Raw genomic sequence first — 57,671 nt, forward strand, 5'->3', positions numbered from 1 at the left:
ACGATCACGCAGTGCATCCGCTAGTCCCGAGTTCACGTGGAGTTGCATCAGCTCGAAGTCGTTCGCTGTCAGGAAGAGCCTCGGCTCGACCTCGTCAACCAGTCGCAGGACCTCATCCCCGTAGGCCGGGTCGGTGTATCTCGGCAGCAATCGGGTCTCGTCACCATAGGACGCGGCAGCGCTCGAGGCATCATTCTCAGCGACGATGATTCGCCCGCTGAGTCCGAGTGTGTCGAATGCGTCGCGAAACCAATCAATGAGATAGAGACGTCGACCTGCTGAGCCGATCACAATCGTCACAGGTGCATCTGTCAATTCGCCCTCCTGAAATCGCCGAGCCGATCAATCGGAATTACCGGACATCTTTCTCGCACCGAAATGCATTGCTGTCACAATGACACGAATATTCACTCAGAATGACGCATTCAGTCGGAATTCAACGATCAGTGCAGATCACCCCGATGCCACTTCATAGTAGTTTCACTACACCTACTGCATGGGTGGAATTCGATATCTTTGCGGTTTCCCGAAAACAGTCTGCGCACTACGTCAGTCGACCAAGTGTCGACCGTATCGACCTGAACCCAGGGCGGGGTGAGGCTAAGAGTTCTCGGACTCCTGCCGTGCGGCTCCCACAGTCTCGATGTTCAGTCGCGCCACAGCCTCGGCGACCTGATGACGCCGGGTGACGCCGAGCTTTCGATACAGGCGGTAGGCATGTCCTTCCACCGTCCTCACCGCGGCTCCGAGCAGATCCGCTATCTCAGCGTTCGACATTCCCTTGACGAGGAAGCCGCAGATCTCTCGTTCCCGTTCCGTCAACTCCACGGACAGGTCGTAAGACCCTCGCGATAACGGTACGCTGCCGCGGTGGCGAAGACGGTCCTTGGCCATCTGCATGCATCTTGCAGCGACGTCAGGGGCGGAGGATCGTTGGGCATCGGCGATCTTCAGCAGCGCAGCGGCGTCCTTCGTCCACAGCGCCTCCCCCACCGCCCCGAGGATACGGAATGCTGGCCCCTCACCCAGTCCGGAGACACGGCGCATCTCCTCAACATCGACTTCCCCGAGGTGGCGGAACAGCAGAAAGCGGATCTGCGCGGACAGACCGTACGCCTGGTCCCGTTCCGCATCGTCGAGCAGCTGGTGCAGCTGCCTCTCGGACTCCGGATCAGATGTCCGCAGCCACCGGGAGATCAGGGTGTACACCAACGCCCGCCTGGACTCGAGGTGCAGACCAGAGCGCGCCAACCGGGCGAACCGAGCATCGAAATCCTCTGCCAAGTCCGTCTCGCCGCTGAGTGTGGCAACGTACTGTGCCACACCCAGAGCCACAGCCAGCAATGAGAACTGCTCCCAGTGCTCCAAGGCCTCGACACCGGCCCGAGCCGATCGCAAAGCCGCGCTCAGGTTGCCTTCGAGCAGAGAAAGCTCTGCTGCCATCATGTCGCTGGTCCCGCTCTGAAACGCAATATGGGCGATATCACTCGACTGCGGCATCTGCAGTGATCGCCGAGCGGCATTCAGATCGCCGCGCTCCATCAGCACCCGAGCGCCGAGCATTCTGAGCACCACAGTTCCCATCCCCAAGCTGGGGAGTTCGCGTTTCACCAGCATGAGCATTTCGTTTGCCTGCTCAATCCGCCCCCGCTCCAGTTCGAGTGATACGCAGACGAGTGACGCCCCCAATCGGTACGCATCCGGCAGAGAGACGTCGAGCGCCTGCCGGTGCAGCAGATCCCTGTTCTGCTGACCATGAGTGCTCACAACCGAATTCACCGTCTGCAGCAAGGCTCGGGCGGTCACGTCGTCAAGACTCTCAGCGGCGAATCCCCGCGTCGTCTTCTGATCCTGCCTCTTCCCGTTCAGATGGCCGGTCTCATCCGTGGAGCCGTCATGCTCCTGCGCTGCGATCCTGTCGAGAGCCGCCGTGAAGTCGGCGGCCTCAAGTGCCACCGACCTATGGGTGACCTGGCGGTTGGCCCAGAGCACTGCCGCGGTGATGACGAGTTCCGGACAGCACGCCTTATGCAGACAATGGGCAAGCAGGTCTAAGCCCAGCGCCACCTGCCCGACGTTGCAATAGAGACTCGCCAGCTCGTAGAGTTCGTGGGCGCTCAGCCGATCAGTCGGAACATCGGACATGATACGCAGAGCTCGATGCCAGTCACCTGTCTCTATCGCGGTTGTCGCAGCATCGATGACCTGGCGTTCGTCCACGTCAACCCCACATCCCAGTGCCCATTCCGTTCTGAGCATCTGCGACCTCCGACTGGGATGGTCCTGGTAGTCGCGGACGATGCCGTACCACCTCCGGCTGCGGCCGATCGGGGCGCTGTATCGGATCGTCTCCGACGAATGGTGCTCACGTGCAACGTAGACTCGGGCGGTGTCTCCGAGGATGCGCAGCTCATCGTCGTCGACCAGTCGGTCGGCTGCTGGTCCGAGTCCGATCGAGAGCATCAGATCGATGTCGATCTCACCGGCCATGACGACAAGTTCGAGAGCTTCCTTCTCCGCCGTCGAATGCTGGTCGAGGTCGATGCGGGCGAAATCGCGTGCCCGCACATCGAAATCGATGTCGAGTCCATCAAGCACCAGCACACCATTCCGCGACAGCAGGCGATTCCTCCTCCGGCAGTATTCGAGGAGCTCCAACAGCTTGCCGGGATTGCACCCCGAGTGAAAATCGACGATGTCGAGGACGCCCTGTGCGGCGATCCCGCCGAAACTGTATTCGACTGCGTTACGCAGCTCCTCTTGAGTGAGCGGCTCCAACACCATCTGCGTGAGCACCTGTTCGTCTACCAGGTCAGCGAACGGCCAGAACCCATCGACCACGGAGTGGCGAGTCATCGCCACCAGTCTGATCGTGCCGTTGGCCGCGAGTTGTGTGAGCATGCGGAGACTGTGCTCATCGAGATAGTGAGCGTCGTCGACGAATACAGCCGGTACCTGGGCGCTGCCCGTCACCGCCGATATGACTCGCCCCTGCAGACCACCTGGGTCGTCGAGGTCGACGATCATCCCGAAGACTCCGAACGGAATTTCGCTGAGCACACGATCGGCGCGCAGCCAGTGCTCCTGCCCACCTCGGCGCCGATGCACCTCCTTCGCCAAACATGTCTTCCCCATGCCGATATCGCCTTCGATGAGGATGCCGACCATGGACGAATCAGTCAACGATTCCTCAATGATTCGAAGCTCCTCCACGCGGCCGAAGAGCGGCGGGCGACTGAACGACCATTGACGGGTCATGCCAGACTCCGTGCGATCTGCTTGAGTTCTTGACGGTCGCTGACGTGCAGACGTCGATAGAGTCGGCCGAGGTGCCATTCCACAGTACGCACCGAAAGATGCAGGCGAGCTCCGAGCTCCGAGTTGCTGGCACCCTCCGCGACACCGTTCACCAGCTGCTTCTCCATCGCGGTGAGTATCTCCGACAGATTCGCACCGCCAGCATCGAAGGTGATCGCGCGCAGACTCGAGTCCAACAGTATCCGAGCATGTTTGACAGCAGCAGAATCATGGTTTCGCACGGCTCTGTCGCGTGCCGAGCGTGCCAGATCAGCGCCCATCACGACAGCACCGAAGCTCAGCGCTTCATCTGCGGCTTTGATCTCTGCATCGTCGCCTTCTCCGAGGCAGGCCTTGGCGACTGCAGACGCCAAACGGCCAAGATCGCCGTCCACGTTCTCAGCCTCATCGATCAGATTCAGCTGCGCCGCTGGACTGCCGTGCCGGCTCGCCTCCATCCAGGCGTAGACAGCCAGTGTGTGGGCCCTACGCTCCGCAGCCTCTGCACCAAGGCGGTACATCTCGTCTGCGATCTCTGCAGGATTGGCCAGCGCCTCGGCCTCGAGTTCGAGCAGACTGGTCAGGAAATCAAGGCACCAGTCGTAATCGGCTCTGGGAACTCCGCGCGTCGGTTCCGTGGCGTCAGCGACTTTGCTGTCTTCGGTCCGTTCGTCCCTGCGCTGGTGGGTTGTCCGATCGCCCGACACCGGTGTCGTCGGACGCCGAGTCGAAGCTTCACGCATCCGCAGGAGCCCCTCGGCCAGGCGGAGGGCAGCCTGCATGAGTTCGCGGTTGTCCTCACGCTCAGGCGCAGTGGCCAAGGCCTTGTCCAGAGTCTGCTGTGCTCGTGTGATGTGTCCGGTCCACAAGTCGACCAGTGCTGTCACGGAGACCGAGTCAGCCCGCATGGGAGCCAGCCGCCGCAAGGTCGTGCGAGCACGGTCCCAGTCTCCGGCAAGATAGCGGCCCATAAAGATCTGCGGCACCGAGTCCTCCACCTCAAAGCTTGTGGTATCCGGCAGACTGAACATCATTTCGGCCTGAGCCAGGTACTCGAGCCCCCGCTCGATTCGGCCACACATAATTTCAACCTCGCCCAGAAGCGAGCATGCACGCTGTCGGTGCCGGGGCAGACAGTCGCGATCGCGGAAGACGCGCTCGGACAGTTTTCGCCCCTCCTCCACACGCCCTCCGCGCACGTCGAACTGGGCCCGGGTGACATCCAAGCGCCCGGTGTCGACAGCGCCCTTCAGTCGGTCACGAACCCATTCGGTGCGCAGAGTGTGCGGCTCACGCGGATCGGTCAATCTCAGCTCGAGGCACGCCAGTCGAGAGAGATATCTGTCCGATCCCTGACTCACCTGAGGGGAGGAGACCAGCCGATCGACGATCAGCTCTGCCTCCACAGTGTCCCCTCGACCGCGTTCCGCACGCGCCAGTTCGAGGTGGATCTCGGGGTCCTCAGAATTCGAGTCACGCAGCACGTCGATCGCGGCAGCGAAGTCTCCCCGTTCATTCGCCCACATTGCGGCACCGAGAACCTTGACCGAGTCCACCGGGACCCCCCAGTCCTGTGTCCATCTCACCTGCCCGAACAGCGAAGCTCCAACGAGAGGAGTCGTCTCCAGAACAGGTGTGATGTCCCTGAGCAGCTGCAGACCCTGCGAGGGCTGAACGCTGTCACGCAGGTGCTGAGCGACCGCGGGTTCGACCACAGTCACCTCGGCGCGCCTGCCTTTGGTGATGCTGATGATTCCGCGTTCTTCCAGACTGTCGAGGAGGTCCGGCTCACACATGCTTCGCAGTGCTTCATAAGGCAGAGCCCCAGCCATGGCGATCATCTCGAGAATCCGCCTCTGAGCCGGCAGCACATGCCACAGTGCACGATGGTCGACCCCACGCCGGGGCGCGACTTTAGCGGTTTTGCCGACGATGAGTTTTCTCAGCATCCGAGGGTTGCCCCGCGACTTCTCCCGGTAAGCGGCGATGCTCCTGTCATCGAGCTCATACCCCAGCTCCCGAGCAACGGCGGCGATGGCCGACCCATCAAGGCCCTCAAGATCCGTGCGCGCGACCTTGCCAGCAGTCCAGAGGGCCGCCAGCAGATCAACAGGGGGCCTGATCGTTTCCGCCGCTGCCACAAGTTTGATCCGACCAGCGGCAGCCAATTGAGAGACGATCGAGAGGGAATGCTCATCTACCCGATCAGCATTGTCGATGATCACAACAGGAGTACGCTCTCGCTCGAATATCCGACTGATGATCGACAATGCGGCGCCCGGCGCGATCTCGTGGGTCACCTCGCCTTCAGACGAGAGCAGAACTTCGAAGATGCCCAGATTCCTCGAAGCGATCAGGCTTGAGCCGCGGAAACGGAATACGGGCACTTCCGGGTTCACATTCGCAGCAACCGCATTGATGACGGTGGTCTTTCCCATTCCGGAGGCACCGATGACCAGCGCACCATAGATATCGGGATTCGCCAGGTTCCTGGTGATCTCTGCGATCTCCGCCTGACTGTCGCCGCTGACAGCACTCATGGATGGACGTGGGGCAGAATCCGATTTCACTTCGACACGCTCGCTGGTTCGAGCATCGCTCCTTGAGCGGCCGACTGCGTCGAGGCGTGCCGGAGGCGCTGCTGGCACACCACAGCCGCAGATTGGTGGACAACGGCACTCAGGCGGCTGCTTCGGACCAGGGGAACCGACTGACGATGACGCACACTCCCGCCGGAACGGCGGAGAGTCTCACACAATTCGACAGTGAATGTGCGAGGTTCCTGGGACACGAGATTCATCCCGTTCACTTCTCTCAAAGAGCGCATATCGAGTGTGCATTTGGGGGAATCACTCGATTATGCGACGAACCTGTTGTTCTTGTTTAGCTCATCACTCCCGATAAACGGGACGGTACTCAATTGATACTAGACCTGCTTCATAAGCGACTGGAACTCCAGCACCGCAATGTTAAGGATTTGTAACATTACAGACGATCGACTGTCACAGAAAGGCAATGCTTCAGGCATGTCCGATAACTGGCGCGAAGTTTCCCTCGGAGCCGCACCACTTCGAATCTCGCCGCGAACGAAAGGGCCATCGATGATGGATCGTCACGACACCACGGCGCGATTGTCCACGACCATCGGTCACGCTCAACCCCTACCCCACTTGTGAGCCCGAACACCGAACCGTACTATTGGAGCTAAGTTACCGAACGATCAATCAGGAGTTTTCATGGACACCTTGCTGAATGCAGAGGAGCGCGAGTTCGCTCAGAAGATGCGTCAGTTCTATCGCACGGAGATCCCCGAGGAGCTGCGCTTCAAGGTCGCCACCGGCCAGGAGCTGACCAAGGAGGACATGGTCACTTCGCAGCGGATCCTCAATCAGCACGGTTACGCCGTACCCAACTGGCCCGTCGAGTGGGGCGGCCAGGACTGGACTCCGGTACAGCGCCACATCTGGCTTGAAGAGATGCAGCTGGCCTGCGTTCCACAGCCGCTGCCCTTCAACGTCTCCATGGTCGGCCCGGTCATCGCGACCTTCGGCAGCCAGGAGATCAAGGAGCGCTTCCTTCCCGCCACCGCCAATATCGACATCTGGTGGTCACAGGGCTTCTCCGAACCCGATGCCGGCTCTGACCTCGCATCGCTGAAGACCTCCGCGGTCCGTGACGGCGACAAGTACATCGTGAACGGGCAGAAGACCTGGACGACGCTGGGCCAGTACGGCGACTGGATGTTCAACCTGGTCCGCACCGATCCGAATGTGAAGAAGCAGGCCGGCATCTCGTTCCTTCTCATCGACATGAAGACGCCCGGAGTCACGGTTCGCCCGATCCAGCTCATCGACGGCGGCCATGAGGTCAACGAAGTCTTCTTCGACAATGTCGAAGTGCCCGTCGAGAACCTCGTCGGCGAAGAGAACAAGGGATGGACCTACGCGAAGTTCCTGCTCGGCAATGAGCGAACGGGCATCGCCCGGATCGGCGCCTCGAAGGTCAACCTGGCCCGCGCCAAGGCATACGCCGCGGTGACGAAGACGGCACGCGGCACCTTGCTCGACGATCCGCTGTTCTCCGCCCGCCTGACGCGGATCGAAGCCGAGCTCACGGCACTTGAGATGACCCAGCTGCGGATCCTCTCGACTCAGGCCGCCGGATCTGACAAACCGGATCCACGCTCCTCCGTGCTCAAGCTCAAGGGCTCGCAGCTGCAGGAAGACATCAGCGAGCTGCTCGTCGACGTCCTCGGTCCGCAGGGCCTGGACTTCGTCACCGACCGCGCACAGGGCGAGGGGCTCTCGGACCTTCCACTCGGAGCAGTCGACGCCCTTCCCGCGTACTTCAACACCCGCAAGGTCACCATCTACGGCGGCTCATCCGAGGTGCAGCGCGGAATCATCTCGAAAGCACTGCTTGGTCTCTGAGGTCTCCGCGACCCCAGAACACTGAAGAAGAGGACAACAATGGATCTAGAACTCAACGACATTCAGCAGGAACTCGCCAGCACCCTGAACAAATACCTGCGCAGCGAGTACGACACCCAAGCCCGCGAGGCCATTCTGCACAGCGAAGAGGGCATCTCCCGCGAGAAGTGGGAGCAGTTCGCAGAGATGGGCCTGCTCGGTCTGGCAATCCCGGAGAACTACGGTGGGGCAGAAATGACCTTCGCCGAGGTTGCTGTGGTCTTGGAGGCATTCGGCCGTTCACTCGTGCTCGAGCCGTTCCTGGCTACCGCAGTGCTGGGTGCCAATGCGATCGTCGCCGCCGGCAGCGAAGAGCAGAAGCAGGAGATCCTGCCCTCCGTGTGCGAAGGCCAGACCTTCCTCGCATTTGCAGCCCTCGAGCCCGGCCTGCGCTACGCAGTCGATACTCCGTCCACCACCGCCTCGGCGGGCGCTGACGGTGCCTTCACGATCAGTGGCGAGAAGATCGGCGTGCTCGGCGGTGACGTCGCCGACCAGTTCATCGTCACGGCCTCGGAGAACGGTGAACTCGGATTGTTCCTGGCCGCCGCGACAGCAACCGGAGTCTCCCGCGTCGCTCACCGTCAGGCCGACGGCCAGGGAAGCGCCAGCGTGAAGTTCGACAATGCACCGGCCCAGCGCCTCGGTGCCGCCGATGCGAATGCCGTCGTCGCCGAGGTGCTCGACACGGCGAACGCTGCGATCATGGCCGAAGCAGTCGGTGTCATGGAAGCCTCGCTGACCATGACCGCCGAGTATCTCAAGACCCGTGAGCAGTTCGGTGCCCCAATCGGTGCCAATCAGGCCCTGCAGCACCGTGCGGCCGACCTCTACGCGGACCTCGAGTATGCGCGCAGCATGGCCCTGTACTCACGACTTGCTGTCACCAACGAGGAGACCGGCTCCGAGAAGGACCGCCACCGTGATGTCATCGCGGCCAAGATCATCATCGATCAGTCGGCTCGCACCATCAGCCAGGAGTCGATTCAGATGCATGGCGGCATCGGCATGACGATGGAGTACCCGATCGGTCATTATGCAAAGCGTCTGACCGTCATCTCGCGCACCTTCGACGATGCCGATTCGCTGACTGCCGAGCTGGCAGAGATCGGTGGGCTCATCGAGCCGCAGGCTGCCGACCTGAACTGAGGCCACAGCCCGACGCCGAGCATTCGCTGACGTCGGGCGTCGAAGTCTCTGCAGAGGAGAAGGGGCGCTCCGTGTTCTTCCGATAATGGAAACAACGCGGGGCGCCCCTTCTTCGTCCTTTTCTGCACCTGTGCCGCAGCAGAAGCGATGAACCACCGGACAGTTGGTCAGTTCTGCTCGAAGCCAGCGCTGGAATCGACGAGAACTGACCAACCGTTGGGGCCGAAAGCGCCGGTGAGAGCACAGTACAGCGCCCGCCCGTCCTCGATCGGCCCACGGACAGCTGAGCCGCCCATCGGCCGCCCTCATCACGTTGGCTGGATTCAGTCCACCGGCTGGTCGTAGACGTGGCGACGGACCCAGGCGTGCATGGTGATCGCGGCAGCTGCGGCCGCATTCATCGATCGGGTTGAACCGTACTGTGCGATCGACAGCACCGCTGCGCTCGCCTGGTGCGCTTCCTCGCTCAGGCCCGGCCCTTCCTGCCCGAAGAGCAGCAGGCTGCGTCGCGGCAGGTCATAGGTCTCCAACGGCACCGAGTCCGGGAAGTTGTCGATTCCGATCAGCGGGACGGAATTGTCGGTGCACCACTGCAGGAGGTCGTCGATGCTCGGATGGTGGATGATGTGCTGGTACCGGTCGGTGACCATCGCCCCGCGCCGATTCCACCGCCGCCTGCCCACGATGTGCACCGCGGCGGCGTTGAAGGCGTTGGCCGTCCTGACCACCGACCCGATGTTGAGGTCGTGCTGCCAGTTCTCCACACCGACGTGGAATTCGTGCCGCGTCGTGTCGAGATCGGCGACGATCGCATCGAGCTTCCAGTATCGGTATCTGTCCACGACATTGCGACGATCGCCCTCAGCCAGCAGCTCAGGATCAAAGTGCTCAGACACAGGCCAGGGGCCGGTCCACGGACCGACCCCTACCTGTGGCGTGCTGTCTTCAGTCACTTCTTGTCATCGGTTTCATCCGTTGACTCATCAACCTTCGTCTTCTTCGCCGAGGTGTCGGCGGCGTCCGAGTCGATCCCATCGTCCGAGTCGGAGTCAGAGTCCGCATCATCCCCCGATTCCGCGGCAGGGTCCTGAGAACTCGCCTTCTTGCCGGCGGAGCCGACGGAGACCTTCTGCGCACGCTTACTCATCTTCACGGTCTTGCCGCCGCGTCCTCCGCCGGTGAGCACCGCGCGAACGTAGGCACTGCTGGCCAAGGAGTGGATGATGAGAGCGACCAGGGCAGCAATGGCTGCGGCGACGAGTCCCTCCCACCATGCGGGTGGGCTGCCGAAGAAGCGTCCGGCAATTCCCAGCGGCGAGGTGAACGGAGTCCACGACAGCACCTTGGCGACCGTTCCCGATGCTCCCACGATGACGGGTGCGATGAAGCCGGCGACGGTGATGACGCCGATGATCGAGACGAAGGCCTTGCGCGCCTTGCTGCCGGACACCGTCGATGCCCAGACGAGGAGCGCGTAGATCGCCCATGCGGTGAACAGCAGCGTCAGTGCGAACCAGCCCAGGCCGGGCAGCATGGCGAATGCCAGTGAGGTCTTGCCTGTGATGGAGAGTCCGAGCTCGGCCACAACGATCGCGACGACAAGGTGGACAGCTGTCAGAGACAGCATGCCCGTGATCCGGCCCGACGCCGAGGCGCGAGGTGGGATCGTAGCGGCGATGATCTCAGTGATCCGATTGCGCTTCTCCAGGCGCAGGTTCTGATAGAGCGCGGTGCCGAGTGTAGCCACCACGAGCAGTGCGAACACTGCCATGGCCCACAGCAGCCCAGTGGCGACCTCGTCGCCGACCGCCGGCGAGTTCAGCAGTGTGGCTTCAGTCTTCGGTGCCAGCTTCTCCAGCAGCTCCTCGGGCTGTTCGTCCAAGGCGATGATCGTCGGCTGTGCCTGTCCGCTGGGGTCCTGGATGAAGGCCGCGTCGACCTTGCCTTCCTTGACCAGCTTCTCCGCGGTTTGAGCGTCCTTGGCGTCGGTGATCTTCACACCCAGCTGCTGCTCGTACATCGCAGCCTGCTCACCCACACCGACCATAGCCATGCTCGGTGTACCCGACTTCGAGTCTGATCCAGCGACGACGCCCGAGATGATCGCAGCGAGGATTCCGAGCACGATGACTGCACCTGTGACCAGGAAGAACGGACTGCGCAATGCGGTCGTGCTCTCCCGGTTCGATACCAGCCAGGCGGCCTGACGCCTGTTCACGTCGACGAACTCGGAGACCAGACCGGTCTCGGGAAGCTCATCGGCCGAGGGCCGGTCCTCGGCGAGTTCGAACGGAACCTCATCGAGTCCGTCGTCGGCCGCCGCTGCGTCAGCATCGCTGGCGTCAGCTGTGTCGCTCGCATCGTCGGCGGCCGCAGCAGGCTTGGTGCCCTGTGCTGAGTCTGCATCGTTGTCGGTCACCGTCACGTCGTCGCCGACGGCCGTGCCCAGATCATCGATGTTCTCTCCCGCGGTGCCCTTCGACACCTGCGGCTCCGGGGAGTCCCCGTCCTGGCCTTCGTCCTTGCCTGCCATCACAAAGCCTCCTTGTACTGCTCGGCCAATGTCGGGCGAACACTCTCGAAACTCTTCACACCATTCAGTGCTGCCACGGTCTGTGCTGCGGAGCCTGCATCGACTGCCCGGAAGCTGACGATGTTGCCTGCGGAATCGAGAACCGCAACATCGCTGATGCCAGCGCGGCCCTCCAACGACTTGGCGGCCGCCTCTGCATCGTCAAGCTCCACACGGTACTTCACGTCCGAGCGCAGCTCCTGCACGCTGCCGGACACGCTTGTCCGGCCCTGACTGAGGACGATGACATCGTCGGCATAGGTCTGCGCGGCCTCCCAATTGTCGGTGGCCAGGACGACGGGCACCCCGGAGGCGGCGTGGGCACGCAGGAGAGACATCACAAGCTCGGTTGACTGTGAGTCGAGCCCGGAGAAGGCGTCATCGATGACGACGACATCGGGGTCGGCGGCCAACGTCGCTGCGATGTCGACGCGGGCGATCTCCGTGCCGCTGAGGTTCTTCAACGGTGCATACCCGCGATCGGCGAGCTCGAGGCGTGAGAGGAGAGTCAGCGCATTGCGCTCTGCGGCCCCGAGGGTGATGCCGTGCAGACGCGCCAGGTAGACGATCTGATCGATCACACGCATGTTCGGGTAGCCGCCACGCTCGGCGGGCAGATATCCGAAGTTCTGACGATCGCCGAAGTCGAGCTCGAAGTCCTCGAGCTTGACGGTGCCCTCATCGGGCGAGATCAGCCCCATGATGACGCGAACCAGCTCGGTCCGGCCGGCTGAACGGGTTCCGACGATTGCGGTGATCCGGCCTGCCTGCGCGGTGAAACTCACCTCGTCGAGATAAGTTCGCTTTCCCTTGCGCAGGGAAACCTCTTTCAGTGTGAGCACGCGTCATCCTTACTTTTCCTGAAGCAGTACTGTGGGAGTGTCTCATCTATCGTGTTGAATCGACCACGATGTTTCAAACCAGGATCCCGATTACGACAGAATTGCCAGTCGAGTCCCAGCTGGTGATCGACGGGTGGAGATCCGCCCGTGAAGCTCCGGGGAACGTCTCAATCCAACCCAAGATCGCTTGTCGTCAATGCCGTGAGATACGGAATGCCTGTTGCCTCAACGCGTTCCTTGGCGCCCGTGTCCCGGTCCATGACCACGGCCACGGCCACCACCTCGGCGCCGGCCTCTTTGAGGGCTTCGACCGCTGTGAGCACGGAACCGCCAGTCGTCGAGGTGTCCTCGACCGCGACGACCCGCTTGCCTTTGACGTCTGGCCCCTCAACTCGACGAGACATCCCATGCTTCTTCGCCTCCTTGCGAACGACGAAGGAGTCCACCGGAGCGCCGCGGACCACTGAGCGGTGCATGACGGCGGTTCCGACCGGATCGGCGCCCATCGTCAGCCCGCCCACGGCGTCGACCTTGTCGAGCAGCCCTTCGGCGGCCAGGAGATCGAGCACCACATCACCGATCAGCGGTGCGGAGCGATGGTCGAGAGTGACCCTGCGCAGATCCAGATAGTAGTCAGCTTCCCTGCCAGATGAGAGGGTCACCTTGCCACGAACAACGGCGAGTTCGTCGATGAGGTCGAGCAATTGTCGGCGGGTGTCTGCACTATCGGTCATGCCCCCAAGTCTAAACGGCCAGTGCAGTTGCGCAGACCAGGGCTGTCACACACGCCCAGGTCCTCTGTTCTTCGAGGCTCTCGCGGGCTCCCACGCCTCCCATAGGAGAGTCATCCCACGCCGAGGTGGTCGCGTATCTCCGGCTGTCCTCGCCGAGGCGGTGGTGAAGTTCTGAGCACCCTCGCCGAGGTGGTGATGGGGATCACGGCATTCGAATCGAATTCGTCCGTGAGGTTTCCGCCAAGCGAACGTCTGTCTCATTGTCATAAAAGATCGGGCCAAGCTGTACGTTCCGTGAGAATCGGATCTACCATGGGAGACAGCTCCACCCAACATGCCCGATCATCAGCAACTTCAGAAGGGATGTGAACCTCATGGGTTTCATCGCATATTTGATTCTCGGACTCATTGCCGGCGCCATTGCCAAGGCGATTCTGCCGGGCAAGCAGGGCGGCGGCATCATCGCCACACTCATCATCGGCGTCATCGGAGCCATGCTCGGAGGTTGGATCGGAGGCGCACTCTTCGGAGTCCAGATGGATGCGTTCTTCTCGCTGTCCTCCTGGCTGTGTGCGATCGGCGGCGCGCTGATCGTCCTCATCATCTGGGGCTTCATCACCAGCAAGATGGGCAAGAAGGACAAAGCAGCCTGATTATGATCTGACCTGGGCACGATTCGACCCTTGTCGAGTCACGTCCAGCGTGTGAAGAGGCCCGGAATCCAGCACTGGATTCCGGGCCTCTTCACATTCACCAGCATTCCCAGCTGTCACCGACCGTCGCTGACGGTCGGTGACACGACTACCCCCGGCTGACGACGCGCAGGTCGATGTCGAGCCGCCCGCTGACCTCCACGGCCCCGCGAGCGATGTCGGCTTCGACGACGGAGAAGATCTCATCGACGACCTCGGTGACCGAACGAGTGTGGTCAAGGTGGGCGTCGATCCTCACCTTCACACCGTCACCGCCCCGAGTCACGTCTACACCCACAGGCTCATCGCCGGTGCGCCGCAGCACCTTGGCAGTGGCGGTGGCGACCAGGTCACGCAGTCCCGGTGCCAGGGCTCTGACCCCGGCGATCGAGTTCACGGAGTCGGCCAGCCGGGCCGATTCCACAACCTCCTTACCGTTGCCGCTGACAGAGTCATTGCCGCTGTACACGAGATTGGAGTCCTTCGACACACCACGATCAGTCAACGTACACATCCTCAGCATTGATATCGATCCGGGCCGCGGGGATCCCCAACTCGGCCTGGACCTCGGCGGATACGGATCGTCGGATCGCCTCGGCGGTGGGACCGAAGGAGATGCCGGCGCGCATGGCCACCGTCAGCGACACCGTCGCCGCACTCCCCACCGGATCCCCGGCAGGCTCGACCTCGACGCTGCGGGCTCGGATCCCATCCACTAAGTCAACGGCATTGCGCACAATTGAGCGCACCGAAGCGGTCGAGATCGAGAACGGGTGCCCCTGCTCTGTCTGCAGATTGGTCGAGGGCCCCCGGTACAGATCGTCTCTGACCAGCTGAAGGATGCGCTCACGCACTCCGGCCGTATCTTCGGGCTCGGGTTGGAACGTGCTCATGTATTCGTCGATGACACCGCGAAGTTGGGCGTCTGACTCCGCCTGGGAATCGGCACTCATCGGGTCGAGTTCAGCCCCGGAGCCGACGTGCTCGTTCACATCCATCCTTCCATCCCCTCCATGATGGCAGTGCGGGCTCGGTGAATTCGGCCGCGCACACTGCCTTCACTGATGCCCAGAGTCGTCGCCACCTCGGCGTAGCTGAGGCCTTCCATCTGGTGGAGTACCCACGTTACCCGCTGTTCTGATGAGAGCGTCTGGAGAACGTCTGAGAAATGCTGCAGAGCTGTACGCGCCTCGACGGACTTCTCAACCGACGCCCGTCCATCCGCATGGATGCTCATATCGTCTGGATCCTGCGCGTCCGAAGGCCTGGCCATCCTCCTGCGCAGCAGGTCGGTGCACTTGTTCGACGCCAGACGGTAGATCCACGTGCCGAAAGCGGCCGGTTCGGTCAGAGCGTTCATCGATTTCCACGCCTGCACCAGCGTGTCCTGCACGACGTCTTCCGCGTCCTGCCGGTCACCGAGCGTGCGCAGGCAGAACCGCAGGAGCTTCGTCTCATACCGGTCGACCAACGCCTCGAAAGCGTCGATATCGCCCTCTCTCGCGCGCACGACGAGGGTGACGATATCGAAGCGATCATCGTGCCTTGTCATACCCACATCGTATGCGAACGCAATCGCCGTGAGCAGGTTCGCCACGTCGGGAGGAACCTGTTTCACCGGAGAGATGATTTTCACCGGCGCGAAGATTCTTTCGCAATCATGCGTGAGGTTTGTCGGTCATGCGCGTCTGTACTCATAACAAGCCTGTTCTCGCAACAGGATCATCGAAGCGAAAAGGAAGACACATGCCAGAAGACAAGCAGTCCACCGTTTCCCAGCAGTCCAGGACCGACGATTCGGTTCGCAGCCCTCTCGTGACCGATATGGGCAACACCACGATCGCCGAGAACGTCGTGGCCAAGCTTTCCGGCATCGCCGCCCGTGAGGTCCCCGGCGTGTTCGGGATGGGCAATGCCGCACGCCGGACCTTCGACGCCCTTGCCGAGCGCATCCCCGGCTCGCAGACGAATGTCTCCGGAGGAGTCTCCGTCGAGAAGGGTGAGAAGCAGACTGCGATTGACCTCACCATCGTCGTGGAGTACGGAACGTCGATCGTCGACGTCGCCGAGGCGATCCGTCGCAACGTGATCCGCGCCGTCGAGCAGGGCACCGGACTCCAGGTCGTCGAGGTCAACATCGAGGTCACTGACGTCCACCTCCCCGGCGACGACGATGATCAGCAGAACACCAACGACACCGTTGAACTCAACTGAGACGAAGGACTGACATGTCGAAAACACTCATCGGGCTGTTCGTCGGACTGACGCTGGGCATCGTTGCGTTCTTCGGTGGTTTCCTCGCGTTCCTCATCGTCGCCATCTGCGGCGGGCTCGGACTGGTCATCGGCCTCGTCCTTGACGGACGCCTCGATCTCAGCGCGCTGAGTTCGCGCTCGACGACCCGGAGGTAGCATCGTGGCTTCATCACCTGGTGGCCTGACGATCGCTGACCGAGTCATCGAGAAGACGGCCTCCCAGATCCTCAAGGGTCTGCCCGGGGTCGGCGGCGCGAAGTCGGGCCTGTTCGGGTTCGGTTCGAATGCCGACCTCGACAGCCGTCCCAGCGTGGACGTGACCCTCTCGGGTCGCAGCTGCACCCTCGAGGTTGAGCTGGGGCTGGCGTACCCCTCCCCCATCACCGAGGCGACCGAATCGGTCCGTCGTCGCCTGAGTGCCGATGTCGAAGCGCTCACCGGAGTCAGCGTCCGTCAGGTCGACGTCGACGTGAAATGGCTCAAGCCCAACGCTTCAGGAACCGGAAGATCAGTGAGGAATCTGCAATGAGCACACGTCTGTTTCGGGCACGCCCAGCACGCGTGGTGCCCGCTGTCATCCTTGCGATCCTCATCCTGGCCATCGCCGGCGCCCTGGGCTGGGCGGCCATCGCCGCCATCGTCTCTGAGGGCTCCGGGAGCGCGGCGCTGTCGTCCGGATTCTCCGGATTCGCGGCTCTCGGAACAATGACGTGGGCTGCGGCGGCGATCATCACCGCCGGAGCCGTCATCACGGTCCTCGGGCTGATCTTCCTCATCATCGGGATCTCGCCCGGAGCCAAACGCAACATCGGCTACCGCGCGCAGGCGCCAGAGCACGCCGAACGCTTCGAGGTGGTTCTGCCGACCTCAGCCTTGTCGAACCTGGCAGCTGCGGCAGCGGACTCCGTCGACGGAGTCTCGAGCGTGCGTGCCGCGTCCAATGCCTCATCGACGAATGTCACCTTCTCCACCCCAGTGCGTGACACTGACGAAATCCGCCGCGATGTCGATGCCGCAGTCACCCAGCGCTTCGCCTCGATCGCATTCGACCGCACGCCCACCGTCAAGGTTCGCTCACAGAGGAGACCAGCATGAAACGACTGGCAGCAGGTGCCAATCGCACCGGTCTCATCATCGTCGGGCTGATCTTCCTCGTGGCCGGACTCGCCGTTCTCGCACTCAGCTTCGGCTTGGCAGCAGCGGTGGCCCCCGGTCTGACCCCGGATGCGAAGCTGCAGCCCGTCGCCGCGGTGTTCGCTCTGCCGTTCTCCGCTGTCATCGCGCTGGCGGCAGCTCTCATCCTGGCGATCATCGGTGTGCGTTGGCTCGCCGCCCAGGTCCCGCGAAAGGATTCCGCCAAACCCCTTCGCATGCAGGAAGACGCGCGGAGCGGCGTGACCACGGTGACGGCGAACGTCATTGCCGCTGCCGTGGAAGATGACCTCGAAGACACCCCTGAAGTCGTCGATGCGCAGGCCATTCTGCGCGGAACGGCGCGACGACCGGAGCTCGTCCTCCATGTCGATGTCGACGAACGTGCCGACGTCGATGCCGTCGTCGCCGACATCGCAGATCGCGTGACCCGCAACGCCAGTCACGCCCTTGGTGTTCCGCTGTCCGCTGTCGGTGTGGAGATCGGTATCGCCCGGTCACGACAGAGGAGGCAGCGCAGTGTTCGGCTGTGAATGACAAAGACCCCGGGGCGCGTAATCGCGACATCCCGGGGTCCTCGCAGCACTCCCCTCGAGTACCCGGACGCATCCCCATACGTCCGTTGTGTCCACCCGATCCCCACCGGGCGAACACCATTATTGGATCACACATCGATCCCACTTGTAAAGATTGTTGTGCCCTGTCTGAATCGGGCTGGGGCGTTTCACCGACCCCTGGCACCCGATGAAACCCCAGGTCACAGGGTTCACTGAAAATAATTCAAGACTCAACTTCTTGCGGCGGGTCGCAATGTCGCTGCTGCAACCTCAGTGATCGTCTCGCCTATTGAGAGAAAAACCGGTCGACCCCCAGCGCACCAGAGAGCGGGGAACGAAGCGAGCGACTCGAGCCGCCAGCCCATAGCTCACCCCAGGGATCGAGACCACCTTGCCGCGTCGTGCATCGCGTAAGGATGCGGCGACGACCTGCTCCACGCTCAGCCAGATCCACCCGGGTCCCGGTCGGTCGACGCCGAGTCGCTCGTGGAACCTGGTGCGAATGAAACCGGGCAGCACGACGGTGGCTGTCACCGGAGTTCCGCGCAGCTCACCGGCAAGAGCTTCGGTGAAAACCACGGTCGACATCTTCGACGCCGCATACTGGCCCATCGTCGTCAGCGCCGCCATGGACGAGACATTGATCAAGCCACCGCGACCTCGCTCGCGCATCTGCCTCACCGCGGCCAGAGAGAGTTCGCGTACCGCGCCGGTGAGCACCATATCCTGGTCCACGAGCTCCGCGATCTCCGACTCGAGCAGACCCTGCTTGAGTCCGTATCCGGCATTGTTGATGAGCAGATCGATCCGCGAGGTCTCGATCACGGTCCGAACCACGTCGATGCCGGCTCGGGTCGACAGATCTGCCACGACCACCTCGGCGTGGGTTCCGTTGTCGTTTTCGATGTTCGTCGCCAGCTCCTGCAGACGGACCTCATCACGGGCCACGAGGACCAGGTCGTACTGGTCGGCGGCGAGAGCAAGTGCATACCCGTGCCCCAGCCCTGAGCTGGCACCGGTGACGAGTGCACGCGGTCTCATCACTTCGCGCCTTGGCCCACGCGCACCGTCAGCGACTGCGCCGCGGTGCCGATGGGCCCGTTGACGTCGCTGAGCACGCTTGTGGTCTCACCGATCCCGGTGGGGCCGAACGCAACCTTCGTCTCGAAGCCGACCCAACCTGGTTCGGGGACTCGGGTGAGGTGGATGGTGAGGTCGACGTTGGGGAAGAACGTCGTCTTCGGGTCCTCTCTCACGGCCAGCCCATTAGCGGTGTCGACAAGTTTCACGAAGGCCGCGGTCGCAGGATCGTCCTCCCCGTCGACGAGCGGATAAGGGGACCTGATCCAGGAACGGGCGGATCCGGGATGGGCGTCGGAGAACTGACCGCCGTCCAGCGAAGCGATGAAGCCTCCGCCCCAGCGGCCGGTGAATGGGACGGCTGGGGCTTCTTCGGGCTCAGGCAGAGTCGGCCATTCGTCTCCGACGACGCTTGCGGTGTCGCTCGGCAGCAGGCGCCAGACTCTGGCGTGGACGCTGGTGCGCTCACCGTGGCGCATGCTGGCCTCGATGAGTTCGATGGTCCGCCCCGGCCGGATGACGTTGACGTCGATGGTGAATTCGCCGGAATGGATGACGCCGAGTATGTCGAAGCTGACCCGCGAGACCAGCTTGTCCGAGGGCAGCCGGCGTTCGATCTCCGCCAGCACCAGCCCTGCCGCCGGGGCCAGATGCTGTTCGCCCGGCTGCCACGCACCCTGACTGTGCAGCGTCGAGACGAACGCCTCCGGTGCCGTGCGCACGTAGTAGGAATCGGGGCAGGCGGCACCATCGTGGCCGAGATGTTCGTTGAGTGCTTCAGGCATGACCCCAGATTATCGGTATCGGACCGAAGCCGAGTCGATGGGGCCAGCGGATGCGTCGCCGGGCCTGTTCTGCCCGTTGAGCTTGGGCCTGCGGCCGAGACAGCTTAGGGTGGGAGGGTGAGAATCGCGAGCTGGAATGTGAACTCGATCCGCGCCCGACAAGACAGAATCGGTGCTTGGCTGGATCGCTCCGACGTCGACGTCCTGGCCATCCAGGAACTCAAATGCAAGGACGAACAGTTCCCGAAGGACCTGTTCACCTCCCGAGGCTATGAAGTCAGTTTCCACGGCCTCAACCAGTGGAATGGCGTGGCAATCGCCTCTCGGGTGGGCATCGAGGACCCCGAGATCGGATTCACGGACATTCCCTCGTTCGGCGAGGAGCCCGTGGTCGAGGCTCGTGCCCTGTCAGCCACCTGTGGCGGAGTCAGGGTGTATTCGCTCTATGTCCCCAACGGCCGCGAACTCGACCACCCTCACTACACCTATAAGCTCGAATGGTATCGGGCGCTGACTGCCGATATCTTTGCGCAGCTGCGCGAAACTCCTGATAAGAAGCTCGTCCTGTGCGGCGACTTCAATGTCGCGCCTCTGGATGAGGACGTCTGGGACATGGCTGAGTTCGACGGCCTCACCCACGTGTCCGCACCCGAGCGCCAGGCCTTCAACACCCTCCTTGATGCAGGACTCAGCGAGGTCACCAGGCAGTTCACACCTGGCCCAGGGGTCTACACCTTCTGGGATTACCAGAGGCTGGCCTTCCCGAAGAAGAAGGGCATGCGCATCGACTTCGAACTCGCCTCACCGTCCTTGGCCGCGCAGGCCACCAGCGCGGAGATCGACCGTGAGGAACGCAAGGGCAAGGGCGCGTCCGATCACGCACCCGTCATCGTCGATTTCGAGGTGTGAGCGGCCGCTTCACACCGCCACCGCACCCCACAGCTTCACCCAGCGCAGCACCCACCGCACCCCACTGCGCCACCCAGTGCGCCCACCCCCTCAGCTGCACGCCGCTGCCGCCACGCCCACCTCGGCTGCCACGGTGATGCTCGGCGCCGATGCAGATCCCTCTCAACGCTGATCCGTATTGACGAAACATCACTTCAAAGGTGATCCTTAAAGAAGATGTGTCGCTGTTCACTCCCCGAAACAGTACGTAGGCATTTTCAAACAAAGGATTAGCGAAAATCACATAGCAATGACATTGAGTAAGCAGAATTCGATCGCGAAGATCGGATAGATTACTTGGTGGTAGACAATCCCCGCATCCCCACTGCCAGAGGTCCCCACCCATGCATGATTCCGCTGACCAGAGCGGTCCCGTTTCCCCGACGGCGCCCTCGCCCGGTGAAGGCGTCTTTCCCGGCGAGCGCGCGACGACGGTCCGCTCCTTCGCGACTGCCCTCACCGACATCGCACCCGAACTGCCCGACGCAGTGTGGAAGAGTCTGTTCCAACAGACGTCAGGCCACCTCCTGGCAGGCCAGGCCGTCCTGCAGGGCGCTGACTCATTGGGATATGACCTCTCTGCAGTCGATGCCGATCACTACTCGGATCTTCCCTCCGCCGACGTTCTCACGCAGATCAGACGTCAGGCACCGGACAGCCCCGAACTGAGGTTTGCCCACCTGCTGTCATTCATGCGCGACATCAACGCCGACACCCTCGCAATCGCCGCCGGCGCCATGCCCCATCTGGGATCGTTTTCCATTCCCAATGCGCCAGAGGGCACACGTCCACTCGACGTCTCCGACCTCTCAGCGCATCTGAACGAAGACGGCGTACTGCTCCCAGCTCTGGACCGCACCGGCCACCACACGATTGCTCCTGTCGTGCGAATGGTTTTGCGACGCCTCTACGACGCCAGAGATCGACACAGCGAATCACGATCCCGCCGAGCACTTGGCGCAAGCGCCGCCGAATGGCTGCAGGCCCCGGCCGCATATCATTCCGAGGGCTTCGATGAAGCTCTGCTGTGCGTCGCAGAGGCCGGAGAGTGGAACTCACTGACCGAACTCTGGGCAAACCGGGGCCATGCACTCATGGTCGACCATTTCGACGCCACACTCGAGGCATTCTTGAAGGTCCCCGAGGCCCAGGCTCACAACTCTGCGGTTTTAGCCGAGGCCCTGGGCGACTGCCTGCAGGTCGACGAAGTCAGACGACACCTCGGCGTCGACGACGCCCTGACCGTCCTCAAAGAGGTCAACTTCGAACATGCGGCAGTCCCGACGCTCGACTCGCAGCTGAAACGGATCAAGGACGGCGACTTCACCGTCGATGACATCATGATCATGGCCATCGCATCGATGCGGCGCCAGAAGCTGCTCGGCCAGTCGGACCAGGGCCTCCACATCGCCGAAGCGGCCCAGGAGCTCATCAACGACACCCGGCGTTTCCAGTCGGCACCGACCCCGCTCTGCGAAGCACGATTTCACCTCGAATATGGGATCACCAGCATGTTCACAGGCGACCTCACGGGCAGCGCCCAACTGCTGCGTCGGTCGATCATCCTCACAGAGCTCGCCTCGGCATCCTCCCCCTATCTCCTGCTCCCGGCGCACGCCTACAGCGCCCTGGCACACGCAATGCTCGGAAACGGGCCATCGAGTGACGTGCACCTGAGACACTTCGACAAGCTCCAGGACCGGACCCGCTTCACGAGCCCCCACACGCTCACCGCCTACTCGCTTGCTCGCATGATTCGCGCCATGGACGCACTGGATCTCGACGAGGCAAGTCAGCACTCGACACGTCTGGCCGACCCTGCTCTGGGTCATCATTCGTGGCTTGGAGTCGTTCGGTACAGATCGCTGTTCGGCATTCTGCGCAGCGATGTCGGAATCGAAGGCAAACGGCTGCAGCAGGCAATCGACGCCAATCGCTCATCCCTGCCGGCCGACGGACTCCTTCTGCATACTCTGCAGCTCACTCTGGTCTGCCTCCACCTGGCTCAGGGGCAGACTCACCTCGCCCAGAACGTTCTGCTTGATGCCGAGACCGAATCGCCGTACATCATCCTGGCCAGAGCTCAGCTCCATCTGACCATCGGCGAACACGGGACTGCGGCGCACCTGGCGAACAGAGTCCTGTCTCAGACTTCACTCGATCTGCACGCCAAGGCCGCTGCGCGGGCGGTTCAGGCCGCCAGCCTGTTGGGCAAGGGTGAACTGGTCGAGTCAGACTCCGCGTTCGTCGATGCGCTCGAGTACTGCAGAATCGCTGCCAGCCTCATTCCCATTGCGATGGTTCCCAAGTCTCTGCGCGATCAGCTGATCGAGCGCAGCTCCAGCGCCGCCGAGTGGGATCTGATCGCACCGGTCTTTCCGACCGGACCCGGAACAGTCGACGACTCTGATTCGACTGTCGAACTCGGACCCACTGACGGCCCCGGATCGGTTGAGGACCCAAGCTCGGCGGACGGACCCGGATCGATTGAGGACCTCCGCGTGGGCCAAGCCCGTTTCGGCGACGGTTCCATCGGCGGACCCGGCGGACTCGGTGCCGGTGAGCGACTCCGTCAACGGCTGCTGAGCCTCGGGGAAACTCTTCGCATCCGCGCCGGTCACACCCTCCTCAGCCCCTCGCAGAGGCAGCTCCTGGCCCTGCTGGACACCCAGTCGTCGGTGTCCGCCATCGCGGCTGAGCTGAGCCTTGTCGAAGGTACGGTCAAGAACAAACTGTCGAATCTCTACTCGCGCCTCGGAGTCCGCAATCGTCGGGATGCGCTGGCTCGCGGCTACGAATACGGGTACCTCCCCACCGATCGCTGACGGCTGAGCCAATGCCCAAAGCACAGCACACATCTTCACGAGGAAAGCTTCGCGCGGAAAGCATAGACATCCACCGCGTCTTCTGGTGAAGTTGAAACAGGAGCGAGGAAGGTGACGAGGATGTCAGCAACAGTCCGCGAACTGGTCGACGAAGCCTACGAAAGGCGCGAGTCGACATGGAGGGCCGCCCTGGAGACGGTCAACGATTGGGTCGAGGCCGCGTGCTCGGGCTCCGCGCTGTTGTCGGGTGAGAGAGTCACTGTCGGCCGCGGACGGATCAAGGACCGACTCCGAGCCGGGGAGAAGCTGCGCCGCAAACTCGCCGATGCCAATGACGAGATCCATGAGGCCGTCGAGGTCGAGAACCAGGTCATCGATGTCGTCGGGGCCCGTGCCGTGTGCCGCACCGAGCGTGAACAGACGGCGCTGTGGGATCTGCTCACCGAGAGCAACGACGAATCGAATCTCTCCGTCGCCGAGGTGCGGGACTACTCCGCCCAGCCTAAACCCTCCGGTTATCGCGGACGCCACCTCATCATCGAAGTTCCCTTCGACGCCGAACCATCGGTGCTCGTTGAGCTGCAGCTGCGCACGATCATGCAGGATGCGTGGTGCGTACTCGCCGAGGAGCATCTGTTCAAACCCGGCCAGGCGCTGAAATCGGATGCCCAGCAGGAGCGGCTCTCCGTCGTCCTCTCCGGGCTCCTGGCACAGGCCGATGTGGTTGCCGGTTATATCGCCGACGATGTCGGCGCCTATCTGGGGATGGGGAACGCCTCACCACCTCGGACCGTGACGAATGTCGATGCCGCTGCTGAAGTCCCGTCGATAGAGGTCACCATCCGCGAGCTCAACCACTCCTATGTCCTCGCCGCCGACGAGGTCGGTCGGCACGGGATCATCCGCCTGGAGAACCTGGGACTCACTCCAGAGAACCCCGAGAGATCGGCTTTCCCGAGCCCCGGCGACAAACTGCAGGTGACGATGGACGAGTCGAACACCACCCGCTACTTCATCCCGGTGGCCGTGCAGCGCTGATTGACCCCGGTGAACGGGATGCGTTCTGAGTCGTCAGACCGACTAGACTTGTCTTCCATGGGTAAGAAGTCGAAGCGTTCCAAAGAAGATGTCATTGCCAAGCGTCTGGCACGTGCAGAGGCCACGGCCTTCGTTGCGCGTCCGTTCGAGGGCCTGCCGTTCGAGGCGGACCTCATCTGCCTGCGCGAGCTGGTGCCGGCGGCGACCGCCTCGGCGAAGCTGAACGAGGAGTTCGGTGGTCAGGAGATCACGGTCACGTCTCTGCTGCCCGCCGCGTGGCAGGCCTGGCACCGCGAGGACGGCCAGATCCTGGCCGGCATGCAGGTTCCGGTGTCTTCCACCGATGCCTCTCGCGATGTCGCGCACGGCATCCTCGCCGCAATCGAGGCGCAGCCGGGAACCACGATCGAGGCGACTACCGAACCCGGTCAGGGTCCGCGTCTCCAGGATATCCTCGACACCGACCACCCGTTCGAGATCCGCGTACTCGAGACCTTCGAATACTGGAAGCTGCCAGAAGCCGAGACGGACTCCGATGTCGCAGCGGCACTCGAACAGGCCAATGACTCCATCTCCCCCACGGAGAAGCTCGCCTCGGTGAATTCCGCGTACTGGACCGAGATGTCCGGCCGCACCTACGTGCGCTGGGCTCGACCAGAGGGCGAGGATGCACTCGTCGACGCTCTCGCCCGTCTTCAGGTCGAGGGCCTCAACGACCTCGGCGGCCCAGGAACCTTCCTGGGCTATTTCCGCGCGCACGGAATCGTCGTGCCTGTCTGGGAACTCGAATTCGGCACACAGGTCGATGACATCGAAGAGCCCATCGGCGAATTCGGCAAGCGCATCGAAGACGCGATGCATACGAGTGCACCTCTCAGCACCGAGGCACGCCGTGCACGCTCGGGCATCATTGCTCGCCAGCTGACCATCCACTGAGTTCCGTCGCCAGGGCCACCGGCGAGAGTCCATACGACTCCGCCGGTGCGTGAGCCGGATAGGAGAAGAGTTTTCATGCCCGAACAGTCGAATTCCGCACACCCGGATGCCTCCTCGGCGGCTGCTCCGCGCGCGATCGCTGCCATCATCCCTGCGATGAACGAAGCCGATCGGATTGCAGCGACCGTGCGCAGCACCAAGCAGATTCCCGGTGTGGACATCATCATGGTCGTCGATGACGGTTCCTCCGATGACACCGGTGCCCTCGCCCGCAGGGCCGGCGCCGAGGTGGTCACCCACCGCAAGAACAAGGGCAAGGCTGCAGCGATGATGACCGGCGCGTTCGCAATCCGCAATCGTGAGATCTCCGATTCGGATCCCGACCAGCACCCGGACCATCGTGCCCTCCTCTTCATCGACGGCGACCTGGAGGATTCAGCAATCAATATGGCCCCCCTCGCTGCGCCGGTTCTCGCAGGTGAGGCCGATATGACGATTGCCATCCTGCCCGCGCAGAAGCGCAAGGGCGGCGGGTTCGGTTTCGTCGTCAGGCTCGCGAAGAAGGGCATCGCCGAACTCAGCGGATTCGAAGCGACCCAGCCGCTGTCGGGAACACGCTGCCTGAGCCGTGAGGCCTTCGACGCAGCGCTGCCCTTCGCCGCCGGCTGGGGTGTCGAAGCGGCCATGACGATCGACGTCGTCAATGCCGGACTACGGGTCGAAGAGGTCGAATGCGACCTCTACCACCGAGTCACCGGCAAGGACCTCAAAGCACAGATGCACCGTGCGGCCCAGTACCGCGACGTCGCGCGTGCGATCTTCGTGCGCAGGCTGCGCGCCAGGAAGCCGAGCGACACGAAGGAAGCCTCGAAATGAGCGCCGATCACTACGCCTACCTGGGCCCCGAGGCCACATTCACCGAGGCAGCACTCCTGCAGTATCTCGACTCCCACGACCTGCGCTCGAGCGCGTTGACCCAGCCCATGCGCAATGGAACCGCAGCCTTGGACGCCGTCGTCGACGGCGACTGCCTAGCTGCTGTGGTGCCGATCGAGAACTCCATCGAGGGCGGTGTTCCTGCCACCATCGACGCTCTGACCGATCATGGTCGGCTGCAGATCATCGCCGAGGTGGTCGTGCCCGTTCGCTTCGTCCTGGCGGTGAAGCCGGGGACCGATCCCAGCACGCTGACTTCGTTCGGGTCCCATCCGCACGGTGAGGCGCAGGTACGCACGTTCATGTCCGCGAACTTCCCCGATGCCGTCTACCTCCCGACCTCCTCGACAGCCGCGGCCGCACGGGATCTGGCCAACGACGCCGCCGACCATGTGGCAGCCGTTTGCCCTGCCATCGCCGCCGAACGCTACGGCCTCGAGATCCTCGCCAACGACATCGGGGAACGCCAGGACGCCGAGACCCGGTTCGTCGTCGTCACCCGTCCCGGCACTATTCCCGCTCCGACGGGGTCGGACAAAACCACGGTGGTAGCCTCACTGCGCTCCGACCGCGCCGGTGCGCTGTTGGAGATGCTCGAACAGTTCTCCAGCCGTGGTGTGAACATGTCGCGCATCGAATCTCGGCCCACTGGTGACGGGCTCGGACTCTACCAATTCTCCATTGACTTGCTGGGCCATGTGCACGAGGCCAGAGTGGCTGATGCCCTGCAGGGAGTCCACCGAGTGACCCGCAGTCTGAGCTTCCTCGGCAGCTATCCCAGTGCTTCGAAGACCACGGTGCCCCTCGACCCGACGACCACGGATGACTCGTTCGCGGCCGCCTCCGCCTGGCTGGATTCGACGCTGAACGCCTGAAACGCCCCTTGCTTCGCGGCAACTGGTCCCCGCCCTTGCAGGCTCGGGGACAGTAATCTGAGTATGCACGGGTCGCACGACCCACACATCGACAAAGGAGTCGCCCATGGGAACCACCTCTCCGAACGCCGCCCTTGACGAGGCTGACAGCTCTGACTCGGCCGAAGCTTATGACGCCATCGTCGTCGGGGCTGGCCTCGCGGGACTTGTTGCCGCCCATGAGCTCAGTCTCGCCGGGAAGAGGGTGCTCATCCTCGACCAGGAGAATCGGGCCAACCTCGGCGGTCAGGCCTTCTGGTCCCTCGGCGGCCTCTTCCTCGTCGACTCCCCCGAACAGCGCCGACTCGGCGTCCATGATTCCCTCGACCTGGCACGCCAAGATTGGGCCACCTCGGCGGGCTTCGATCGGGACGAGGACAACTGGCCCCGGCAGTGGGCCGAGGCATACCTGCAGTTCGCCGCCGGAGACAAACGTCGCTACCTGCATGATCTGGGGCTGCGCCTGACACCGATCGTCGGGTGGGCGGAAAGAGGCGGGTCCGGTGCCTCCGAACATGGGAATTCCGTGCCGAGGTTCCACCTCACCTGGGGCACCGGCCCCGAGGTGGTCCGAGTCTTCCGCGAACCAGTGGAGCGGGCCGAATCCGCGGGCCTCGTGACGATGGGCTTCCGACATCGTGTCGATGAGCTGATCGTCGAGGACGGCGGCAACGGTGAGGACGGCGGCCATGGCGACGGAAGCAGCGTCGTCGGGGTTCGCGGGCGAACACTTGCCCCCAGCCACACCGGCAGAGGGGTCGCCTCAAACCGCGAGGAGCTCGGAGCCTTCGAACTCCGTGCTCCCGCAGTCATCGTCACCAGCGGCGGCATCGGACACAATTTCGAACTCATGCGCAAGTTCTGGCCGGTCGAGCGCCTCGGGCAGTTCCCGCAGAGGATGCTCGCCGGAGTGCCCGCTCATGTCGACGGTCGCATGCTCTCCATTGCCGAGGAGGCGGGCGCGAGCCTGATCAATCGGGACCGGATCTGGGCCTATACGGAGGGCATAGTGAACTGGAACCCGATCTGGCCGAACCACGGGATCCGCATCATCCCAGGACCCTCCTCGCTGTGGTTCGACGCCGAGGGCAATCGCTTCCCCGCACCGAACTACCCCGGGTTCGACACCAACCGGACCATGAAGACCATTCTCTCGACCGGCCACGACTACTCGTGGTTCGTGCTCAATGAGTCGATCATCCGCAAGGAGTTCGCGCTCTCAGGCTCGGAGCAGAATCCCGACATCACGAAGAAGGACTGGCGTCTGACTCTCGACCGCGCCCGGTCCTCCGATGCGCCCGGCCCGGTCGAAGCATTCAAGCGCTTCGGCCCCGACTTCGTCGTCGCCGACACCACCGAAGAGCTGGTCGCCGGGATGAATGAACGCTCACGGGGTCCCGTCATCGATCATGACCACCTCGTCGAACAGATCCTCGAGCGTGATCGCCAGATGGATCACACGTTCTCCAAGGATGCACAGGTCCAGGCCATCCACAATGCCAGGAACTACCTCGGCGACAAGATCGTGCGGGTGCAGAAACCGCACAAGATCCTCGACCCAGCCCACGGTCCGCTCATCGCGGTGCGTCTGAGTCTGCTCTCACGCAAGACGCTGGGCGGATTGGAGACGAACCTCGACGCGCAGGTGATCGGGGGAAGCGGCACACCGATTCCCGGACTCTACGCCGCCGGTGAGGTCACAGGCTTCGGCGGCGGAGGTATGCACGGCTACAACGCCCTGGAGGGAACCTTCCTGGGCGGGTGCATCTTCTCCGGAATGCGCGCCGGGCGAGCCGTCGCCGGAAGCTTCGAGGCCGGAAGGGGCGTGGAGAAGAACTCAGGTCCCGGCCGGGCTGCGACCAAGCATGGAGCGACTGATATGGACGGAGCGGAGCGCTGACAATGACGAATACGGATCTCACGGTGCTCGTCACCGGCGGCACCTCCGGCATCGGCGCCGCGCTGGTCAGAGTACTGGCAGACAGAGGCTGCACGGTCCTGACCACGAGCCGAGACCCTGAGCGGATCGAGAAGTCCGAGCGGGTCCCCGGCGTGCGCTATCTGCCATTGGACCTCGCCGATCCGAACAGCGTCGAGGCTCTCCGAAACGAGGTCGCCGACATCGACGTTCTCGTCAACAACGCCGGCGAGAGCCAGTCCGGTCCGTTCGAAGAGCTTCCGCCCGAGGCCGTCGACCGACTGTTCCGCACGAATGTCTTCGGGCCTGTGCGGCTGAGCCAACTCGCCCTGCCCGGCATGCGAAAACGGCGTCATGGCAGGATCATCATGGTCGGTTCCATGCTCGCCAGCTTCCCCCTGGCACATCGCAGCTCCTACGTGGCGGCCAAGGCGGCCCTGCGCGGATTCGCCACAGCCGCGCGCCAAGAACTCTCACCATTCGGGGTGTGGATCAGCGTCGTCGAGCCCGGTTCCATCGCCACCGGCATCGGCAACCGGCGCACGAAGTACCTCACCCCCGGCTCCGTCTACACCGACGATGTGACCACGATGCTGGAACACCTTGATGACAACGAGCGGCAGGGAATCTCGCCCGAGACCGTCGCCGCAACCATCGTCACGGCAATCGACGCAGCGAGGCCCCGCGAGTTCTATGCTGTGGGCAGCAAGTCGCCGCTGCCGTTCCTGCTCAAACGAGCACTTCCGCGAAGCGTGGTGTCGCGCATCATCGCCGGCCAGCACGGACTCAAGCGGTGAGTTCCCCACGATCACGCGGCCCTGGCTCTCAGCGCTGAGGTAACGCTGGGTCTGCTGGGTCTGCTGGGTCTGCTGGGTCTGCTGGGTCTGCTGGGTCTGCTGGGTCTGCTGGGTCTGCTGGGTCTGCTGGTGCAGCTTACCGGGAGCACCAGCGAACCGGGGCTGCTACTGGAAACGTGAGGGCAGAAGGAACTGCGTCGTGGAAATCCCGAGCACTCGCTGCTGACGAGTGAGATTGTAGGTGCGATCGTGCTGGAGATACTCGACGAGGAACAGCTCCGTTCGGTTGCCCCGCTTGAAGAACGTCTTGATCTTCAGCCCCAATTTCGCGGTGAAGAGCGCTCTGTCCTTCGCGATCCCCTCGATGACGACAGGCTCATACTCCATACGGGCGAAATGGGTGGAGACTGCGTCTTTGAGCTTGTACGGGGTCGGATCACCGATATTGAAAGGGCCGGACGCGGACGGCACGTCGACGCAGGCGATCGCCGCTCGCACCAGGTTGTCAATATGGGTCAGGGTGATCTTCTGCCGACCGCCGCCGGGAAGTCGCAGGACTCCCTTCTTCGCCACTCGGCTCAGATACGGCATGAGCATCGACTCACCAGGGCCGTAGATAGCAGCCGGTCTGAGGATCGCCGCATCGGGTCGGATCCGCATCACGAGCTGCTCAGCCAGAGCATGCGTCCTCGAGTAAGCGTCGTGGAAGTCGTTCGGGTCCTTGGGGCCGGCCTCTTCCCACAGGTCCGCATGATGCACGTTCGAGGAATAGACCGTCGTCGAGGAGATGTGTACGATCCGAGCCTTGGGGAATGCGTCGAGCACGTTCCGGGTTCCGGTGACCTTCACAGCGTAGAGCTCATCGTCATCGGCATTGACCTTCGAGATGCCCGCACAGTGGAAGACCGCTGTGGTCTTCTTCGCCAGAGACTCCACCGCACCGTCCGCGGGTTCCGTGATATCCCACGCTTGGAAATTCACACCTGGGATCTCAGGATCACGCCGCCCCAGGGCATAGACCGTCTCGTCCCTGGTCGCCAGGGCACGGGCGATGGCGCCACCGATGAAGCCACTGGCTCCGGTCACGATTACCGCCACGTCTGATCCTCCATCCTCGTCTGAAGCGTCTCATCCGGTTCATCCGAACAAGTTCACAGTCATAGGAAATCACACTGTCAGTCCCGATGCTGCCACTGAGGTTCTCTCTTGTGCAGAAATGCGTCGATTCCCTCTTGCGCATCGGCTGCGACGGCGTTGTGCGCCATCACCTCCGACATGTGCGCATAAGCGTCTGCCAGAGGCAGATCACGCTGTTCGTAGAACGCTGCTTTGCCTACTGCCACTGTAGCCGACGAGGCTGACGCGACTGTCCGCGCCAGATCGGCAGTCGCTGTCTCCAGTTCGTCATCGGCAACCACGTCGGAGACCAGTCCGAATGTCAGTGCATCGTCCGCACTGAGAAAGTCCCCGGTCAGCAGCATCCGCATCGCCGTCTTCGCCGGCACTGCCCGAGTCAGCGCCACCATGGGAGTCGAGCAGAACAGGCCGATCTTCACCCCCGGCGTGGCGAATCGCGCCGACTGCGCAGCCACCGCCAGGTCGCAGCTGGCGACAAGCTGGCACCCTGCAGCCGTCGCCACGCCTTGGACCTGCACGATGACCGGCTGTGGGATCGACTGAATCAGCTGCATGAGTTCGGAACAGACGGCGAAGGTCTCCTGCTGCGACTCCAGCTTCGCCCCGCTGATCTCCTTGAGATCATGGCCGGAGCTGAAAACGTGTCCTGCGGTGGACAGGATCACTGCACGGACGTCTCTGCGCTGCCCCACCTCGGCGAGGGTGCCGATGAGGTCATTCATCACGGAGCGCGACAGCGCGTTCCGAGTCTCCGGTTCGTTGATCGAAATCGTCGCGACTGCGTCGTTCGCCAGAGAGAATACAATTGAGTCAGACATAACAGCATTCTGCCAAAATATCGTTGGTCCGGCGCGGAAACCTCACGTGGATTTCCTTCGAGGTCCTCAGTTGGCGCCCCTCGTGCAGACGGTGCACTCTGACATCGATGCGTGAGATCCGGTGCGCAGATATGCCAACCATACCGAGGGAGACGACCATGACAACCCTGCTGATGATCATCGGATTCGGTGCCGCAACCAGCGTGGTCGTCGGACTGGGCCAGAAGCTGCGCCTCCCCTGGCCTGCACTGATGGTGGTCATCGGCATCGCCGGTGCATTCATACCTACGTTCGCCGAGATCACCATCGAGCCCGAGCTCATCCTGCCCCTGTTCCTGCCCCCGCTTCTGTTCGCGGCGGCACAGAAGACGTCATGGGCTCTCTTCGCCATCCGCTGGCGCACGATCCTGGGCATGGCGGTCGCGCTGGTCGGCGTGACGGTGGCGGCCGTGGCCGGGACCGCGGTGCTCCTCATTCCCGGGATCACCATCGCCGCTGCGGTGGCGTTGGGAGCCATGCTCGCCCCACCCGACCCCGTCGCCGTCGATGCGGTCGCGGGAACCGTGTCGATACCTCGGCGGATCATGTCGACCTTGCAGAGCGAGGGGCTGTTCAACGATGCCGCATCGCTCGTGATCTTCCAGACCGCGATGGCGGCGGCCATGACCGGCACCGAGGTGGACTTCGGGCAGCTGGCCCTGTCCTTCCTCATCTCTGCGATCATCGCCATCACGGTCGGCCTGATCGTCGTGTTCATCGTGTGGTGGGTGATGGAGAAGATCGACCATACGATCGCCCGCTCCTCGCTCATGCTCATGCTGCCCTTCGGCGTCTACCTCATCGCCGAGCACCTCCATGCCAGCGGCGTCATCGCCGTCGTCGTGGCCGCTCTCGAGGTGCGCCGACGCGACGTCGAGGCCAATTCAGCCGAACGCGTCACCCAGGCCTCGACGTGGCAGGTCCTCGAGATGCTCATCACCGGCATCGCATTCGGCCTCATCGGCCTCGACCTGCGCATGGTCGTCGAATCCGAGCATGCCGACCTGGGTCGAGCGGTGCTTGTGGGACTGGGCATCGCCCTCATCGTCATCGCCGTGCGGTTCGGCTGGCTCCTCATCGGAACCGTGCTGGAGAACAAGCGTCGGGAGGAGGACCCGGATGCCGCACCGCTGAATATCAGGGATGCCACCCTCATGACCTGGGGCGGTATGCGCGGCTTGGCGACGATCGCCTTGGCGCTGTCGATTCCGGCGACCACTGCGACCGGCGAGCCGTTCCCCGGCCGCTCCTACATCCTCGTCGCGGCTGCCGTGATCCTGCTCGTCACCTTGGTGTTGGCCGGGCTCACCTTCCCGACCATCGTCAACGTCCTCGGCATCGACGACGAGGCGGAGAAGGAGCGGGCGGACACGGCGGAGATCGCACGCCGCGCGTACAAGGCCGCACTCCTCCAGATCAAGAACGACGACAGCCTGCCCGACGAGGTGGCCGAGCCTCTGCGTGCACGCTTCAAGGTCCTCTACTCGCAGCTGCTGGGGACCTCTGACGACCAGGTCAGCTCGGAGCAGGCGACGACGCTGAAGCAGAACCGCGAGGCGATGGCGAAGGTGCAGACCAAGGCGCTGCAGTCCGCCCGCACGGAGGTGCTCAAGGCCCGACGCGAGCGGGGCACCGATCCGGAGATCGCCGACAGAGTGCTGCGCCGGTTCGACCTCCAGTCGGTGCTGCTGAGGTGAGGCACAACCACTCGCTTCTTCAAAGTTGAGTGGAATAGACTCAACTTTGTCGGTGTTGAACTCTTCCAGAGCAAAAGCTGTTCACAGGACAGTTGCAAAGAACATTTGTGAAGGAGATGCGCATGGACGCACAGCTGACAACCAAATCACGCGAGACGGTGCAATCCGCCATCAACGACGTCGTGGCTCGACGGAACAATCAGGTCGAGCCCGCCCACCTGGTCGCTGCCCTGCTGGAACAGTCGGACTCGCTGGCCTCGAACCTGGTGACGAAGGTCGGTGCCGACCCGCGAACCGTACTGGCCGCGGTCCGCTCGGCCATCGACGACTTCCCTACCGTCAGCGGTCAGACCGTGTCCCAACCGGGGCTGTCACGGGCCGGACTCGAGATGATGAATCTGGCACAGGAGGAGATGACCAGCCTCGGCGACCAGTTCGTGTCGACAGAGCACCTGCTGCTCGCGGCCGCCGCAGGCAAGGACGGGGCAGGTGACGCCCTGCGCCGCAATGGTGCCGGTCGCGATGCCCTGCTGGCCGCTCTGCCCGAGCTGCGCGGAGGCAAGAAGGTCACCTCGGAGAATCCGGAGGATACGATGCAGTCGCTGGAGAAGTACGGCGTCGACCTCACGGCCACCGCACGCGAGGCCAAACTCGACCCGGTCATCGGACGCGACAAGGAGATCCGCAGGGTCATCCAGGTCCTCTCCCGCAGGACGAAGAACAACCCTGTCCTCATCGGCGAGCCCGGCGTCGGCAAGACCGCCGTCGTCGAAGGACTGGCCCAGCGGATCGTGGCCGGAGACGTACCCGAGTCTCTGCGCAACAAGACGCTGATCAGCCTCGACCTGTCCGCAATGGTCGCCGGCGCGAAGTACCGCGGCGAATTCGAGGAGCGATTCAAGGCCGTCCTCGAGGAGATCAAGAACGCCGACGGCCAGATCATCACGTTCATCGATGAGCTCCACACCGTCGTCGGTGCCGGCGCCACCGGAGACTCCGCCATGGACGCTGGCAATATGCTCAAGCCGATGCTCGCGCGCGGTGAGCTGCGCCTCGTCGGCGCGACCACGCTCGACGAGTACCGCGAGAACATCGAAAAGGATCCGGCTCTGGAACGCAGGTTCCAGCAGGTCTACGTCGGAGAACCCAGTGTCGAGGACACGGTCGCGATCCTGCGTGGACTCAAGGAACGCTACGAAGCCCACCACAAGGTGTCGATCAACGACGGCGCACTCGTCGCTGCGGCAACGATGTCCAATCGCTACATCACCGGACGCCAGCTGCCGGACAAAGCCATCGACCTCGTCGACGAAGCCGCATCCCGGCTGCGCATGGAGATCGATTCGGCTCCGGTCGAGATCGATGAGCTCCGCCGCACCGTCGACCGCCTGAAGATGGAGGACATGGCCCTGTCCAAGGAAACGGACACGGCCTCGAAGGAGCGCCTCGGCGCCCTGCGTGCCGACCTGGCCGATCGGGAGGAGGAGCTGCACGGACTCGAGGCCACCTGGGAATCCCAGCGTGCCGGCCTCAACCGCGTCGGTGAGCTCAAGACGAAGCTCGACGAGCTGCGCTCTCAGGCGGACCGGGCACAGCGCGATACCGACCTGGAGACGGCCTCGCGCCTGCTCTACGGGGAGATCCCCGCGGTCCAGAAGGAGATCGACCTCGCCGAGGCGGAGGAGGCGAATGCCGAATCCGAGACCGACCCGATGGTCAGCGACCGCGTCTCAAGCAACGACATCGCCGAGGTCGTCGCGTCCTGGACGGGTATCCCTGCCGGTCGTCTGCTCCAAGGTGAGATCGAGAAGCTGCTGGGCGCCGAGGATGTGCTCGGCAAGCGTCTCATCGGCCAGAAGAGTGCCGTGAGCACGGTCTCCGATGCGATCCGTCGCTCACGTGCCGGCATCGCCGACCCTGACCGCCCGACGGGCTCGTTCCTGTTCCTCGGCCCCACAGGCGTCGGCAAGACTGAGCTTGCGAAGTCCCTCGCGGACTTCCTCTTCGACGATGAGAAGGCCCTGATCAGGATCGATATGAGTGAGTACGGGGAAAAGCACACCGTGTCCCGTCTCGTCGGTGCGCCTCCGGGCTACGTCGGGTATGACGAGGGCGGTCAGCTCACCGAGGCTGTGCGTCGTCGCCCCTACTCAGTCGTCCTTCTCGACGAGGTGGAGAAGGCACACCCGAGCGTCTTCGATATTCTGCTCCAGGTCCTCGACGACGGTCGCCTCACCGATGGTCAGGGACGCACGGTCGACTTCCGGAACACGATCCTCATCCTGACCTCGAACCTGGGCTCGCAGTTCCTCGTCGACAAATCGCTGAGCGCCCAGGAGCAGAAGGATGCGGTGCTGGGCGTCGTGCATTCGACGTTCAAACCCGAGTTCCTCAATCGCCTCGACGACATCGTGCTCTTCGACGCACTGAGCACAGAGGAACTGTCCTCGATCGTCGACCTGCAGATCCAGCGGCTGGCGTCTCGCCTGACCGAGCGGCGGATCACGCTCGAGGTCACCGATGCCGCCGAGGACTGGCTCGCCCTCGAAGGCTACGACCCCGCCTTCGGCGCCCGCCCCCTGCGCAGGCTGGTCCAACGCGAGATCGGAGACAAGTTGGCCCGCGGGCTTCTGTCCGGCGACGTGGCCGACGGCGACGACATCGTCATCGGCCTGCCCGAGGACCCGGAAACCACCGGCCTGGAGCTGCGCCCGAAGCGGTGATGCTCCGCGGGGCGTGAGGCGCGGGGCGGTGAGGCGCTTGCCGAAGCAGAGCGTACAGGCGCCCAGTGACAGTCGAAGTCAGACTGAGTGGGTTGCAACCCACTCAGTCTGACTTCGACTGTTGATTCACCAGCGTTTCCGCAGACCGCGAGTCAGATCCAACGCGCACGCGCTCAGCGCGAGGACTTCACCTTCGCGCGCATGCCGTCGGTCGTCGACGCCCACCAGCGTCCCACCAGCTTGTGGAGCTTTTCGAAACTGCGATCGCGGATGAAGATGGCGTCGACGGCGATCATCGTCAGCGAGAACCAGGGCAGTCCCATCAACAGAGCGATTCCCAGGTGGAAGGAGAGGATGCCCACCAGTCCTACGATTCGCGTGTACCGATTGAACAGCATGAACGGGAACGCGCACTGGAACAGGACCGAGGCCCACGAGACGGCGACGACCATCGGCCCCCAGGCCGTGAGCAGGTCTGAGAGCACCGGCCAGGTTCCGAACTGCTGGGTGTGCAGCGGGTTGTACACCGCGAATCCGTGCTGCCAAGCGGCCCCGCCTGCCTTGTAGAGTCCACCCGACATGTAGATCGCGCAGACTTGGAAGGCCAGCACGACGATCGCAAGGTTGTTGGCCATGATGAGGGCCCAGCGGTAGCTGCCGCCGTCGGTCTCGGGGAACTCCGGGTTCTGCTGTCTCTTGCGTCTGGCGTCCAGCGACCACCGCCGTGTGGTGTCGGCGAAGAGCATCGCGATCATGAACATGCGATAGGCGTTGTCGCCCTGATCGCCGGCACCGTCGTTGAGCTCGATGAAGCTCACCCACAGAACCAGGTAGAACGGCAGAATGATGCGGGTCCGCCATCCGAGGATGATGACGACGGCGAGGATCGCCAGGCCGATGATCATGGCGGTGAACAGCGGCGGGTTGGTCACCGCGTTGTGGAAGAGGGAGAACAGCCAGATGTTCGGGAAGTCGCTCTTGGGTTCTGCGATCTCCCCGTTCCAGGCGCTGCCCACGCCGAAGGCATAATGCCTGGCATTGAAGTTCGTCAGCAGCAGGCCGAGTCCGGTCACGCCGATGAGGATACGAGTCACGGCGAGGCCGTATGTCGCGTGATAGCGACCGGTCAGCATCTCCTCCAGCCAGTTCCAGCCCCGAGAGATACCCCCAAGGACGCGGGAAGAGAGCGGAATATGCTCGTTCGAATCCGCTGCCGCCGGCGCTGACGTCTCCGTCGGCGCTGCAGTCTCCGTCGGCGCTGCAGTCTCCGTCGGCGCTGCAGTCTCCGTCGGCGCTGCCTTCCCGGACTTCGATTCGTGCACGCCGATGTCGTCACCTCTGACTTCTTCACCCATGACGCGGGTGTCCTTGTCACTGCTCATCTGCGCACCTCACTTCGTCGGAGGCACAGAAGTACTTCGCGAACTCCTCATCGGACTGGTGCGGTTCGGTCACCAGTGCTCGCCAGCCGACCGGAACCGGCTGGACGTTCGGCCGTTCGGCACCGTCGTCGTTGCGCTGTGCGAACGGCACAACATTCTGTCTCGACGCCTGATACTGGACGCGCTGAACGTCCTCACCCCAGATCGCTTTGGCCACCTGAGTCGCATAGGCCGTGGCCAGGTGCTCGCTTTCCAGATATCCGTCCACGGCGCCGTCGGGATCGTCGTACTCTTCCAACTTCGTCGTCAACCGGTCAACGGAATCAGCACCTTTGAAGTAGTCGAGCTTGACGATCGCCTTCTGATCATTGGGCAGGTCCTCCCACGACCCCTTGATGTCGGAGGCGACCCCGATGCCCAGTCCGGCCGAGCGTGGCGGGAAGAGCTTGTAGGTCGAATGGTCGAGTTCGACATCGGTGGCGCGCACCCAATCGGTGACCTCTTCTCCGCCGTCGGGAGTCTTCACGACCGCGCGAACGTCGAAGTAGTAATCGCCATTGATCGGCTCGGGAGCGAAGACGCTCCACGACTGGCCCCACAACGGAATCATGTATTCGGAGAGGAGGTTCCCCGGGAAGACTTCTCGCGCCGTCGACGACGGAGCGATCCAAAGGAAGCTTGCGAGCAGGTGAAACGCTGTCAGCAGCATGGCCACGACCATCAGCACGCGTTTGACGACCGGCCGCTTGGCGGCCTTCGTCTCAGTCTTGTCTGTGTCCATCTCAGTCCTGGAATCTGGAGCGCCACTTTGCGAAATCCGCCTTGACCAGAACTGGACTGCTCAGGATCTCCCCAGTGGCTAGGGTGCATTCATACAGACTCTAGGGTACGTCAGCGAATCCGGAAGTTCAGCCCGAGCATCCCCTGTGTTTTACGAACCCGACTTGCGAGAACAGCTGTGGGAACGCATGACTGACATCAGGTCGGAGCCGACACACGGGCAGCACTGGGCATGACTCCGGGTATGACCCGGGCCATGACGGTGAAATGACTGCTCTCAGCGCTGGCTGCGCAGCCAGTCCTTGACCGCCTCCGTGCTTTCCCCCAGCTGCGGCGGCGCGAGATCGTAGCTGGGCGGGGTCTGGGACAGACGGATCGGATTGGCCACCGTCGGGATCACACGTTCCCCGCCCCCCGCCTCGGCGACGGGCTCGAGACCCAACGAGGTCGCCAGGTCGACACCCTGGGCGATCGTGTTGATCGGAGCGCACGGCAGACCGGCGGCCGACAGGATGTCGAACCATTCCTGATTCGTCTTCTCACTCAGCGCAGCGATGAGTTCGGGCTCGAGTTCGGCCCGGTTCTCATTGCGGTCAGAGAAGTTCGCGAAGCGTTCATCCTCGGCCCACTCGGGATGGCCCAGCACCGCGGCCAGGGACCGGAACTGGTTGTCGTTGCCTACGGCGATGATGATCTGCCCCTCGGCGGTGGGCATCGGCTGGTAGGGGTACAGACTCGGGTGAGCGTTGCCCATGGCCTGCGGGACGACACCGCCGGCCACGTACGCCGAGGTCTGGTTCGCCAAGCCCGACAGTGCCGAGGACAGGAGGTTCGTCTCCACCAGCTGCCCATCCCCGGTGTCCTTGCGGTGGGCGAGCGCGGCGAGGATGCCGACGGTCGTGTGCAAGCCGGTGAACACGTCGACGACGGCGACCCCTGCCTTGACCGGGCCCGACTCCTGCGAACCGGTCACGCTCATGAAACCGGACAGTCCCTGGATGAGCAGATCGTAACCGGGCTGCGGGTTGTCCCTGCCGAATCCAGTCACCGAGGCGTAGATGATGCCAGGATTCTCGGCCTTGACGGTGTCGTAGTCGAGCCCGTACTTCGCCAGCCCGCCGGCTTTGAAGTTCTCCACCAGAATGTCGGCCCGTCTGGCCAGCTCCTGCGCCAGGCCCAGCTCCTCATCGTCCTTGAAGTCAAGGACCACGGATTGCTTGTTCCGATTCGCCGTGAGGAAATACGTCGCATCATCGCCTCGCCGAGGGGGCGCCCAGTGCCGTGTATCGTCACCGGTCCTGCCCTCGACCTTGATCACGGTGGCACCGAGGTCGGCAAGCATCATCGTCGCGTAGGGTCCCGCCAGCACGCGCGAGAAGTCGGCGACGACCACTCCCGCCAACGGGCCGGTCCCGGACCGACCGAACAATTCCTGCAGATCCTGCTGTTCCACGTGCTGCCTCCCATGGCGCGTTCGAACCCTGATATCCAGGCGTCCTGTCTTCCACGCCAGACTATACGGACTCCTCCCGCCGCAGACGGGTCCCGGGAGGTACGGAATCCGTTGACCCCCAAGAGCCGAACCTCGCTACACTCGGGACAAGCCAACTGCTGCCAGCAGCACCGGAGAGAGTTCGCTGCGGTGCGAGGCTCAACCGACCACGAGGCTCACCAGTCAGCCAGACTCGAAGGGATGAACGATGACGTTTCACATGCCCGCGGAAACCGCTGCCCATGACCGCATCTGGATGGCGTTCCCATCCTCCGGCTATGCCTTGGGCGACACCGAGGACGAGGCCGAAGCCGCCCGCCGCACCTGGGCCGCGGTGGCGCGTGCGACCAGCGAGTTCACTCCGGTGACCGTCGTCGTCTCGACCTCGCAGACGGACAATGCCCGCCGCCACCTCGGCGAGGGGATCAGCCATCCGATCACTGTGGTCAATGCCGAACTCGACGATGCGTGGATGCGCGATATCGGACCGAGCTTCGTCGTCGACGACAACGGTGCGCTGCACGCGGTGGATTGGGTGTTCAACGGCTGGGGCGCCCAGAAGTGGGCAAAGTGGGACCACGATCAGCACATCGGCCGCTTCGTCGCGAACCAGGCAGGCGTCCCGATCGTGGATTCCCAGCTGCGCAACGAGGGCGGCGGCTTCCACGTCGACGGGCAGGGCACCGTGTTGGCTACGCGCAGCGTGCAGCTGGACCCGGGCCGCAATCCCGACCTGACCGAGGCCGAGGTGGAAGCCGAATTCGCCCGTACCATCGGGGCGAAGAAGGTCATCTGGCTCGACCACGGCCTCTACCGCGACAACCAGACGTTCGGCACGCGCGGACATGTCGACATCGTCGCGGCCATGCCCAGCCCGGGCGTCATCCTCATCCACGATCAGCGCAATCCCGAGCACCCGGACTTCGAATTCAGTCAGCAGCTCAAGACCCGGTTCACCGCCGAGACCACTGCCGAAGGCCAGCCCTTCGACGTCGTGCCGATTCCGGCCCCCGAGGTGCTGCGCGATGGTGACGACTGGGTCGACTACTCCTACGTCAATCACCTCGTCACCAATGACGGGGTCATCGCCTGCACCTTCGACGATCCGATGGACGCCGAAGCGGTCGCCGTGCTCGAGAAGGTGTACCCAGGGCGCAAGGTCGTCGGTGTCGATGCCCGCGAACTCTACGCCCGCGGCGGTGGGATCCACTGCATCACCCAGCAGCAGCCCACGGTGGACCGAACGCCGAAGAACTGTGTCGTCTCCACAAATCTGAGACGATATCCTTTCACGGTGGAACCATCGGCAGTATAAGGTGGTGAACCAGGGCACAGTGCCGATGCGCACGATCGTCGATCATCGTCGGTCTGCGCACTCACACGTGTTGCATGCAGTCACGGCAAGCTGAGAAGGAGAGCAGGAAAATGAAGAAGCGATTGATTCTCCTGGCAGGTCTGGGAGTCGGTTACGTGCTCGGATCACGCACCGGACGTCAGAGCTACGAAAAGCTCAAGGCCCAGGCACAGGATCTCTGGGCCGACCCGCGAGTGCAGGACACCGTCGAGAAGGCCAACCAGTCGATTCGGGAGAAGTCACCGGCCGTCGCCGACGCTGTACAGACAGCAGCCGACAAGGTCAACTCCGCAGCAGGAGCCGGTGCTGCCGGAGCCGGTGCAGGCGCCGCGGGCAGCACGTCCGCTGGGACTCCAGGTGCCACATCCACGGGCACCCCCGAGGTCAAGGACGATGTCGTCGCAGACCCCATGCGCGATCTCGATGACGAAGGCCCATCCGGACTCTCCGAAGACACCTGAGACTCTGAGTGGACAACGCTCCCGCACACTGATCAGTGTGCGGGAGCGTTGTCATATCCGACGCAGTTCAGAGCAGCGAGCTCGTGAGCCTGGCGACGTTCTCCACATACTTGTGCAGCAGCGGCCGGTCGTTCCAGCGTTCGGCGTCGAGTTCGACGGAGTTCGGCGCGTACCGCTCCGCTTCGAGGTCGTACATCCGCTGGGTGAACTCCTTGTCGACGATGAACATGGTGACCTCCATGTTCATCGCGAACGATCGCTCATCCATGTTCGAGGATCCGATGATCGAGACTTCATCGTCGATCAAGAGGAACTTCGAATGCAGAACGGTCGGGGCGTGGTACAGGAAGATTCGGACTCCGGCTCGCACCAGATCGGCGTAATAGGACTGCTGGGCCCGTTGCGTCACCCAATGGTCGCTCGTCTCCCCCACATACAGCCGCACGTCGACTCCGGACCGGGCCTCTGTCGTGAGCGCGTGCATGAGCGATTCGTCGGGCACGAAGTACGGTGAGCAGACGACGACGCTGCGGTTCGCGTTGTAGATGAGGTGGTTGAACAGACGCAGATTGTTCTCGTCTTCGAACCCTGGGCCCGACGGCACCACCTGAGCCTGGATGCCGCCGTTCTGCGGTGCCCGGAGTTCCCCCTGCGAGGCTTCGTCGAAGAGTTCCCCCGTCTCCGAATACCAGTCCGTGATGAAGACTGCATCGAGTTCGTCGACGACTGGGCCGGTGCACTTCAGCGACAGGTCCATCCATTGGAAGCCCTTCCGCAGGTTGCGTCGCTTGTTATACGACCGGTCGATGATGTTCTGCGACCCGGTGAAGGCGACCTCGCCGTCGACGACGAGGATCTTACGGTGGTTGCGTAGGTCCGGTCGCTGGTATTCACCCTTCCAGGGACGGATCGGCAGGGCTCGGCGCCACGCCACTCCCGACGAGTTGAGCCGCTTGACCAATTCCGAATAGCCGGGATATCCCAGTGAGCCCAGATGGTCGATGAGGATTCTCACCTGAACCCCGCGCTCGTGCGCGGCCAGCAGCGATTCGAAGAGCCGCCTCGTCGTGTCATCGATGGCGACGATGTAGAACTCGAAGTGAACGAACCGGGTGGCCGCATCGATCTGGTCGGCCATCGCCTCCATGCAGGCGTGGTTGTCGATCTGCAGGTCGAAGGCGTTGCCGTGCGTCATCGGCAGCGCGCCCAGTTCGAAGTTCAGCTGCGCTGCGGTGCTCAGCGGTTCGGGCATATGAGCGGAGTCGCCGATGATCGCCCGATCATCGGTCTGGTCCCGGAAGATGTCGTTGACGAGCACCTGCTTGTCCCGCCGCCTCTTCGGCAGCTTCGCTGAGCCCAGCAGCAGGAACGCGAGAATTCCGACGTAGGGGATGAGGAAGATCGCGAGCAGCCAGCCGAGCGCGACAGATGGTCTGCGGTTGTGCGGAATCCAGCCCAGCGCAACGATGCGGATGATCATGTCGATCGCCAGAAGTGTGACAATCAGCCAGTTTGGCCACGCCTGATCAATTGAGAAGAAAAGATAGTTCTCCAATCCGGTCATGTCCTTGCTCTTCCGGTCTGCGGGTCGTCAATGCCGGGTGCCGCGCTCAGGTTCTCAGACACCAGAGTTCAAGCTGCCTTGAGAAATCGGCCGTCGGTCTCGTCTGGCACCATCGTATCCTGCCGCACGATTCCCGTGGAGATCGTCCCTGCGGCCCACCCCGCCTCCGCCGAGGACAACAGTCACAGTCATAATGGAAGGTGACGACCAGACACAGAGGCGAAGGTGCTGACAGTGATTCGAGATATCTCCCCCGAGGGGTCCGACCGTTCGGACCTCGCCGATTCCTCCAGCCGCGGACCGGATGTGCCCGACCCTTCGGCCGTGCCGATCAAGCCCGCCGTCAGCGTGCTCATGATCCGCGATGGTGCCACCGGGCTCGAGGTCTTCGTCCAGCACCGGGTGTCGACGATGGACTTCGCCGCCGGCGTCGTCGTCTTCCCCGGCGGCCGCGTCGATCCCATCGATGAGCGGACCGCTGCCTCCATCACGGTCCCCGATGCGCAGATTCATCAGGCAGCGTGGAAGGACTCGACCATCGCCGAGGTGGCCGATGGTTGGCGCGTCCTGCTCGCCACCGCTGTGCGTGAGGTCGAAGAGGAGACAGGAGCCGTGCTCGACCCGGCCGGGCTGAAGCCGTGGGCGAACTGGGTGACCCCGGCGGGGCGCCCGAAGCGATTCGACACGTACTTCTACGCGCTCTCGGCCGGCGACCTTGAGTCGGCCCATCATCAGACCACCGAGGCACATTCGAGTGAATGGATGTCGGTGGCCACGATCCTGACCGCCGAGGCCGAGGAGCGCCTTAAGCTGATGCGCCCGACACTCGTGCTCTTGCGCGAGCTCGACACATTCGACACCGTCGCCGAGGTGGTCGGATCCGACCGGAGCATCGACCCGGTCCGCCCTGAGTTCCCCGGCAAGCACGGCTGAGCCGCGCCAGCCCGTCACGGCTGAGCAGTCGGCACATCACAACTGCGTCGCTGCGCCTCAGCCCTTCGACCGCTTGGCCATGCGCGCCAGCCGTTCCGTGACGACCTCGCGCTGCTCGTCGGTGCCGATGAGGGAGGCCAGCGCCTCCTGCTCTGCATCGAGGCCCGTGGCCAGGTCAGCCTCATAGGAGAGGTCGACGAGCTTCTTCGCCCACATAAGCGCCGAGCGTGATTTCCCCGCGATGTCGGCGGCAAGTTCGAGAGCTCGCTCTACCGGGTCCTCGGCCAACTCTTCGACGAGACCGATCCGCAGCGCCTCCTCGGCGCCGATGGCCTCGCCTGTGGCGATGAGCTTCTTCGCCGTTCCGGGCCCGACCAGGCGCGGCAGCAGCTGAGTCCCGCACATGTCCGGGATGATCCCCCATTTGATCTCCATCAGCGAAAGCTGGACGTCAGGTCCTGCGATGCGGATGTCCGTGCCCAACGCGATCTGCATCCCGCCGCCGAGCGCCGGCCCCCTGAGTCCGGCGATGACCGGAACCTCGATCAGGGACCACACGTGCACGGCCTTCTGCGCCAGTGCCCGAGCGGACCCGAGCCGCTCACCGACGTCGACGGCGCCTTCGGTCGATGACTCAGTCCCCGCACCCGCCTCGGCGGAGGTCGTCGCGGTGCCTTCCTCCGCGAGCCTGGACATCTCAGTGAAGTCCAGGCCAGCACTGAACGCCCGCCCGCGGCCGGAGAGCACGACGGCCCTGACCTCAGTCGATTCCCTGAGCGCGAGGCCGACCTCGACGAGGTCCTCGAACACCTCTCTCGTCAGTGAGTTGAGCTTCTCGGCGCGGTCGATCTCCACATGGGCGACGCCCCGGTCGATCGAATAGGTGACGTTCGAATGTGCTGCGTGGGGCATGAAGTCCTCCGGTTCCAAAGCTGAACGAATGATCAGCTGCGTTTCTTGAACCCTATCGAAGCCCCGGTCAACGTCAAGATCAGAACGGCGAACAATGAGGTCATGCACATGACGACTACGCCCGGCCACGCGAAATCGGTGAACAGAACCGCCGACAGCCAGGCGCCCAGGCTGGTGCCCAGATAGTAGACGGTGAGGTAGATGGCCGCCGATCGGGTGGAGTCGACACCGGGCCGTGAGGCGCTGGCTGACGCGGATGCACCTGTGTGACCGAGGAAGAAGCCTCCGGTGAGAAGGGACATGCCGATGACGATCACCGGCAGATGATCGACGAGAGTGAGTCCGGCGCCGACAAGTGCTGTGACCATCCCGATCAGTGTCAGCGAGGTGCGCGAGAGTCTCGTGGCCAACCGACCGTAATACGTGGTGACGACGGTGCCGACGAGGTAGATGAGGAAGAACAGTGCGACCGCGCCTTCGCTCAGCCGCCAGGGATCATGCTGCAGCCGAGTCCCGAGCATCGTGAAGGACCCGCCGAAGACGATCATGCACAGGAAGCCGGTGAGGTAGATCCGCCACAGCCCCGATCCCAGCGGAATGATCGCCCGCCGAGGCGGCTGTGCGGTGTCCGCTGTCGCCGAGGATCGCGTATCGGTCGCCGACTCCTGCTCGGTCGCCGACGATTCGCGGGCGGCGATCACTCGTGAGGTGGTGAAGAGATCGTGGCGGAGCAGCCAGACCACGATGAGCCCGAAGATCAGAGAGACTGCCGCGGTGAACGCCAGGCCGCCGTGCCACCCGAGGCCCTCCGCGGCGAGGCCGGTCAGGAGCCGGGAGGCGAGTCCGCCGATCGTGTTGCCGGCGATGTAGACGCCGATCGCGCCGGGCAGTGCCTTCGCCGGCAGCCGCAGCGAAAGATAGGCCATTGCGGTGGCAGGCACCGAAGCGATCGCCACGCCTTGGAGGAAGCGGACGGCGATGAGCAGTTCGGGGCTCGGCATGAACGGCAGGATGAGCGCGAGGAGCGCGGCCAGGACCACGCCGCAGGCGATCTGCCTGGCATGCCCGATGCGCGGGGCGAGCATGGAGAACGGGATGAGGAAGACGGCCATGGCAACGTTGGTGGCGGAGACCGTCAGGCTCGCTGTGGGAGCATCGATGCCGTAGGCGCCGCGGATGGCGGGGAGCAGTCCCTGCGTCTCATAGAGCACGAGGAAGACCGAGACTCCGGCCAAGAACACCGCCACGATGGTTCGCCGAGTACTCGTCGCGCTCGGCTCACCAGTACTCATAGATCCAACGCTATGCCGATACTGGGGAAAACCCCAATGCGCGAACACTCATGTGTTTCCTAGACTGTACTCAGGTCCCCCACCTGACGCCCATCCCCCGGTTCTCTGCGGCACGTCGATGACATCACCTCGATCGCTCCACGGAGAGCGGCGACGCAAGAGAAGGAGAACACCGTGTCCGTGTCGCCTTTGGTCCCCGAACTGCCCTCCATCGATCCCTTCGACTCCCTTGACTCCCTTGAACGTCCGGGTTCCGTGAAACGACCGAACTCCGACAACGAGGCCGAGCACAACCATGCCAACCGCTCCTTCTTCGTCACCTGGCTCCTCTCGCTCCTGCTGGGGTTCCTCGGTGCCGACCGCCTCTACACGGGACGCTTCCTCACCGGCGGGCTCAAGCTGGTCAGCCTCGGCGGACTGGGCCTGTGGTGGGTCATCGACCTCGTCATCGTCATGGCCGGCGGACTTCGCTACGACAACCGTCCCCTCAGCGGTTACGACTCCTGGAAGGAAGTCGCGTGGATTGCCACAGGGTTCCTGCTCATCATCGGCTACTCCCTCCAACTCGATGAACTGGTCCAGGCGCTGCTCACGCGACTGTCCTGAGTCAGACGCTCGGAAATTTAGCCCACCCTTTCCTGAATTCCCCGTGTTCTCGGTTTAGGCTCGCATCAAGCACAGACCGAAGAAGCTCAAGGAAAGGTCGGTACCCCATGGTCAGCCAGCTCGGAGGAGACTCAACAGGAAAGCGCGTGGCTCAGGCCGCTGCCGCCGTCTCAGCGCTCGGCCTCGGCGCCCTCGCCGCTTGGGACGTGACCCAGAAGAAGCATTCGATCCTCCGCAACTATCCGGTCGCCGGTCACGCACGGTATCTGCTCGAGTCGATTCGCCCAGAGATCCAGCAGTACTTCATCGAGCGGAACTGGGACGGCCGTCCGTACAATCGCAACACTCGCGCGATCATCTACGAACGCGCCAAAGGCAAGCACTCCGAAAGCGCCTTCGGCACTGAACGCGATGTCAATCGCACGGGCTACGAGGCCCTCATGCACTCCACGGTTCCGATCACGAACTCCCCGACTCCCCCGCGGATCCGTGTCGGCGGCGCGGAATGCACACAGCCCTATGACATCTCGCTCCTCAACGTCTCGGCCATGAGCTTCGGATCGCTGAGCGACAATGCGGTGCGCTCGCTCAACAAAGGCGCCGCCCTGGGTGGGTTCGCCCAGGACACCGGAGAAGGCTCGATCACTCCCTACCACCAGGAGTTCGGCGGCGACCTGATCTGGGAGATCGGCACCGGCTACTTCGGCTGCCGAACCCCCGAGGGCGAATTCGCTCCGGATGTCTTCGCACAGAAGGCACAGGACCCACAGGTCAAGATGGTCTCACTCAAGCTTTCCCAGGGTGCCAAGCCCGGCCTCGGCGGCGTCCTGCCCGGCCCGAAGGTCACCGAGGAGATCTCAGAGATCCGCGGCATCCCCGTCGGCAAGACCTGTGTCAGCCCACCGAACCACACCGTGTTCTCGACGCCGATCGAGCTCCTGGCGTTCATCGAGCAGATGCGAAAGCTCTCCGGCGGCAAGCCCGCTGGTTTCAAGCTCTGTGTGGGTTCGCGCACCGAATTCCTCGGCATCTGCAAGGCAATGGTCGAGACCGGAATCACTCCCGACTTCATCATCGTCGACGGCTCTGAAGGCGGCACGGGAGCGGCACCGCTTGAATTCGAGAACCACGTCGGCCTGCCTCTGACGCAGGGCCTGATGATCGTGCACAACGCGCTCATGGGTGCGGGACTGCGGGATCGCATCAAGATCGGCGCGGCAGGGAAGATCGCGGCCGGTTCCGACATCGTGAAGCGACTCATCCAGGGTGCCGATTTCACGATGGCAGCTCGTGCCATGATGATGGCCGTCGGCTGCATTCAGGCTCAGGTCTGCCACACAGGCAAGTGCCCCGTCGGCGTGGCCACGCAGGATCCTCGCCGCGCTCGCGCCATCGATGTTCCCGACAAGTCGACTCGCGTGAAGAACTACCACGACGGCACCGTCACCGAGGCTGTGCGCCTGATGGCTTCGATGGGCGTAGCCCATCCGGATGAGCTGGAACCGACGATGCTGCGCCGCAATGTCTCGGAGTCTGAGTCCTGGTCCTACGCGCGTCTCTACGACTGGCTCAAGCCCGGCGAACTGCTCAACGGCGCTCCCGATGACTGGGCTGCCGACTGGGAGACGGCACAGGCCGACTCCTTCGCCATCCCGCACGGCCGCAGCCGCTGAGCCCTACCTCGAGCCTCGGCAGAGCTGGATTCAACTGAGATAACAGGAGATCGCCATGCCAACCCTCGTTCTGCTCCATTCCGCTCTGGGCAAGACTCCCGGCATCGAAGCGATCGCCGATTGCTACAGAGCCGCCGGGCACACCGTGTTCGCCCCCGATGTCTACGAGGGACGCACGTTCACCACCGCCGAGGCTGGGGTCGGCCACTCGCAGGGCGTCGGGTTCTCTCAGCTCGTCGATCGGGCTGCCGCGGCCTGTGCTGACCTGACTGGTGAGATCGTCTTCGCCGGGCTCTCCCTCGGCGCCGGCATCGCCCAGCAGATGGGCAAGAACGACGCGCGGGCACGCGGCGCTCTCCTCTTCCACGGTGGCGGCTTCCCCAAGCCCACGCGATGGCAGGAGAATGTGCCCGTCCAGATCCATTTCTCAGTCGATGACGAGTGGAGAGACTCAGCTGCGCCACAGACTCTGTTGGAGTCAGCCGCCCGAGCGGGGGCGCAGGCGGAGTATTTCCTCTACCCGGGCGGGAGTCATCTCTTCAGCGATCCGCTGGTTGCTGACTACCGAGAGGACAGCGCGCAGCTGCTCTTCGACCGCAGTCTGGCGTTCCTCGACCGAGTCTGAACCCCTGTCGCTGAGTCCGAGTCTGAACCCCCGTCGCTGACTCCGAGTGTGAGCCCCCGTCGCTGACTCCCACTGCTCGTTCTCACCTCGACGAACGCCCAAGCCACCAAGACAACCGCCCACCAATCCCATCTCTCACCCAACAAACGTCGATAGCGGGCCGTGGCGCCGAGAGCCGAACGCACCGACCAAAGCCGACTCCCTGAAGTCGCCCGCCGGCGCTCCGGTCTGCTCTCGACGACTTCCGGGCTGGAAATGGAGCGGGATCCGTGGACGTCTTGACGTTTTTTCATGACGTTTCATTGCGTTAAGTGTGATTTGATGCAATTATCTTTAAATGGTTCAGGTTTACATCAAGCAGGACCTGCTCAGATTCGGCTTGACCGACGACGATGTCCGCCGAGCGCAGCAGTGTTGCCTGCGAAAGATTCGGCGCGGGCACTATGCCGTGGTCAGCCCCTGCAGTTCACCGCACCATGCCGTTCTCCACTCGCCTGGTGCGGCCGAGCCGATCTCTTATCCCACGACTTTTGGCGACATCCGAGACCGGACTGAAAGTCTCAAGCCATTGATTCGTTCGCGACTGCTCGAGCTCCGCTCCGGTGATGTCTACTCTCACATCTCTGCCGCACTGATTCACGACCTGCGCCCGCCGTTCCCGGCAACCGGCCAGGCCGAGATCATCCGCACCGGCTACCACGAGAACTTCCCTACATTGCGCATCTATGACCGCACGGTTCCCCTGACGGACCGGACCACCGTCGGCGATTTTGCGGTCACAGGTCTGTCGCGCACACTTTCCGACATCGCCCATGACTACCCGCTGGAGATTTCGGTTCCGATGATTTCCGAGGCCCTTCGAGTCGGCAACATCAGCAAACCCGAGCTACTCGAGCAGATGAAGATTCGGCGAAGAGGGTGCAGAGTTGCGCGACAAGGCCTCGCACTGTCCGATCCGCTGCACGAATCCCAGGGCGAGTCACTCTGTGCAGTGAAGTTCCACAGATTCTCGATTGCAGATATGCTCCCGCAGGTAGCGGTTCACGATCGCTCTGGGAGATTTCTCGGCAGATGCGACTTCAAGCACGCACGACTTCCGCTGATCGTGGAGTTCCACGGCCTGGGCAAGTACTACCTCAATGAGAATGGACCAGATCGAGCAAGCAAGGACAACCACGCTCGGCACATGCGGCTCGCCAATGCCGGGTTCGCGGTATTCAATTTGGTCTGGGCCGACCTCTTCCGCAGCGACATGTTTTCTGCCATCAAGAAACACATTGCCGACAGTCGACCGCACCGTTGAAGGCCGACTCCCTGAAGTCGCCCGCCGCCGGCGGAGTCGGCTCTCAACGTTAGGGTGGGCTCGCGGCTAGGGTTTGGCTGAATGTGTGGGGATTGACGTTGGCGCCTCAGCCCATCACCAGGCCATTGTCGACGACGAGGTTCTGACCCGTCACCGCTCGTGAGGCCGGTGATGCGAAGAACACCACCGCCGAGGCGAATTCCTCCGGAGTCGTCACATGTCCCAGCGGAGTCTGGGCCGCGATCTGATCGAAGACCTCTTCCGGAGTCGCCGAGGAGGCGTCGGTCGTGCGCAGCAGTCCACCGGAGACCATATTCACTCTGACTCCCGCTGGCCCGAGGTCCTTGGCGAAGGTCCTCGTCAAGGACAGCAGGGCTGCCTTCGCCGCGGTGTAGTCGTGGTAGGGCACAACGGGGTTCTGCACAAGGTTGGATCCGATGTTGATGACCCGTCCCGAGCCGATCTCGCGAAATCCTCTCATTGCCGCCTGGACAGTGTTGAGCGCCGCTCCGACGGCCCCACGGAACTGGTCGGTGAAATCGGAGAAGTCGATTTCGTCTGCCGGCTGCCGCTCCTCGCCGTTGAAGGAGAAGTCGACAAGAGCGTTGTTGACCACCGTCGACACGGGCGCACCGAACTCGGCATGTGCAGCTGCGAGCATGGCGTCGACTGCGCGTGAGTCGGTGACATCGGCCTCGATGGCCACTGCACGACCACCACGAGCACGGATGGCCTCGGCGAGCTCCTCCGCGGCCTCGGCAGAGTAGCGATAGTTGATGACGAGCGCCGATCCCTCATGAGCAAAGGCCTTCGCGATGGATGATCCGACCCCGCGGCCGGCCCCGGTGACGAGGACGATCTGCTGGTCCAAGGGCATGGCCGATGTCGTGAATGCCTGGGCGTTGCTCATCGCGATTCTCCTTCGAATGCTGGGCGCCCTCGGTGGTGCCGAGGTCATATCCGGTCGTGATCTCACCCTACCCGCGCGTTGGGGCACCGATGCCATTCTCGGGTGCGTCTTCACCGGTCGCCGGGTGTGTTGCGGCGCTCAAACGTGATTACCTGGCCGATCCTCCTTAGACTGAGCACACGACCATCGTTGTCCATCCCCAGGAAGTCCCTCATGAGCGAGCTCGGAGCCAGCATCTCAATCGGAGTCCTCGCAGCACTCGTCGTTCTCATCATCTACCTGATCGCGTCGCGAATCGGGCGATGGCAGCCAGCTCCGCAGCGTCGACCCCAGGGCGGACAGGCGCCGCAGCAGCCTGGGTACGGCCCCGGGGGCTACGGTCAGCAGGGCTACGCGCCGGGTGCACGACCGCGGGGCGGCTCCTACGACCAGTCGACGCGTGCCTACAATCAGCCGTCTCAGGCCTACGATCAAACGACCCGCGCCTATCCCCAACAGCCCGAGCGCGTCTACGGTTTGAGCGAGGGTGAGACTCGTGTGATGCCTGCGACTGGGGCCGACACCGACTCGCGGGCCACCAAGGCTGAACTCAGAGACAATATCGGCCAGTCGGGGCAGATGGTCGAGACGAACCGTCGCGCTGCCACCTCCTCCAACGGCGACACGCTGGCGGTGTTCACGTATATCTTCGGCGCCGCCCTCATCGCCGTCATCGCGTTCGTGTTCTTCAACAATCTCCTCTTGCCCGCGACGGTCGGCGCACTGGCAGGCGCGATCATCTGTGTGGCGTCGGCATCGACCTACACGCTGAAGTCCCTCGAATTCTGGCCGGACAATTCGACGATCACGATCATCAATCTCCTCGTGGCCCTGGCCGCCTCCGTCGCCATGTTCATCGGCGCCGAGCAGACCGAACGCGACGGATTCACACTGGGCCGCATCACAGATTCCTTCGCCGCACTGCCACTCAGCGAAGGATTCACCGGCTTCGCCACCGCCATTGCCGATCGCGTCGTCGAGTTCTTCCGCGAATTCGGGTTCATGGGCTTCATCTTCCTGATCCTCATGGGCGTCGGCTGCATCATCGTCTTCACGCTGGCGGCCAAGTCGCTCATCGACGTCATGGACTGGCGCATCTTCGTCCAGTTCGGACGCTTCGTCACCGACCGCCCCATGTCCCATTCGCGTGCCGTTCGCTTCCAGTCTTCGAAGGTTTCGCACACCGTGACGTCGATCATTCTGGCCGGGATCGCGGTCCTCTGCGCGACCGGAATGGCCTATGACGGATTCACCTGGTTCACTCGCTGAGAAACAATTCAGCTTGAGGGATATAAGATAGTCTCCGGACTTCCCCGTCGTGGCGCGCTTCAAGAGTGCGTCGCATCGGCCTTCAGCAGACGACGACGAACGACCCGCAAAGGGATGAGAACCTCAATTGGCGAATGGCAACGCAACATTCCGGCACTCGAACGTGGCGCTTCTCGGCCTGACTGAGATCCTCGCCCCGAACGAAGTGACCTCTCAAGAATTCGACGAGCGCCTCGCCGATACCCTGTCCATGCTCAACCTGCCGACCGGGCTGCTGCAGCGCGTCGCGGGAGTCTACGCGCGACGCAACTGGGACCAGCCGAGTCAGTTCGCCGACGGTGCGATCGCCGCTGGCAAGAAGGCTCTCGCCGACTCGGGAGTCTCCCCCGACGCGATCGGACTGATGATCAACACCTCGGTCACGCGTGAGCACCTCGAGCCTTCTGTGGCCGTCGGCGTGCACGCCGGCATCGGCCTGGGTTCTCAGGCGATGAACTTCGACATCGCCAACGCCTGCCTGGGCTTCGTCAACGGAATGACCCTGGCCGCGAACATGATCGACGCCGGCCAGATCGAATACGCCCTCGTCGTCGCCGGCGAGGATGCCTCCCGCGTCCAAGAGGCCACACTGCGCCGATTGACCCGCCCAGGCATCAGCCGTGAGGAGTACCTCAACGAGTTCGCCTCCCTGACACTGGGATCCGGTGCCTCCGCCGCCGTCCTCGGGCCAGCCGACAAGCACCCGGAAGGCCACCGCATCCTCGGCGGCATCACCCGCGCTGCGACCCAGCACCACGAACTGTGCGTGGGCGATCACAACGGAATGTTCACCGACACCAAGGGGCTGCTGGCCGGCGGCATGGAACTCGTCGTCGCCGCGTGGGAAGAAGCCCACGAGGATGGCTGGAACTGGCGCGACATGGATCGCTACGTCATGCACCAGGTCTCCGACGTACACGTCAACTCGATCACGAAGGCCGCGAACCTCGATCCCGATCGGATTCCGGTCACCTATCCCGAACTCGGCAATGTGGGACCGGCTTCCCTGCCGATCACGCTCAGCCGCGAGGCGTCACACCTCAAACCCGGCGACCGCATCCTGTGCATGGGAGTCGGGTCGGGGCTCAACACCGCAATGACCGAAATCGAGTGGTAGAGGTTCGATGATATTTCCTGCACGGCCGGCTCAGGCTCCCCCGAAGCTGCCCGAGTGGGACCCCGCCTGGTCCCGAATCGTCGAGGCCAAGACACCCGACGGGCCGCATTCCTTCCATGTCCTCGACACCCTTGCGGTGCTGCGCGCCGAAGGGTTCGAACCCAGCGGCACGATTCTTGCCCTGCACGGCAATCCGACCTGGTCGTACCTGTGGCGACACCTTGCCCAGGCAACGATGGACGCTGCCCGTTCCGGCGGACGCGTGTGGCGGCTCATCGCCCCCGACCAGCTCGACATGGGCTTCTCGGAGCGGCTGGCGCATGAGTCTCTGCCGACTCCCCACGGCGCCGAGGTGCGCCGGATGTCCCAGCGCATCGATGACTTCGACGCCGTCGTCACGTCTCTTCTCGCCGAGGTGGCCGGCAGTTCTGCACTCGACGACGCAGTCGCGTCGGCCGATCATCCGATCGTGACGATCGGACACGACTGGGGCGGCGTCCTGTCCCTGGGGTGGGCGGCACGCAACACCGATCTCGTCTCCGCCTCGATCAGCCTCAACACGGCTGTCCACCAGCCTGAGGACGCCCCGATACCGGCACCTCTGCGGGCAACCTTGGCCGGACCCATGCTGCCGACTGCCACCGTGGTCACCGACGGATTCCTGCGGGTGACGATGAGCCTCGGCGATCTCACCCCAGAGATCAAGGACGCCTTCCGTTCCCCGTATGAGAACGCCTCACAGCGCCACGGGATCGGCGGCTTCGTCGCCGACATCCCCGTCGACGAGAACCACCCGTCCTACTCGGAGCTGCAGCGTGTAGGCGCCGATATCGCAGCCTACGAGCACCCTGCCCTCCTGGTGTGGGGCCCGAAGGACCCGGTCTTCCTCGAACGCTATCTGCGTGACCTGCGTCAGCGCCTGCCCCAGGCCGACGTGCACCGCTTCGAGCTGGGTTCCCACTTAGTCAGCGAAGACTATGACGTGTCCGGCGTCGTCACCGACTGGCTGAAGACGCAGTTCCCCGTCGGCGATGCTGGAGCAGACGCAGCCTCCGGCACAACTGCTGCCGAGAACGCGACTGCGGCAGACCCTGCGCGTGGAGTCACCGCGATCCTCGACGCACGCCACGACGACGAATCCATCGCCTCGGTGGACTTCGCACAGAATCCGGCGCAGCAGATCACCTGGCGTCATCTCTGGCACGTGACGACGAGCATCGCAGGCGGCCTGCTCGAACTCGGTGTGCGCCCCGGCGACCGAGTCTCCATGCTCGTCCCACCCGGTAACAACCTCACTGCAGCTCTCTACGCGTGCCTGAAGATCGGTGCCGTCGCGGTCGTCGCCGATGCCGGACTGGGGCCGAAGGGCATGACTCGGGCGACCACCTCGGCGGATCCGCAGTGGATCATCGGGGAACTGCCTGGGCTCGGCCTCGCCCGTGCCTTCAACTGGCCCGGCCGGCGCATCTCCGTGTCCCCTCTGGGACCGGTGCAGGCCAAACTGTTCAAGGTCGAGACCAGCCTGACTGCGCTCTCGCGCACCACGCACCACGCGCAGCTGCCCACCCCGGCAGCCACCGACGATGCCGCGATCCTCTTCACCTCCGGGTCGACGGGGCCGGCCAAGGGCGTGCGCTACACCCATGGCGACATCTCCGCCCTTGCAGCAGTCCTGACCAGAGTTTTCGACGTGCACGAAGGCACCGGGCTGGTCGCCGGCTTCCCGCCCTTCGCGCTTCTGGGACCGGCCATCGGGGCTACTTCGGTGACTCCGGACATGTCCGTGACCAAACCGAAGACACTGACCGCCAGCGCCATCTCCGATGCCATCATCGCCGGTCATTCCACGATGGTCTTCGCCTCACCCGCTGCGTACAAGAATGTCGCCGCCACCGCCTCTGAGCTGGATGAGGAACAGAAGGCCGCATGCGCACGGGTCGAGCTCGTGCTCTCGGCTGGGGCTCCCGTACCGCTGGATCTGATGGATTCCATCGCCGAGGTGTTCCCGAACGCGAGCATCCACTCGCCGTATGGGATGACCGAGGGCCTCCTCCTGACTGACATCGACCGTGCCGGTGTCACCGCGGCAGCTGCCACGTCCAACCTCGGCGTGTGCGTGGGCCGCCCCATCGACGGCGTCGAGCTGGCACTGGCTGTGATCGACGACTCGGGTTCGTCTGCAGACACGCTGGAACAAGGAGTTGAGGCACAAGGGCGCTTGGGCGAGTTCGTCGTCAGCGCGGCCCACATCAAGTCCGGCTACGACAACCTCTGGGCCACCACCGCTGCCTCGGCTCGGGATGACCTCGACGGCCGAACCTGGCACCGGACGAACGACATCGGCCACATCGATGCCGAGGGGCGAGTCTGGCTCGAAGGCCGCCTGCAGCACGTGGTCACCACACCTCGCGGACCGGTGGGCCCTGGCGGTCTCGAGGCGCTCATCGATTCCGACGAGCAGGTCAGCCGCAGTTCGATCGTGGGCATCGGCCCGACCGGGACACAGTCTCTGGTGGCTGTCCTCGATGCCGAAGGGACCGATCTCTCCCCCGGCCTGGCACCGTTGGACCTGACATCGAGACTGCGGGAGCTGGTTGCCGAGGTCCTCGGACACGACCTCACCGCGGTGCTCGTCGCTCCCACGTTCCCGACCGACATCCGCCACAATTCGAAGATCGACCGATCCCGGTTGGCCGCCTGGGCCGATCATGTCCTATCGGGCGGTTCGGTGCGCACCAAGGTCTGAATCCCGACCGTCTGAGGAGTCTTCATGAAGATCACCGTCACCGGGGCCTCCGGGCTCCTGGGTTCGTCCGTCGCACGCGCACTGGTGGCAGGCGGCCACCAGGTCACGACTCTGCAGCGTCGCCCCTCCTCGGTCGCTGGCGTCCGTGATGTCATCGGGTCCGTCACCGATCCGAGCAGTGTCGGCGAAGCCCTCACCGGCGCCGAGGCGATTGTGCACTTGGCGGCGAAGGTATCGATGATGGGCGACCCCAGTGAGTTCGAGGCCGTGAACATCGGCGGCACGCGCACTCTCGTCGATGCTGCTGTGGCCGCAGGTGTGCAGCGCCTGGTCCACATCTCCTCTCCGTCGGTAGCGCACACCGGGGACTCGATCATCGGCGAAGGCGCGGGTCCGGCCTCCCCCGAGCTCGCGCACGGTGAGTACGCGCGAACGAAGGCCGCCGGTGAGCTCATCGCTCTGGACGCCGATTCCGAGGACTTCAAGGTCCTCGTCCTGCGCCCACATCTCATGTGGGGGCCAGGCGACACTCAGCTGACCGAACGCGTCATCGATCGCGCACGGGCTGGCCGGATGCCGGTGCTGGGGTCGGGTGCACCACTCGTCGATGCCCTGTTCGTCGACAATGCGGTCGAGGCGATCGTTGCCGCAGTCGACGCCGTCGCGTCCACGCACGGTGAATCGCTGGTGGTGACGAACGGTCAGCCGCGCCCGATCGGGGAGCTCATGTCACGCATCGCCATCGCCGGCGGCGCCGGGGTGCCGAAGCTGCGTGTTCCCGTGGGTCCCGCGCTGGCGGCCGGTTCGGTCGTGGAGAAGGTGTGGGATCTGGGCGAGCATGACGACGAGCCACCGCTGACCAGG

The 57,671-nt window shown here is 63.5% G+C and carries 51 protein-coding genes (2 of these 51 running past the window's edge); 29 read left to right on the forward strand and 22 right to left on the reverse strand.

All coding sequences use genetic code 11. The features are described 5' to 3' along the window. From JTF07_RS06440 to JTF07_RS06450, 3 genes are all read right to left on the reverse strand, one after another. Positions 1-315, reverse strand: partial view of an ATP-grasp domain-containing protein gene (locus tag JTF07_RS06440; protein ID WP_204233402.1) — the 5' portion only. Its footprint begins 768 nt before the window's first position; only the first 315 of its 1,083 coding nucleotides appear in the window; it begins with the start codon at positions 313-315; its stop codon lies off the left edge, out of view. Positions 316-600: 285 nt separating this feature from the next. Further along, complete coding sequence (locus JTF07_RS06445) at positions 601-3,258, reverse strand: LuxR family transcriptional regulator (RefSeq protein ID WP_204233403.1); 2,658 nt, start codon at positions 3,256-3,258, stop codon at positions 601-603. After that, positions 3,255-5,837: a LuxR C-terminal-related transcriptional regulator gene (locus JTF07_RS06450; RefSeq protein ID WP_204233404.1), complete on the reverse strand. Its 2,583-nt coding sequence runs from the start codon at positions 5,835-5,837 to the stop codon at positions 3,255-3,257. Before JTF07_RS06450 ends, JTF07_RS06445 begins: the two co-directional genes overlap by 4 nt. 696 nt (positions 5,838-6,533) lie before the next feature. Here JTF07_RS06450 and JTF07_RS06455 point away from each other — a divergent pair. Together JTF07_RS06455 and JTF07_RS06460 are read left to right on the forward strand one after the other, a co-directional pair. Beyond that, positions 6,534-7,727, forward strand: coding sequence for an acyl-CoA dehydrogenase family protein (locus tag JTF07_RS06455; protein WP_204233405.1), 1,194 nt, complete (start codon positions 6,534-6,536; stop codon positions 7,725-7,727). A gap of 39 nt (positions 7,728-7,766) precedes the next feature. Further along, positions 7,767-8,915 (forward strand): acyl-CoA dehydrogenase family protein, encoded by a 1,149-nt coding sequence (locus JTF07_RS06460; protein ID WP_204233406.1) that lies wholly within the window; start codon positions 7,767-7,769, stop codon positions 8,913-8,915. A 167-nt stretch (positions 8,916-9,082) separates the two neighbouring features. On the opposite strand, the gene JTF07_RS20610 is transcribed toward JTF07_RS06460, so the two are convergent. The 5 genes from JTF07_RS20610 to pyrE form a co-directional block, all read right to left on the reverse strand. Then, on the reverse strand, positions 9,083-9,211 hold the full coding sequence (locus JTF07_RS20610) for a hypothetical protein (protein WP_286672913.1): 129 nt from the start codon (positions 9,209-9,211) through the stop codon (positions 9,083-9,085). Between the two features lie 27 nt (positions 9,212-9,238). Continuing rightward, a complete protein-coding gene (locus JTF07_RS06465; protein ID WP_204233407.1) occupies positions 9,239-9,868 on the reverse strand; it encodes a TrmH family RNA methyltransferase in 630 nt (209 codons plus the stop codon). After that, positions 9,865-11,448, reverse strand: a complete 1,584-nt coding sequence (locus tag JTF07_RS06470; protein WP_204233408.1) for an ABC transporter permease — start codon at positions 11,446-11,448, stop codon at positions 9,865-9,867. Before JTF07_RS06470 ends, JTF07_RS06465 begins: the two co-directional genes overlap by 4 nt. Beyond that, on the reverse strand, positions 11,448-12,329 hold the full coding sequence (locus tag JTF07_RS06475) for an ABC transporter ATP-binding protein (protein ID WP_204233409.1): 882 nt from the start codon (positions 12,327-12,329) through the stop codon (positions 11,448-11,450). The genes JTF07_RS06470 and JTF07_RS06475 overlap by 1 nt, the downstream gene beginning before the upstream one ends. 167 nt (positions 12,330-12,496) lie before the next feature. Beyond that, positions 12,497-13,063, reverse strand: coding sequence for an orotate phosphoribosyltransferase (pyrE, locus tag JTF07_RS06480; protein ID WP_204233410.1), 567 nt, complete (start codon positions 13,061-13,063; stop codon positions 12,497-12,499). Positions 13,064-13,437: 374 nt separating this feature from the next. Between pyrE and JTF07_RS06485 the strand changes: the two genes are divergently transcribed. Beyond that, positions 13,438-13,716 (forward strand): GlsB/YeaQ/YmgE family stress response membrane protein, encoded by a 279-nt coding sequence (locus tag JTF07_RS06485; RefSeq protein ID WP_143920947.1) that lies wholly within the window; start codon positions 13,438-13,440, stop codon positions 13,714-13,716. 148 nt (positions 13,717-13,864) lie between these two features. Here the strand turns inward: JTF07_RS06485 and JTF07_RS06490 are convergent, their stop codons facing one another. From JTF07_RS06490 to JTF07_RS06500, 3 genes are read right to left on the reverse strand one after another with little or no spacing between them, the layout of a single operon-like run. Continuing rightward, a complete protein-coding gene (locus JTF07_RS06490) occupies positions 13,865-14,260 on the reverse strand; it encodes a hypothetical protein (protein ID WP_204233411.1) in 396 nt (131 codons plus the stop codon). After that, positions 14,253-14,747, reverse strand: a complete 495-nt coding sequence (locus JTF07_RS06495; RefSeq protein ID WP_204233412.1) for a hypothetical protein — start codon at positions 14,745-14,747, stop codon at positions 14,253-14,255. Before JTF07_RS06495 ends, JTF07_RS06490 begins: the two co-directional genes overlap by 8 nt. Next, positions 14,744-15,373: an RNA polymerase sigma factor gene (locus tag JTF07_RS06500; protein WP_353843889.1), complete on the reverse strand. Its 630-nt coding sequence runs from the start codon at positions 15,371-15,373 to the stop codon at positions 14,744-14,746. Before JTF07_RS06500 ends, JTF07_RS06495 begins: the two co-directional genes overlap by 4 nt. 128 nt (positions 15,374-15,501) lie before the next feature. Here JTF07_RS06500 and JTF07_RS06505 point away from each other — a divergent pair, with 128 nt between their 5' ends. Genes JTF07_RS06505 through amaP form a run of 5 tightly spaced genes read left to right on the forward strand, consistent with a single transcriptional unit; the run spans position 15,502 to position 17,695 of the window. Continuing rightward, positions 15,502-15,969 carry an Asp23/Gls24 family envelope stress response protein gene (locus JTF07_RS06505; RefSeq protein WP_204233413.1) on the forward strand — a complete coding sequence of 156 codons (468 nt, stop codon included), beginning with the start codon at positions 15,502-15,504 and terminating at the stop codon, positions 15,967-15,969. 14 nt (positions 15,970-15,983) lie between these two features. Next, positions 15,984-16,166: a DUF2273 domain-containing protein gene (locus JTF07_RS06510; protein WP_198395821.1), complete on the forward strand. Its 183-nt coding sequence runs from the start codon at positions 15,984-15,986 to the stop codon at positions 16,164-16,166. A gap of 4 nt (positions 16,167-16,170) precedes the next feature. Beyond that, positions 16,171-16,539, forward strand: coding sequence for an Asp23/Gls24 family envelope stress response protein (locus JTF07_RS06515; protein WP_204233414.1), 369 nt, complete (start codon positions 16,171-16,173; stop codon positions 16,537-16,539). Continuing rightward, positions 16,536-17,105, forward strand: a complete 570-nt coding sequence (locus tag JTF07_RS06520) for a DUF6286 domain-containing protein (RefSeq protein WP_204233415.1) — start codon at positions 16,536-16,538, stop codon at positions 17,103-17,105. The genes JTF07_RS06515 and JTF07_RS06520 overlap by 4 nt, the downstream gene beginning before the upstream one ends. After that, a complete protein-coding gene (gene amaP, locus JTF07_RS06525) occupies positions 17,102-17,695 on the forward strand; it encodes an alkaline shock response membrane anchor protein AmaP (RefSeq protein ID WP_252199347.1) in 594 nt (197 codons plus the stop codon). Before JTF07_RS06520 ends, amaP begins: the two co-directional genes overlap by 4 nt. 294 nt (positions 17,696-17,989) lie before the next feature. Here amaP and JTF07_RS06530 read toward each other — a convergent pair whose 3' ends face one another. Further along, positions 17,990-18,760, reverse strand: a complete 771-nt coding sequence (locus tag JTF07_RS06530; protein ID WP_213018585.1) for an SDR family NAD(P)-dependent oxidoreductase — start codon at positions 18,758-18,760, stop codon at positions 17,990-17,992. Continuing rightward, positions 18,760-19,584, reverse strand: coding sequence for a thioesterase family protein (locus JTF07_RS06535; protein ID WP_204233417.1), 825 nt, complete (start codon positions 19,582-19,584; stop codon positions 18,760-18,762). Before JTF07_RS06535 ends, JTF07_RS06530 begins: the two co-directional genes overlap by 1 nt. Positions 19,585-19,701: 117 nt before the next feature. Here JTF07_RS06535 and JTF07_RS06540 point away from each other — a divergent pair, with 117 nt between their 5' ends. From JTF07_RS06540 to JTF07_RS06575, 8 genes are all read left to right on the forward strand, one after another. Then, entirely contained in the window at positions 19,702-20,493 is a 792-nt protein-coding gene (locus JTF07_RS06540) for an exodeoxyribonuclease III (RefSeq protein ID WP_204233418.1), read from the forward strand. 383 nt (positions 20,494-20,876) lie between these two features. Continuing rightward, complete coding sequence (locus JTF07_RS06545; protein WP_204233419.1) at positions 20,877-23,357, forward strand: helix-turn-helix transcriptional regulator; 2,481 nt, start codon at positions 20,877-20,879, stop codon at positions 23,355-23,357. A gap of 120 nt (positions 23,358-23,477) precedes the next feature. Then, positions 23,478-24,395 carry a GTP pyrophosphokinase gene (locus JTF07_RS06550; protein WP_204233420.1) on the forward strand — a complete coding sequence of 306 codons (918 nt, stop codon included), beginning with the start codon at positions 23,478-23,480 and terminating at the stop codon, positions 24,393-24,395. 57 nt (positions 24,396-24,452) lie between these two features. Continuing rightward, positions 24,453-25,331, forward strand: a complete 879-nt coding sequence (locus JTF07_RS06555; RefSeq protein ID WP_204233421.1) for a DUF5926 family protein — start codon at positions 24,453-24,455, stop codon at positions 25,329-25,331. Positions 25,332-25,406: 75 nt separating this feature from the next. Further along, entirely contained in the window at positions 25,407-26,207 is an 801-nt protein-coding gene (locus JTF07_RS06560) for a glycosyltransferase family 2 protein (RefSeq protein WP_204233422.1), read from the forward strand. After that, complete coding sequence (pheA, locus tag JTF07_RS06565; RefSeq protein WP_204233423.1) at positions 26,204-27,142, forward strand: prephenate dehydratase; 939 nt, start codon at positions 26,204-26,206, stop codon at positions 27,140-27,142. Before JTF07_RS06560 ends, pheA begins: the two co-directional genes overlap by 4 nt. A gap of 106 nt (positions 27,143-27,248) precedes the next feature. Then, the gene (locus tag JTF07_RS06570; protein ID WP_252199350.1) at positions 27,249-29,081 is read left to right on the forward strand and encodes an FAD-binding dehydrogenase; all 1,833 of its coding nucleotides are present in this window, start codon (positions 27,249-27,251) and stop codon (positions 29,079-29,081) included. Between the two features lie 2 nt (positions 29,082-29,083). Further along, positions 29,084-29,896: an SDR family oxidoreductase gene (locus JTF07_RS06575; protein ID WP_252199352.1), complete on the forward strand. Its 813-nt coding sequence runs from the start codon at positions 29,084-29,086 to the stop codon at positions 29,894-29,896. 165 nt (positions 29,897-30,061) lie between these two features. Here JTF07_RS06575 and JTF07_RS06580 read toward each other — a convergent pair whose 3' ends face one another. Further along, positions 30,062-30,994, reverse strand: a complete 933-nt coding sequence (locus tag JTF07_RS06580; RefSeq protein ID WP_204233424.1) for an NAD-dependent epimerase/dehydratase family protein — start codon at positions 30,992-30,994, stop codon at positions 30,062-30,064. A gap of 77 nt (positions 30,995-31,071) precedes the next feature. Then, positions 31,072-31,851 carry an enoyl-CoA hydratase gene (locus JTF07_RS06585; RefSeq protein WP_204233425.1) on the reverse strand — a complete coding sequence of 260 codons (780 nt, stop codon included), beginning with the start codon at positions 31,849-31,851 and terminating at the stop codon, positions 31,072-31,074. 158 nt (positions 31,852-32,009) lie between these two features. On the opposite strand from JTF07_RS06585, the gene JTF07_RS06590 reads away from it, so the two are divergent. Continuing rightward, entirely contained in the window at positions 32,010-33,587 is a 1,578-nt protein-coding gene (locus JTF07_RS06590) for a Na+/H+ antiporter (RefSeq protein ID WP_204233426.1), read from the forward strand. Positions 33,588-33,709: 122 nt separating this feature from the next. Then, entirely contained in the window at positions 33,710-36,310 is a 2,601-nt protein-coding gene (gene clpB / locus JTF07_RS06595; RefSeq protein WP_204233427.1) for an ATP-dependent chaperone ClpB, read from the forward strand. A 173-nt stretch (positions 36,311-36,483) separates the two neighbouring features. On the opposite strand, the gene JTF07_RS06600 is transcribed toward clpB, so the two are convergent. From JTF07_RS06600 to JTF07_RS06610, 3 genes are all read right to left on the reverse strand, one after another. After that, positions 36,484-37,692 carry an HTTM domain-containing protein gene (locus JTF07_RS06600; RefSeq protein WP_252199355.1) on the reverse strand — a complete coding sequence of 403 codons (1,209 nt, stop codon included), beginning with the start codon at positions 37,690-37,692 and terminating at the stop codon, positions 36,484-36,486. Next, complete coding sequence (locus JTF07_RS06605; protein WP_198395805.1) at positions 37,682-38,473, reverse strand: DUF5819 family protein; 792 nt, start codon at positions 38,471-38,473, stop codon at positions 37,682-37,684. The genes JTF07_RS06600 and JTF07_RS06605 overlap by 11 nt, the downstream gene beginning before the upstream one ends. Positions 38,474-38,749: 276 nt before the next feature. Further along, positions 38,750-39,925 (reverse strand): CaiB/BaiF CoA transferase family protein, encoded by a 1,176-nt coding sequence (locus tag JTF07_RS06610; protein ID WP_204233428.1) that lies wholly within the window; start codon positions 39,923-39,925, stop codon positions 38,750-38,752. A 247-nt stretch (positions 39,926-40,172) separates the two neighbouring features. Here JTF07_RS06610 and JTF07_RS06615 point away from each other — a divergent pair, with 247 nt between their 5' ends. Then, positions 40,173-41,279 carry an agmatine deiminase family protein gene (locus JTF07_RS06615; RefSeq protein WP_252199357.1) on the forward strand — a complete coding sequence of 369 codons (1,107 nt, stop codon included), beginning with the start codon at positions 40,173-40,175 and terminating at the stop codon, positions 41,277-41,279. Between the two features lie 110 nt (positions 41,280-41,389). Continuing rightward, positions 41,390-41,779 carry a YtxH domain-containing protein gene (locus JTF07_RS06620; RefSeq protein ID WP_204233429.1) on the forward strand — a complete coding sequence of 130 codons (390 nt, stop codon included), beginning with the start codon at positions 41,390-41,392 and terminating at the stop codon, positions 41,777-41,779. A gap of 67 nt (positions 41,780-41,846) precedes the next feature. Here the strand turns inward: JTF07_RS06620 and cls are convergent, their stop codons facing one another. After that, positions 41,847-43,343: a cardiolipin synthase gene (cls, locus tag JTF07_RS06625; protein WP_204233430.1), complete on the reverse strand. Its 1,497-nt coding sequence runs from the start codon at positions 43,341-43,343 to the stop codon at positions 41,847-41,849. Between the two features lie 234 nt (positions 43,344-43,577). Here cls and JTF07_RS06630 point away from each other — a divergent pair, with 234 nt between their 5' ends. Further along, the gene (locus JTF07_RS06630; protein WP_204233431.1) at positions 43,578-44,276 is read left to right on the forward strand and encodes an NUDIX hydrolase; all 699 of its coding nucleotides are present in this window, start codon (positions 43,578-43,580) and stop codon (positions 44,274-44,276) included. A gap of 57 nt (positions 44,277-44,333) precedes the next feature. On the opposite strand, the gene JTF07_RS06635 is transcribed toward JTF07_RS06630, so the two are convergent. Then, entirely contained in the window at positions 44,334-45,188 is an 855-nt protein-coding gene (locus JTF07_RS06635; protein ID WP_204233432.1) for an enoyl-CoA hydratase-related protein, read from the reverse strand. Positions 45,189-45,220: 32 nt separating this feature from the next. After that, the gene (locus tag JTF07_RS06640) at positions 45,221-46,480 is read right to left on the reverse strand and encodes an MFS transporter (RefSeq protein ID WP_204233433.1); all 1,260 of its coding nucleotides are present in this window, start codon (positions 46,478-46,480) and stop codon (positions 45,221-45,223) included. Positions 46,481-46,654: 174 nt separating this feature from the next. Between JTF07_RS06640 and JTF07_RS06645 the strand changes: the two genes are divergently transcribed. From JTF07_RS06645 to JTF07_RS06660, 4 genes are all read left to right on the forward strand, one after another. After that, positions 46,655-47,086, forward strand: a complete 432-nt coding sequence (locus tag JTF07_RS06645) for a TM2 domain-containing protein (protein WP_353843890.1) — start codon at positions 46,655-46,657, stop codon at positions 47,084-47,086. A 107-nt stretch (positions 47,087-47,193) separates the two neighbouring features. Next, the gene (locus tag JTF07_RS06650; protein WP_204233434.1) at positions 47,194-48,759 is read left to right on the forward strand and encodes an FMN-binding glutamate synthase family protein; all 1,566 of its coding nucleotides are present in this window, start codon (positions 47,194-47,196) and stop codon (positions 48,757-48,759) included. 55 nt (positions 48,760-48,814) lie between these two features. After that, entirely contained in the window at positions 48,815-49,384 is a 570-nt protein-coding gene (locus JTF07_RS06655) for a dienelactone hydrolase family protein (protein ID WP_204233435.1), read from the forward strand. Between the two features lie 568 nt (positions 49,385-49,952). Continuing rightward, positions 49,953-50,687 carry a hypothetical protein gene (locus tag JTF07_RS06660; RefSeq protein ID WP_252199359.1) on the forward strand — a complete coding sequence of 245 codons (735 nt, stop codon included), beginning with the start codon at positions 49,953-49,955 and terminating at the stop codon, positions 50,685-50,687. A gap of 106 nt (positions 50,688-50,793) precedes the next feature. Here JTF07_RS06660 and JTF07_RS06665 read toward each other — a convergent pair whose 3' ends face one another. Continuing rightward, positions 50,794-51,597, reverse strand: coding sequence for a 3-oxoacyl-ACP reductase (locus JTF07_RS06665; protein WP_204233436.1), 804 nt, complete (start codon positions 51,595-51,597; stop codon positions 50,794-50,796). A 213-nt stretch (positions 51,598-51,810) separates the two neighbouring features. On the opposite strand from JTF07_RS06665, the gene JTF07_RS06670 reads away from it, so the two are divergent. The 4 genes from JTF07_RS06670 to JTF07_RS06685 all read left to right on the forward strand — a co-directional run. Then, positions 51,811-52,905 carry a hypothetical protein gene (locus tag JTF07_RS06670; protein ID WP_204233437.1) on the forward strand — a complete coding sequence of 365 codons (1,095 nt, stop codon included), beginning with the start codon at positions 51,811-51,813 and terminating at the stop codon, positions 52,903-52,905. Between the two features lie 127 nt (positions 52,906-53,032). Continuing rightward, on the forward strand, positions 53,033-54,061 hold the full coding sequence (locus JTF07_RS06675; RefSeq protein ID WP_204233438.1) for a 3-oxoacyl-ACP synthase III: 1,029 nt from the start codon (positions 53,033-53,035) through the stop codon (positions 54,059-54,061). Between the two features lie 7 nt (positions 54,062-54,068). Then, positions 54,069-56,807 (forward strand): alpha/beta fold hydrolase, encoded by a 2,739-nt coding sequence (locus JTF07_RS06680; RefSeq protein WP_204233439.1) that lies wholly within the window; start codon positions 54,069-54,071, stop codon positions 56,805-56,807. A 24-nt stretch (positions 56,808-56,831) separates the two neighbouring features. After that, a protein-coding gene (locus tag JTF07_RS06685; protein ID WP_204233440.1) for an NAD-dependent epimerase/dehydratase family protein crosses the window boundary here: on the forward strand, positions 56,832-57,671 show its 5' portion. 168 nt of this gene lie beyond the right edge of the window; 840 of the gene's 1,008 nt are visible here — the first part of the coding sequence; it begins with the start codon at positions 56,832-56,834; its stop codon lies beyond the right edge, outside the window.

Origin of the sequence: Brevibacterium sp. RIT 803, assembly GCF_016892625.1 — a bacterium.
Taxonomy (GTDB): Bacteria; Actinomycetota; Actinomycetes; order Actinomycetales; family Brevibacteriaceae; genus Brevibacterium.

Bases quoted from the DNA above. Each gene is read 5' to 3' on its own strand.
- cls (WP_204233430.1), bottom strand. From the start codon at position 43,343: ATGACCGGATTGGAGAACTATCTTTTCTTCTCAATTGATCAGGCGTGG.
- JTF07_RS06640 (WP_204233433.1), bottom strand. From the start codon at position 46,480: ATGAGTACTGGTGAGCCGAGCGCGACGAGTACTCGGCGAACCATCGTG.
- JTF07_RS06460 (WP_204233406.1), top strand. From the start codon at position 7,767: ATGGATCTAGAACTCAACGACATTCAGCAGGAACTCGCCAGCACCCTG.
- JTF07_RS06455 (WP_204233405.1), top strand. From the start codon at position 6,534: ATGGACACCTTGCTGAATGCAGAGGAGCGCGAGTTCGCTCAGAAGATG.
- JTF07_RS06575 (WP_252199352.1), top strand. From the start codon at position 29,084: ATGACGAATACGGATCTCACGGTGCTCGTCACCGGCGGCACCTCCGGC.
- amaP (WP_252199347.1), top strand. From the start codon at position 17,102: ATGAAACGACTGGCAGCAGGTGCCAATCGCACCGGTCTCATCATCGTC.
- JTF07_RS06535 (WP_204233417.1), bottom strand. From the start codon at position 19,584: ATGCCTGAAGCACTCAACGAACATCTCGGCCACGATGGTGCCGCCTGC.
- JTF07_RS06450 (WP_204233404.1), bottom strand. From the start codon at position 5,837: ATGAGTGCTGTCAGCGGCGACAGTCAGGCGGAGATCGCAGAGATCACC.
- JTF07_RS06445 (WP_204233403.1), bottom strand. From the start codon at position 3,258: ATGACCCGTCAATGGTCGTTCAGTCGCCCGCCGCTCTTCGGCCGCGTG.
- JTF07_RS06615 (WP_252199357.1), top strand. From the start codon at position 40,173: ATGACGTTTCACATGCCCGCGGAAACCGCTGCCCATGACCGCATCTGG.
- pyrE (WP_204233410.1), bottom strand. From the start codon at position 13,063: ATGACCGATAGTGCAGACACCCGCCGACAATTGCTCGACCTCATCGAC.
- JTF07_RS06600 (WP_252199355.1), bottom strand. From the start codon at position 37,692: ATGAGCAGTGACAAGGACACCCGCGTCATGGGTGAAGAAGTCAGAGGT.
- JTF07_RS06555 (WP_204233421.1), top strand. From the start codon at position 24,453: ATGGGTAAGAAGTCGAAGCGTTCCAAAGAAGATGTCATTGCCAAGCGT.
- JTF07_RS06670 (WP_204233437.1), top strand. From the start codon at position 51,811: ATGAGCGAGCTCGGAGCCAGCATCTCAATCGGAGTCCTCGCAGCACTC.
- JTF07_RS06570 (WP_252199350.1), top strand. From the start codon at position 27,249: ATGGGAACCACCTCTCCGAACGCCGCCCTTGACGAGGCTGACAGCTCT.
- JTF07_RS06520 (WP_204233415.1), top strand. From the start codon at position 16,536: ATGAGCACACGTCTGTTTCGGGCACGCCCAGCACGCGTGGTGCCCGCT.
- pheA (WP_204233423.1), top strand. From the start codon at position 26,204: ATGAGCGCCGATCACTACGCCTACCTGGGCCCCGAGGCCACATTCACC.
- JTF07_RS06605 (WP_198395805.1), bottom strand. From the start codon at position 38,473: ATGGACACAGACAAGACTGAGACGAAGGCCGCCAAGCGGCCGGTCGTC.
- JTF07_RS06585 (WP_204233425.1), bottom strand. From the start codon at position 31,851: ATGTCTGACTCAATTGTATTCTCTCTGGCGAACGACGCAGTCGCGACG.
- JTF07_RS06470 (WP_204233408.1), bottom strand. From the start codon at position 11,448: ATGGCAGGCAAGGACGAAGGCCAGGACGGGGACTCCCCGGAGCCGCAG.
- JTF07_RS06655 (WP_204233435.1), top strand. From the start codon at position 48,815: ATGCCAACCCTCGTTCTGCTCCATTCCGCTCTGGGCAAGACTCCCGGC.
- JTF07_RS06650 (WP_204233434.1), top strand. From the start codon at position 47,194: ATGGTCAGCCAGCTCGGAGGAGACTCAACAGGAAAGCGCGTGGCTCAG.
- JTF07_RS06550 (WP_204233420.1), top strand. From the start codon at position 23,478: ATGTCAGCAACAGTCCGCGAACTGGTCGACGAAGCCTACGAAAGGCGC.
- clpB (WP_204233427.1), top strand. From the start codon at position 33,710: ATGGACGCACAGCTGACAACCAAATCACGCGAGACGGTGCAATCCGCC.
- JTF07_RS06635 (WP_204233432.1), bottom strand. From the start codon at position 45,188: ATGCCCCACGCAGCACATTCGAACGTCACCTATTCGATCGACCGGGGC.
- JTF07_RS06560 (WP_204233422.1), top strand. From the start codon at position 25,407: ATGCCCGAACAGTCGAATTCCGCACACCCGGATGCCTCCTCGGCGGCT.
- JTF07_RS20610 (WP_286672913.1), bottom strand. From the start codon at position 9,211: ATGGGCGGCTCAGCTGTCCGTGGGCCGATCGAGGACGGGCGGGCGCTG.
- JTF07_RS06485 (WP_143920947.1), top strand. From the start codon at position 13,438: ATGGGTTTCATCGCATATTTGATTCTCGGACTCATTGCCGGCGCCATT.
- JTF07_RS06530 (WP_213018585.1), bottom strand. From the start codon at position 18,760: ATGAGACCGCGTGCACTCGTCACCGGTGCCAGCTCAGGGCTGGGGCAC.
- JTF07_RS06590 (WP_204233426.1), top strand. From the start codon at position 32,010: ATGACAACCCTGCTGATGATCATCGGATTCGGTGCCGCAACCAGCGTG.
- JTF07_RS06665 (WP_204233436.1), bottom strand. From the start codon at position 51,597: ATGAGCAACGCCCAGGCATTCACGACATCGGCCATGCCCTTGGACCAG.
- JTF07_RS06680 (WP_204233439.1), top strand. From the start codon at position 54,069: ATGATATTTCCTGCACGGCCGGCTCAGGCTCCCCCGAAGCTGCCCGAG.
- JTF07_RS06505 (WP_204233413.1), top strand. From the start codon at position 15,502: ATGCCAGAAGACAAGCAGTCCACCGTTTCCCAGCAGTCCAGGACCGAC.
- JTF07_RS06620 (WP_204233429.1), top strand. From the start codon at position 41,390: ATGAAGAAGCGATTGATTCTCCTGGCAGGTCTGGGAGTCGGTTACGTG.
- JTF07_RS06510 (WP_198395821.1), top strand. From the start codon at position 15,984: ATGTCGAAAACACTCATCGGGCTGTTCGTCGGACTGACGCTGGGCATC.
- JTF07_RS06545 (WP_204233419.1), top strand. From the start codon at position 20,877: ATGCATGATTCCGCTGACCAGAGCGGTCCCGTTTCCCCGACGGCGCCC.